Source organism: Amycolatopsis sp. lyj-90 (assembly GCF_046549035.1).
In the GTDB taxonomy this organism is placed as follows: domain Bacteria; phylum Actinomycetota; class Actinomycetes; order Mycobacteriales; family Pseudonocardiaceae; genus Amycolatopsis.
Genome location: NZ_JAJPWP010000005.1, coordinates 616869 through 672916 on the forward strand (window position 1 = coordinate 616869; position 56048 = coordinate 672916).

52 protein-coding genes, 1 tRNA gene and 1 pseudogene (2 of these 54 cut by a window edge) are annotated in these 56048 nt (G+C 68.8%); 26 read left to right on the forward strand and 28 right to left on the reverse strand.

All coding sequences use genetic code 11. The features are described 5' to 3' along the window. From ACLJPX_RS22270 to ACLJPX_RS22285, 4 genes are all read left to right on the forward strand, one after another. Window positions 1–378, forward strand: partial view of an ESX secretion-associated protein EspG gene (locus ACLJPX_RS22270; RefSeq protein ID WP_410601765.1) — the 3' end only. 387 nt of this gene lie to the left of the window's left edge; 378 of the gene's 765 nt are visible here — the last part of the coding sequence; its start codon lies beyond the left edge, outside the window; its stop codon occupies window positions 376–378. A gap of 154 nt (window positions 379–532) precedes the next feature. Beyond that, window positions 533–1009: a hypothetical protein gene (locus ACLJPX_RS22275; RefSeq protein WP_233223064.1), complete on the forward strand. Its 477-nt coding sequence runs from the start codon at window positions 533–535 to the stop codon at window positions 1007–1009. A 5-nt stretch (window positions 1010–1014) separates the two neighbouring features. Further along, a complete protein-coding gene (locus ACLJPX_RS22280) occupies window positions 1015–1563 on the forward strand; it encodes a DUF3558 family protein (protein WP_410601766.1) in 549 nt (182 codons plus the stop codon). A gap of 12 nt (window positions 1564–1575) precedes the next feature. After that, on the forward strand, window positions 1576–3054 hold the full coding sequence (locus ACLJPX_RS22285; protein WP_410601767.1) for a hypothetical protein: 1479 nt from the start codon (window positions 1576–1578) through the stop codon (window positions 3052–3054). Window positions 3055–3142: 88 nt separating this feature from the next. Here the strand turns inward: ACLJPX_RS22285 and ACLJPX_RS22290 are convergent, their stop codons facing one another. From ACLJPX_RS22290 to ACLJPX_RS22300, 3 genes are read right to left on the reverse strand one after another with little or no spacing between them, the layout of a single operon-like run. Beyond that, window positions 3143–4051 carry a glycosyltransferase gene (locus ACLJPX_RS22290; protein WP_101611807.1) on the reverse strand — a complete coding sequence of 303 codons (909 nt, stop codon included), beginning with the start codon at window positions 4049–4051 and terminating at the stop codon, window positions 3143–3145. Next, window positions 4048–4872, reverse strand: a complete 825-nt coding sequence (locus tag ACLJPX_RS22295) for an ABC transporter ATP-binding protein (protein WP_410601768.1) — start codon at window positions 4870–4872, stop codon at window positions 4048–4050. Before ACLJPX_RS22295 ends, ACLJPX_RS22290 begins: the two co-directional genes overlap by 4 nt. A 3-nt stretch (window positions 4873–4875) precedes the next feature. Further along, the gene (locus tag ACLJPX_RS22300) at window positions 4876–5829 is read right to left on the reverse strand and encodes an ABC transporter permease (RefSeq protein ID WP_410601769.1); all 954 of its coding nucleotides are present in this window, start codon (window positions 5827–5829) and stop codon (window positions 4876–4878) included. A 144-nt stretch (window positions 5830–5973) separates the two neighbouring features. Between ACLJPX_RS22300 and ACLJPX_RS22305 the strand changes: the two genes are divergently transcribed. From ACLJPX_RS22305 to pseI, 4 genes are read left to right on the forward strand one after another with little or no spacing between them, the layout of a single operon-like run. Next, on the forward strand, window positions 5974–6603 hold the full coding sequence (locus ACLJPX_RS22305) for a hypothetical protein (protein WP_410601925.1): 630 nt from the start codon (window positions 5974–5976) through the stop codon (window positions 6601–6603). 35 nt (window positions 6604–6638) lie between these two features. After that, window positions 6639–7073: a hypothetical protein gene (locus tag ACLJPX_RS22310; protein WP_410601770.1), complete on the forward strand. Its 435-nt coding sequence runs from the start codon at window positions 6639–6641 to the stop codon at window positions 7071–7073. Next, complete coding sequence (locus tag ACLJPX_RS22315; protein ID WP_410601771.1) at window positions 7070–7588, forward strand: GNAT family N-acetyltransferase; 519 nt, start codon at window positions 7070–7072, stop codon at window positions 7586–7588. Before ACLJPX_RS22310 ends, ACLJPX_RS22315 begins: the two co-directional genes overlap by 4 nt. A gap of 10 nt (window positions 7589–7598) precedes the next feature. Next, window positions 7599–8654 (forward strand): pseudaminic acid synthase, encoded by a 1056-nt coding sequence (pseI, locus tag ACLJPX_RS22320; protein ID WP_410601772.1) that lies wholly within the window; start codon window positions 7599–7601, stop codon window positions 8652–8654. Here pseI and ACLJPX_RS22325 read toward each other — a convergent pair. Both ACLJPX_RS22325 and pseB read right to left on the reverse strand, forming a co-directional pair. Next, window positions 8651–9787, reverse strand: coding sequence for a DegT/DnrJ/EryC1/StrS family aminotransferase (locus tag ACLJPX_RS22325; protein WP_410601773.1), 1137 nt, complete (start codon window positions 9785–9787; stop codon window positions 8651–8653). The genes pseI and ACLJPX_RS22325 overlap by 4 nt on opposite strands. After that, window positions 9780–10763, reverse strand: a complete 984-nt coding sequence (gene pseB / locus ACLJPX_RS22330) for a UDP-N-acetylglucosamine 4,6-dehydratase (inverting) (RefSeq protein WP_410601774.1) — start codon at window positions 10761–10763, stop codon at window positions 9780–9782. Before pseB ends, ACLJPX_RS22325 begins: the two co-directional genes overlap by 8 nt. A 49-nt stretch (window positions 10764–10812) precedes the next feature. Between pseB and ACLJPX_RS22335 the strand changes: the two genes are divergently transcribed. The 3 genes and pseudogenes from ACLJPX_RS22335 to ACLJPX_RS22345 all read left to right on the forward strand — a co-directional run bounded on the left by ACLJPX_RS22335 (window position 10813) and on the right by ACLJPX_RS22345 (window position 13995). Further along, the gene (locus ACLJPX_RS22335; RefSeq protein ID WP_410601775.1) at window positions 10813–11559 is read left to right on the forward strand and encodes a cytidylyltransferase domain-containing protein; all 747 of its coding nucleotides are present in this window, start codon (window positions 10813–10815) and stop codon (window positions 11557–11559) included. Then, window positions 11556–12515: pseudogene (locus ACLJPX_RS22340) on the forward strand (spore coat protein); the annotation flags it as partial. The gene ACLJPX_RS22335 and the pseudogene ACLJPX_RS22340, both read left to right, overlap by 4 nt. Window positions 12516–12840: 325 nt before the next feature. After that, entirely contained in the window at window positions 12841–13995 is a 1155-nt protein-coding gene (locus ACLJPX_RS22345) for an epoxide hydrolase family protein (RefSeq protein ID WP_410601777.1), read from the forward strand. Between the two features lie 76 nt (window positions 13996–14071). On the opposite strand, the gene ACLJPX_RS22350 is transcribed toward ACLJPX_RS22345, so the two are convergent. Next, window positions 14072–14659, reverse strand: a complete 588-nt coding sequence (locus ACLJPX_RS22350) for a bacterial proteasome activator family protein (RefSeq protein ID WP_101611814.1) — start codon at window positions 14657–14659, stop codon at window positions 14072–14074. A 134-nt stretch (window positions 14660–14793) separates the two neighbouring features. On the opposite strand from ACLJPX_RS22350, the gene ACLJPX_RS22355 reads away from it, so the two are divergent. Continuing rightward, a complete protein-coding gene (locus ACLJPX_RS22355; protein ID WP_101611815.1) occupies window positions 14794–15993 on the forward strand; it encodes a cysteine desulfurase-like protein in 1200 nt (399 codons plus the stop codon). Between the two features lie 51 nt (window positions 15994–16044). Here the strand turns inward: ACLJPX_RS22355 and ACLJPX_RS22360 are convergent, their stop codons facing one another. After that, window positions 16045–17022 (reverse strand): NAD(P)H-quinone oxidoreductase, encoded by a 978-nt coding sequence (locus ACLJPX_RS22360; protein ID WP_410601778.1) that lies wholly within the window; start codon window positions 17020–17022, stop codon window positions 16045–16047. Window positions 17023–17102: 80 nt separating this feature from the next. On the opposite strand from ACLJPX_RS22360, the gene ACLJPX_RS22365 reads away from it, so the two are divergent. Next, window positions 17103–18650 carry a M28 family metallopeptidase gene (locus ACLJPX_RS22365; protein WP_410601779.1) on the forward strand — a complete coding sequence of 516 codons (1548 nt, stop codon included), beginning with the start codon at window positions 17103–17105 and terminating at the stop codon, window positions 18648–18650. An 85-nt stretch (window positions 18651–18735) separates the two neighbouring features. On the opposite strand, the gene ACLJPX_RS22370 is transcribed toward ACLJPX_RS22365, so the two are convergent. Further along, on the reverse strand, window positions 18736–19662 hold the full coding sequence (locus ACLJPX_RS22370; RefSeq protein WP_410601781.1) for a neutral zinc metallopeptidase: 927 nt from the start codon (window positions 19660–19662) through the stop codon (window positions 18736–18738). Between the two features lie 537 nt (window positions 19663–20199). Here ACLJPX_RS22370 and ACLJPX_RS22375 point away from each other — a divergent pair. Next, on the forward strand, window positions 20200–20703 hold the full coding sequence (locus ACLJPX_RS22375; protein ID WP_174720492.1) for a MarR family winged helix-turn-helix transcriptional regulator: 504 nt from the start codon (window positions 20200–20202) through the stop codon (window positions 20701–20703). On the opposite strand, the gene ACLJPX_RS22380 is transcribed toward ACLJPX_RS22375, so the two are convergent. Both ACLJPX_RS22380 and ACLJPX_RS22385 read right to left on the reverse strand, forming a co-directional pair. Further along, a complete protein-coding gene (locus ACLJPX_RS22380) occupies window positions 20693–21832 on the reverse strand; it encodes an RNA polymerase sigma factor (protein ID WP_410601926.1) in 1140 nt (379 codons plus the stop codon). The genes ACLJPX_RS22375 and ACLJPX_RS22380 overlap by 11 nt on opposite strands. An 8-nt stretch (window positions 21833–21840) precedes the next feature. Continuing rightward, entirely contained in the window at window positions 21841–22248 is a 408-nt protein-coding gene (locus ACLJPX_RS22385; protein ID WP_410601782.1) for a YciI family protein, read from the reverse strand. 102 nt (window positions 22249–22350) lie between these two features. Here ACLJPX_RS22385 and ACLJPX_RS22390 point away from each other — a divergent pair, with 102 nt between their 5' ends. Further along, a complete protein-coding gene (locus ACLJPX_RS22390) occupies window positions 22351–24129 on the forward strand; it encodes an RICIN domain-containing protein (protein WP_101611820.1) in 1779 nt (592 codons plus the stop codon). A 53-nt stretch (window positions 24130–24182) separates the two neighbouring features. Here the strand turns inward: ACLJPX_RS22390 and ACLJPX_RS22395 are convergent. From ACLJPX_RS22395 to ACLJPX_RS22405, 3 genes are all read right to left on the reverse strand, one after another. Next, a tRNA-Ser gene (locus ACLJPX_RS22395) sits at window positions 24183–24271 on the reverse strand. A gap of 95 nt (window positions 24272–24366) precedes the next feature. Then, entirely contained in the window at window positions 24367–24747 is a 381-nt protein-coding gene (locus ACLJPX_RS22400; protein WP_410601783.1) for a DUF4190 domain-containing protein, read from the reverse strand. 28 nt (window positions 24748–24775) lie between these two features. Beyond that, a complete protein-coding gene (locus ACLJPX_RS22405) occupies window positions 24776–25063 on the reverse strand; it encodes a DUF2277 domain-containing protein (protein ID WP_101611822.1) in 288 nt (95 codons plus the stop codon). A 113-nt stretch (window positions 25064–25176) separates the two neighbouring features. Here ACLJPX_RS22405 and ACLJPX_RS22410 point away from each other — a divergent pair, with 113 nt between their 5' ends. Further along, complete coding sequence (locus ACLJPX_RS22410; protein WP_410601784.1) at window positions 25177–26130, forward strand: Ldh family oxidoreductase; 954 nt, start codon at window positions 25177–25179, stop codon at window positions 26128–26130. Between the two features lie 643 nt (window positions 26131–26773). Here the strand turns inward: ACLJPX_RS22410 and ACLJPX_RS22415 are convergent. Both ACLJPX_RS22415 and ACLJPX_RS22420 read right to left on the reverse strand, forming a co-directional pair. After that, the gene (locus ACLJPX_RS22415; protein WP_005149665.1) at window positions 26774–26992 is read right to left on the reverse strand and encodes an RNA-binding S4 domain-containing protein; all 219 of its coding nucleotides are present in this window, start codon (window positions 26990–26992) and stop codon (window positions 26774–26776) included. 7 nt (window positions 26993–26999) lie between these two features. Next, entirely contained in the window at window positions 27000–27761 is a 762-nt protein-coding gene (locus ACLJPX_RS22420; protein ID WP_101611824.1) for a trypsin-like serine peptidase, read from the reverse strand. A 147-nt stretch (window positions 27762–27908) separates the two neighbouring features. Between ACLJPX_RS22420 and ACLJPX_RS22425 the strand changes: the two genes are divergently transcribed. From ACLJPX_RS22425 to ACLJPX_RS22440, 4 genes are all read left to right on the forward strand, one after another. Then, window positions 27909–28733: an SDR family NAD(P)-dependent oxidoreductase gene (locus tag ACLJPX_RS22425; protein WP_410601785.1), complete on the forward strand. Its 825-nt coding sequence runs from the start codon at window positions 27909–27911 to the stop codon at window positions 28731–28733. Window positions 28734–28853: 120 nt separating this feature from the next. Next, window positions 28854–29510, forward strand: coding sequence for a hypothetical protein (locus tag ACLJPX_RS22430; RefSeq protein WP_410601787.1), 657 nt, complete (start codon window positions 28854–28856; stop codon window positions 29508–29510). A gap of 106 nt (window positions 29511–29616) precedes the next feature. Continuing rightward, a complete protein-coding gene (locus tag ACLJPX_RS22435; RefSeq protein WP_410601788.1) occupies window positions 29617–30879 on the forward strand; it encodes an MFS transporter in 1263 nt (420 codons plus the stop codon). 293 nt (window positions 30880–31172) lie between these two features. Further along, on the forward strand, window positions 31173–32309 hold the full coding sequence (locus ACLJPX_RS22440) for a sensor domain-containing diguanylate cyclase (RefSeq protein ID WP_233223066.1): 1137 nt from the start codon (window positions 31173–31175) through the stop codon (window positions 32307–32309). A gap of 89 nt (window positions 32310–32398) precedes the next feature. Here the strand turns inward: ACLJPX_RS22440 and ACLJPX_RS22445 are convergent, their stop codons facing one another. The 7 genes from ACLJPX_RS22445 to ACLJPX_RS22475 form a co-directional block, all read right to left on the reverse strand. Then, window positions 32399–37339 carry an RHS repeat-associated core domain-containing protein gene (locus tag ACLJPX_RS22445; protein WP_410601789.1) on the reverse strand — a complete coding sequence of 1647 codons (4941 nt, stop codon included), beginning with the start codon at window positions 37337–37339 and terminating at the stop codon, window positions 32399–32401. A gap of 33 nt (window positions 37340–37372) precedes the next feature. Next, on the reverse strand, window positions 37373–37885 hold the full coding sequence (locus ACLJPX_RS22450) for a YbaB/EbfC family nucleoid-associated protein (protein ID WP_410601790.1): 513 nt from the start codon (window positions 37883–37885) through the stop codon (window positions 37373–37375). Beyond that, window positions 37882–38211 (reverse strand): type VII secretion target, encoded by a 330-nt coding sequence (locus tag ACLJPX_RS22455; protein WP_101611830.1) that lies wholly within the window; start codon window positions 38209–38211, stop codon window positions 37882–37884. Before ACLJPX_RS22455 ends, ACLJPX_RS22450 begins: the two co-directional genes overlap by 4 nt. Next, entirely contained in the window at window positions 38208–40232 is a 2025-nt protein-coding gene (locus ACLJPX_RS22460) for a hypothetical protein (RefSeq protein WP_410601792.1), read from the reverse strand. The genes ACLJPX_RS22455 and ACLJPX_RS22460 overlap by 4 nt, the downstream gene beginning before the upstream one ends. An 11-nt stretch (window positions 40233–40243) precedes the next feature. After that, the gene (locus tag ACLJPX_RS22465) at window positions 40244–40657 is read right to left on the reverse strand and encodes a hypothetical protein (RefSeq protein ID WP_410601793.1); all 414 of its coding nucleotides are present in this window, start codon (window positions 40655–40657) and stop codon (window positions 40244–40246) included. Window positions 40658–40687: 30 nt separating this feature from the next. Continuing rightward, complete coding sequence (locus tag ACLJPX_RS22470; RefSeq protein WP_101611831.1) at window positions 40688–41539, reverse strand: ESX secretion-associated protein EspG; 852 nt, start codon at window positions 41537–41539, stop codon at window positions 40688–40690. 212 nt (window positions 41540–41751) lie between these two features. Continuing rightward, entirely contained in the window at window positions 41752–44724 is a 2973-nt protein-coding gene (locus tag ACLJPX_RS22475) for a helix-turn-helix transcriptional regulator (protein ID WP_410601794.1), read from the reverse strand. A gap of 472 nt (window positions 44725–45196) precedes the next feature. Here ACLJPX_RS22475 and ACLJPX_RS22480 point away from each other — a divergent pair, with 472 nt between their 5' ends. Beyond that, a complete protein-coding gene (locus tag ACLJPX_RS22480; protein WP_410601795.1) occupies window positions 45197–46291 on the forward strand; it encodes a S1 family peptidase in 1095 nt (364 codons plus the stop codon). Window positions 46292–46403: 112 nt separating this feature from the next. Here the strand turns inward: ACLJPX_RS22480 and ACLJPX_RS22485 are convergent, their stop codons facing one another. Both ACLJPX_RS22485 and ACLJPX_RS22490 read right to left on the reverse strand, forming a co-directional pair. Then, entirely contained in the window at window positions 46404–46808 is a 405-nt protein-coding gene (locus ACLJPX_RS22485) for an SsgA family sporulation/cell division regulator (RefSeq protein ID WP_101613663.1), read from the reverse strand. A 205-nt stretch (window positions 46809–47013) separates the two neighbouring features. Next, window positions 47014–47487 (reverse strand): Lrp/AsnC family transcriptional regulator, encoded by a 474-nt coding sequence (locus ACLJPX_RS22490; RefSeq protein ID WP_101613664.1) that lies wholly within the window; start codon window positions 47485–47487, stop codon window positions 47014–47016. Window positions 47488–47699: 212 nt separating this feature from the next. On the opposite strand from ACLJPX_RS22490, the gene ACLJPX_RS22495 reads away from it, so the two are divergent. Further along, window positions 47700–48737, forward strand: coding sequence for a beta-ketoacyl-ACP synthase III (locus ACLJPX_RS22495; RefSeq protein ID WP_168214466.1), 1038 nt, complete (start codon window positions 47700–47702; stop codon window positions 48735–48737). On the opposite strand, the gene ACLJPX_RS22500 is transcribed toward ACLJPX_RS22495, so the two are convergent. Next, entirely contained in the window at window positions 48724–50208 is a 1485-nt protein-coding gene (locus ACLJPX_RS22500; protein WP_101611834.1) for an adenylate/guanylate cyclase domain-containing protein, read from the reverse strand. The genes ACLJPX_RS22495 and ACLJPX_RS22500 overlap by 14 nt on opposite strands. Before the next feature lie 84 nt (window positions 50209–50292). Between ACLJPX_RS22500 and ACLJPX_RS22505 the strand changes: the two genes are divergently transcribed. Then, complete coding sequence (locus tag ACLJPX_RS22505; protein WP_101611835.1) at window positions 50293–50793, forward strand: FBP domain-containing protein; 501 nt, start codon at window positions 50293–50295, stop codon at window positions 50791–50793. Between the two features lie 333 nt (window positions 50794–51126). Here ACLJPX_RS22505 and ACLJPX_RS22510 read toward each other — a convergent pair whose 3' ends face one another. After that, window positions 51127–51942: a class I SAM-dependent methyltransferase gene (locus ACLJPX_RS22510; RefSeq protein ID WP_410601796.1), complete on the reverse strand. Its 816-nt coding sequence runs from the start codon at window positions 51940–51942 to the stop codon at window positions 51127–51129. Between the two features lie 77 nt (window positions 51943–52019). After that, on the reverse strand, window positions 52020–52712 hold the full coding sequence (locus tag ACLJPX_RS22515; protein ID WP_410601797.1) for a FadR/GntR family transcriptional regulator: 693 nt from the start codon (window positions 52710–52712) through the stop codon (window positions 52020–52022). A gap of 74 nt (window positions 52713–52786) precedes the next feature. Between ACLJPX_RS22515 and ACLJPX_RS22520 the strand changes: the two genes are divergently transcribed. Together ACLJPX_RS22520 and ACLJPX_RS22525 are read left to right on the forward strand one after the other, a co-directional pair. After that, window positions 52787–53431, forward strand: a complete 645-nt coding sequence (locus ACLJPX_RS22520) for a GNAT family N-acetyltransferase (protein WP_101611838.1) — start codon at window positions 52787–52789, stop codon at window positions 53429–53431. A gap of 69 nt (window positions 53432–53500) precedes the next feature. Then, entirely contained in the window at window positions 53501–54262 is a 762-nt protein-coding gene (locus ACLJPX_RS22525) for a sulfite exporter TauE/SafE family protein (RefSeq protein WP_101611839.1), read from the forward strand. A gap of 48 nt (window positions 54263–54310) precedes the next feature. On the opposite strand, the gene hisC is transcribed toward ACLJPX_RS22525, so the two are convergent. After that, complete coding sequence (gene hisC, locus ACLJPX_RS22530) at window positions 54311–55366, reverse strand: histidinol-phosphate transaminase (protein ID WP_410601798.1); 1056 nt, start codon at window positions 55364–55366, stop codon at window positions 54311–54313. A gap of 97 nt (window positions 55367–55463) precedes the next feature. Here hisC and ACLJPX_RS22535 point away from each other — a divergent pair, with 97 nt between their 5' ends. Next, on the forward strand, window positions 55464–56048 hold the 5' portion of the coding sequence (locus ACLJPX_RS22535) for a dienelactone hydrolase family protein (protein ID WP_410601799.1). Its footprint extends 48 nt past the window's final position; 585 of the gene's 633 nt are visible here — the first part of the coding sequence; it begins with the start codon at window positions 55464–55466; its stop codon lies beyond the right edge, outside the window.

The following is a 56048-nucleotide window of genomic DNA, read 5'->3' on the forward strand; positions in this document are numbered from 1 at the left end:
CTGCTGCCGCTCACCCCGGCGGGCCCCGGCCAGTCCGTCACCATCGCGAAGCCGGTCAGCGTGCCGAAGCGCCCCCGCAACGACGACGCTTACGACCCCTTCGCCGGTGTGAGCGGACCTCGTGCGCACGGGTCGAACCCGCAGCAGCGGCAGGTGGAGCGGATCTTCGAGAAGGCGAAGACGCGCGTCGGCCAGTTCAGCGTGTTCATCCGTGGCGGGACCGTGTTCCCGCCGCTGGCCTGGTTCGACACCGAAGCGGGCCGGTTCATGATGACCTCGCGCCAGGCGGCCGACGGGCAAAGCTGGCTGACCTACGCTCCCGCCGACAACGCGAGGATCGCGCAGCAGCTGTACGCCCAGCTCGAAGGCCAGTTCTGAACCGTCGGGAACCGGGTCGGCGCCCGTTTCGTCACAGTTCCGGCGCGGTCTTCGGTGATCGGCGAATAGGCTCGATCCTCGTTGCGCTGAGTGCTCGGCTAGTAGACTGCCGGGCGGTACGCACGGGCGAGCAGACGATGCAGTGGGGCGGACGATGGCTTTCGAAGCGGACGGCGGACAGGCGGCACCGGACTACTCGATCGGCGCCGCCATGGGAGCGGCAGCCGGTTATGTGGCCAAGGGCGGCCTGAACCAGGAGGCGATCGCCAAGGTCAGCGCCGAAACCCAGAAGCTGGTCTCGGCCGCCAAGAGCGGTGGCTTCAAGATCAGCGAAGAGGGTGTCAAGCCGCTTCGCGAGGCTCTGGCGAACATGTCGGAGGAACTCAGCGCGCTGAAGATCAAGACCATGGCGCTGAACGACGCGCCGCAGCTGGGTGGCCACCCGTACGGCAAGGCCGTCGCGGCTCACGACCACAAGGGCGCCGCCCAGTCGGCCAACTCCGCGAGCGCCGTCATCGGGCAGTTCGAGCAGGTGGTCAAGGACGCCGACGAGGCGCTGGCCAGGGCCGCCGGACTGTACAAGGGTGTCGAAGAGTCGGCGATCGACGCCACCAAGAAGGTTCAGGCCTGAGGACGATGAAGAAGCTTTGTGTGGTGCCGCTCGCCGCGGCCGCCCTGGTACTGGCCGCGTGCTCCAGCGAGAAGCCGGGGAGCGCCAGTCCCGCGCCCTCAGCCCCGCCCGCGTCGTCGAGCGCGTCCAGTTCCGCGCCCACGTCCGGCTCGGACACCGCGTCGATCGAACCGTGTTCACTCGTCGGCGCGGCGGACTTGGCGTCCTATGGGACATTCAAGCCGCCGACGAGCGAAAACGCGGGCGGAGCCCGGCTCTGCACGCTGAACAAGGAGGCGGCGACAGCCTCGGAAACCCTCTCGATCGGTATCGGCGTCCGTGACACACAGGGTCTCGACACGGTGAGCGACGCCGGCACCGGCAAGACCACCGGCAACGTCAACGGGCGCAAGGCGATTCTCGCGCCCAGGCCCCCGGCGGGGTGCTTGATGGCGCTCGAACTCGGCGCGTCGGCGCGGGTCGACGTCCTGGTCGCGGCCGACGACGCCGAGAAGGCCTGCGGGATCGCCGAGAAGGTCGCCGACATCGTCGAACCGAAGCTTCCGAAGAGCTAAGGGGGAATCAGGATGACCACGAAGACACCGAACCTGAGCGAGCAGCAGGTCTCCGACCTTTCGCCCGCGGCACGCGACGCGTACTTCCAGCAGAAGGCCCAGGAGGGCGTCGACCCCAGTGACGGCTGGCTGTTCGGCGCGGTCAAGCAGTTCATGGCCTCCGGGAAGGCGCACCAGCAGTCCCAGGAGGTCGGCGACAAGAACGTCGACCAGCTGACCAAGAACGGCGAAGTCCAGTACGTCGAGGGGCTGGAACCGTCGAACGCGGACTACCAGGGTTACGACCACGAGAAGCTCGAACAGTTCGTCAAGAGCGACTTGAACGTCGAGCAGGTCACCGAGGTCTCCACGGCGTACCACGACCTGCACAAGGCGTTCAACACCTTCTCGACGACGATGGACAAGGCCGTCACGGCGTCGCAGGGCACCTGGGAAGGCGACGCGGCGGGCAACGCGCAGGGCTACTTCAAGAGCCTCAGCAAGTGGTCCGAGACGAACTCCCAGAACGCGAAGCTCGCGTCCGAGACGATCTACGACCAGGGCACCGCTGCTTCCCACGTGAAGAACGTGATGCCCACGCCGATCCCCTTCAACTGGAAGGACGAGGTCGGCGGCTGGATGACGTCGAACCCGTTCAACCTCGGCGACAACATCGACAAGTCCATCCAGAAGCAGAAGGACAGCCAGGACGCGCACACCGAGGCGGCCTCCGCCATGCACGCCTACGACAAGTCCCTGTACGAGGCCGCGTCGAAGCAGCCGGCGTTCGCCGAGCCGCCGAAGTTCGGCGTGGGCGGCGGGGACATCGAGACCCCGGGGGACAGGCACCTGCGCTACGACGTGCCCCCGGGATCGAACCAGCCCGGCCCCGGCAATCCCGGCAACACCTACATTCCGCCCGGTAACAACGGCGGCGGTGGTGGCGGGGGCGGTGGTGGCGGCGGCTCGATCATCCCGCCGGGCTCCGGCAACCTCCCCGGCCCCGGATCGAGTACGGGGTCCGGCAGCATCCCCTCGGGCACGACGCCGTCCGGCCTGCAGGGCGGTCCGGCGCCGATCACCACGCCGGGTCCCAACTCGAACATGAACTCGATGCCGATGAGCCCCATGCCGATGGCGCCCATGATGGGCGGCGGGATGGGCGACTCCGAGTACAACGGACGGAACAGCCGCGGCGGCGGTGGCGGCAGCGGGTTCGGCCCCGGCAGCGGCGCGGGCTCCACGCCCGGTTCGGGTTCGGCGTCCGGCGCGGCGCGCCCCGGCGGTGTCGGCGCGGCCGAAGCGGCGGCGGGACGCGGTATGGGCGGTCTCGGCGGTGGCGCCGGCGGCCGCGGCGGACCGGGTATGGGCGGCGGCATGGGTGGCCGCGGTCAGCAAGCGGACGGGGACGAGGACACCGAGCACCAGCGTCCGACGTACCTCGTCGAGGGCGACCCGGACGAGGTCTTCGGGACCGACATGCGCACCGCGCCGCCGGTCATCGGCGAGTAGCGCCTGCCCCTCCCGTAAACGCTATGAAAGGCCCGTTACTTGCAAAATTTGCAAGTAACGGGCCTTTCATAGCATTGGGGGGAGCGGTTCAGAAGCGGAAGAACTTCTCCTTGCGCCCCTGCCGCACCAGCTTGAGCCACTGCAGGAAAGCCTTCGGGTCCCGCTTCACGCCGACGAAGTAAAGACCGAACCGCACCACTTCGAGCGCGCCGATCTTGCGCATGCCCGGCTGCGACAGCAGGTACCCGCGGTTGCGATAGGTGTAGTAGCGCTTGACCTCGTTCTCCGGGTCCTGCGCGTGGAACCGGCCGCCCAGCATCGGCTTGAACTCGTCCGAGCCGTCCGGGTGCAGGTACGCGGTCTTGAGCGAGGTGCCGAACGGCAGCCCCGAACGCACCAGGCGCCGGTGCAGTTCGACCTCGTCGCCGCGGAAGAACAGCCGCAGGTCCGGCACGCCGACGACGTCCAAAGTGGACGCGCGGAACAGCGCGCCGTTCATCAGCGAGGCGATGCCGGGCAGGAAGTCGACGCCCAGCTCCGACGACGAACGCTTCCAGGTCAGCCCGCGCCGCAACGGGAACGCGAGCTTGTCCGGCGCGTCGATGTTGGACACCACCGGCGAGATCTCGGCCAGATTCCGCTTTTCGGCTTCGTCCAGCAGGATCGCGAGGACGTTCTCGTCGGCGGGGCGGCCGTCGTCGTCGGCCAGCCAGATCCAGTCCGCGCCCAGCGAAAGCGCGTGCAGCATGCCGAGCGCGAACCCGCCCGCACCGCCGAGATTGCGGTGCGAAGGCAGGTACGTGAAGGGGAGCGGGTAGTCCTCGACGATGTCCCGCGCCGACTGGTCCGGCCCGTTGTCGACCACCACGAGGTGGTCGATCGGCCGGGTCTGCGCGGCGATCACCTTGAGCGAGTCCGAAAGCAGTTCCCGCCGATGGCGCGTGACGACGACGCCGACGACGGCGCCTTCGGGCAACTGCCTGGTCTCGCTGGTCATCCCTGGCCGCCGTTCGTCGTCGAGACGGGCTCGGGTGCGACGCCGAACCGCTCCAGGGTCTCCTGGCTCATGTTCTCGAACGGGTCGCGGCCCTTGTAGCCGGTGAGCACCTCGCGCAGCGAACCGCGCTGCTTGACGTGCCCCTCGTCCATCCAGATGGCGGAGTCGCAGAGCTCGAAGAGGAACTCGTCCGAGTGGCTGGCGAACACCAGGATGCCGGACCGCTTCACCAGGTCCTTCAGCCGGTCCTTGGCCTTGTTGAGGAACGCCGCGTCGACCGCGCCGATGCCCTCGTCGAGGATCAGGATCTCCGGGTCGATGGAGGTGACCACGCCCAGCGCCAGCCGCACGCGCATACCGGTCGAGTAGGTCCGCAACGGCATCTGCAGGTAGTCACCGAGTTCGGTGAAGTCCGCGATGTCGTCGACGCGCGCTTCCATCTCCTTCGCGGTCATCCCGAGGAACAGGCCGCGGACGATGATGTTCTCCAGCCCGGAGATCTCCGGGTCCATGCCGATGCCGAGGTCGAAGACCGGCGCGATCTTGCCCGAGATCCTCGCCGAGCCGCGGGTGGGCTCGTAGATCCCGGACAGCAGCCGCAGCAGCGTCGACTTCCCGGCGCCGTTGTGGCCGACCAGGCCGACGCGGTCGCCCTGTTTCAGCGAGAGCGTCACGTCGTGGAGGGCTTCGATGATCGGCACCTTGCTTTCGGTGCCGATCTTGCCGCCGACCTTGCCCAGCACCCGCTTCTTCAGCGAGCGGGTCTTCGCGTCGAAGATGGGGAAGTCGACGTAGGCGTTGTGCACATCAATGCTGACCATCTGTCACACCCAATAAGAGACGCGGGAACGGTAATTACGCATCGCGACCAGCGCGAGACCCCAGCCGATGACGGTGATGCCACCGACGATCACCCAGCTGTAGGGGCTGACGGCTTGTCCGATCATCGGTGCGCGCACGATCTGGATGAAGTGGAACAACGGGTTGCCGTAGACGAACGGCAACGCCCACGAGGTGTCGACCCGGGCGCCGCCCGCCATCAGCTGGTCGATCGGCCACACGATCGGCGTCATGTAGAAGAGCAGCTGGATGATCGAGTTGATCACCTGCGGGATGTCGCGGTAGCGGGTCGAGATGATGCCCAGCAGCAGGGTGACCCAGCCGGCGTTGAGCGCGAGCAGGAAGAAACCGGGGATCGCGGTGAGGGAGTACCAGCCGATACCCGGGTGGCAGATGCCGGAGAAGTTCCCGTCACAGTTGCCGGTGTTCAGCGAGTACTGGTGGTTCAGCGAGGTGAAGAAGACCGCGATCACGATCACGTAGACGATCAGGTTGTGCACCAGCATCAGGGTCTGGCGCCACACCGTCCGCAGTACATAGACCGACAGCGGCGCCGGGAGCTGTTTGATCAGCCCCTCGTTGGAGATGAAGGTCTCCATGCCCTCGGACAGGCAGCCGCTGATGAAGCCCCAGATGATGAACCCGGTGCTGATGTAGGGCAGGAACGTCGCCGTCGGCATGTGGAACAACTGCGAGTACAGGAGTCCGAGGCCGAGCGCGATGACGCCCTGGCTGATGGTGATCCAGAACGGACCGATCACCGAGCGGCGATAGCGCTGTTTGATGTCCTGCCAGCCGAGGTGTCCCCACAGCTCCTTGGCGGCGAACCCGGTCTTGATGTCGGCGAACGCGCGCGCGAAGGTCTTGCTGTCCGAAATCGGCGGAACCGAGGTCGGAGCAGCACTGTCGGCCGCGTGAACCGTGCTGGTGGCATGCACGGGAACGAGGGTACCGATGGGGCCGACGCTGCCGGGGCCGCCCCGTCCGACCACGGAAAGCTACCGTCGGCTTCGCACCCGAATGCGGTGCGTGTGCTGGTACTTTCTCCCCTCATGACTGCTGCACTCGGCGACGCGAGCTTGATGGTGAATCTGCTCGCCGCATACGCCGACCGGCCGGAGCCGCGTTCGGTGGCCGTGGTCGGGAACCAGCCGCTGTCGCCGGACTCCCGGCGGGCGAAGGCCATCGACGCCTGCGACCTCGTGATCCGGGTCAACGGCTTCGTCGTCGACGAGCCGGGCGGACCCGAGACGGTCGGCAGCCGGGTGCACGTCGTCGTTTTCAACCGCGCCGTCCGCGCCACCAAGCACGTCTTCCGCGACTACCGCAAGCGGCTGTACCTGCTGGTCGAGCCGGGGCGGATGCACTGGGAGCCCGAAGACATCCCGGGCTGGTGGCCCGGCGACCTCGGCTACGTGCCGGTGCCGAACCGCGAGGTGGTCCTGCCGCTTTCGGACGCGCTCGGCCTGCCCAGCCGCGAAGAGGGCCTGTGGTCGACCACCGGGACGCTGGCCGCCTGGATCGCGCGCACGTCGTTCCCGCACGCCAACCTGATCATCTCCGGTTTCTCGTTCATCGACGACCCGAACCAGACCCACTGGGAGCACGCCGCGGGCGACTCCTGCATCGTCGGACCCGAACACCGGATCGCCGCCGAGGGCAGGCTGCTGGACTCCTGGACGAAGACCGGCGAAACCGAACTCCTGCGCTGAACTCCCAACCAGCCCACCCCGAGAAGGAACCACCCATGGCAGTGCAGAAACTCCGCAGCGGCGTGATCGGCCGGATCGCCCGGCTCATCGACTTCCGGATCGACGAGCGGCTCCGCGACCTCAACGGGCGCGTCAACGAACTCGAACACGCCACCGCGGACCACCGCCGCCGCCTCGACGGCGCCGAAAGCGGCCTCGAGCACGCGCGAGGCGACCTGCGCTGGACCCGCGCCGAGCTGGACCGCCTGATCCCGAGCGTCGCGGCCCAGGAGGCCCAGCTGGAGGACCTGCGCGAGTCGATCTCGCTGCCGGCGCACGCCGACAAGCCCGAACTGGCCGAGGCGCGCAGCCTGATCCAGGAGATCCAGCGCCAGCACGCCCAGATCCGGGTCCGGCTGGCCGGGATCGCCCGCTACGAGGACCGGTTGCGCCGTATCGAGGAGACCGTCACCGTCCCGGCAGGCGAATGACCGGCTCGCTGGTCGAGGCCGGAGAAGGCGACCTGGAGCGGATCCGGCGGTGGCGTAACCACCCGTCGGTCCGGCGGGTCAGCTTCACCACACACGAGATCGGTGCCGAAGAACACCGTGGCTGGTTCGAGGCCGCTCGCGCGGACCCGAGCCGTCGCGTGCTCGTTTACCGGCATGGCGGGTTGCCCGCCGGTGTCGTGCTGTTCACCGACATCGACACCGAGGCGGGAAGCGCGGAATGGCACTTCTACCTGGACGTCGAGGGGCTCGGCAGGGAGGTCCTCCCGGCCTGGCTGAAGCTGGAGGGCGCGGCCGTCGACTACGGCTTCGACGTTCTCGGCCTGAACCTGCTGGGTGGCGCGACGCTCGCGGACAACCGGCAGGTCCTGCAGCTGCACAAGCGATTCGGCTTCACCGAAACACGCAGGTATGTTCGGGAGGTCGACGGCGAGCCGCGTGAGGTCGTCTGGACCGAACTGCGTGCCGCCGACCGCCGGACCAGGAAGAAGAGGTAGTCCCACCCCGATGACCGCCAGCGAGGTGCGCATCGGCGCACACGTCCTCTCGGCGGCGCACCCGCCGTTCGTGATCGCCGAAATGTCCGGTAACCACAACGGTGACCTCGGCCGGGCACTGGAGATCGTCGACGCGATCGCCGAAACCGGCGCGCAGGCGGTCAAGCTGCAGACCTACCGCCCGGACACGATCACCATCGACGTGGACACGCCGGACTTCCGGATCGGGGATTCGCATTCGCTGTGGGGCGGCGAGAACCTCTACAAGCTCTACGAGCGCGCCCACACGCCGTGGGAGTGGCACGAGCCGCTGTTCGAGCGCGCCCGTGCCCGCGGTCTCGAGATCTTCTCCAGCCCGTTCGACCCCACCGCGGTCGACCTGCTGGAGTCGCTGGACGCGCCCGCGTACAAGATCGCGTCGTCGGAGATCGTCGACCTGCCGCTGATCGAACTGTGCGCGAAGACCGGCAAACCGCTGATCATCTCGACCGGGATGGCCAGCGTCGCCGAGATCGACGCCGCGGTGCGGACGGCGCGCGCGGCGGGCAACGACCAGCTGATCGTGCTCGGCTGCACCGCCAGTTATCCGGCGTCGCCCGCCGAGAGCAACCTGCGCGGCCTGCCCGTCCTGGCGGGGGTGACCGGAACGCTCGTCGGCCTGTCCGACCACACGCCCGGTATCGGCGCCCCGCTGGCGGCCGTCGCCCTCGGCGCCGTCGCGATCGAGAAGCACGTGACACTGGCCAGGACCGACGGCGGCGTCGACTCGGAGTTCTCCCTGGAACCCGCCGAACTGGCCGCGCTGGTCACCGAGTCGCACCGCGCCTGGGAGGCGCTGGGCGCGGCGGTGATCGGGCCGCGCGAGAGCGAGAAGGAAGGCCTGCGGTTCCGGCGTTCCCTCTACGTCGTCGAGGACGTGCGCGCCGGGGACACGGTGACGCGCGAGAACGTCCGCTCGATCCGGCCCGCGGGTGGGCTGGCGCCGGCCGAGATCGTGAACGTGCTCGGCCGCACCTTCGCCTCCGATGTCCCGAAGGGCACCGCGCTCACCTGGGGCCTGATCTAGCGGAAGAAGGCGTGGACCTCGTCGATGACGCGGTCCACGTCGGCGTCGGTCAACGCCGGGAACAGCGGCAGCGAAAGTTCCTGGCTGTAGTACAGCTCCGCGTTCGGGCACAGGCCCCGCCGGTACCCGAGGTCCTCGAAAACCGGGTGCCAGTACACGGGGATGTAGTTGACCTGCACGCCGATTCCCTTGCCGCGCAAGTGATCGAACAGCGCACGGCGACGTCCTTCGAGGACTCGCAGCGGGTACAGGTGCCACACCGGATCCGCGCCCTCGCGGACGGCCGGCGTCAGTACGCCGTCCAAAGAGGACAGTGCGGCGGTGTAGCGCGCGTGGATCTCGGCGCGGCGCTTCTTGAACTCGGCGAGCCGCCGCAGCTGGCTGCTTCCCAAGGCGCACAACACATCCGGCAGCCGGTAGTTGAGGCCGAACTCGTGCACCTCCTGGTGCCACGCGCCCTCGTCCGGATAGCGCTGCGCCGCCTTGTCCCGCACCAGTCCGTGGTTGCGGAACCCGCGGGCGCGCGTCAGCAGCTCGTCCGAACCGGCGACCACCGCGCCGCCTTCGGCCGTGGTGAGGTTCTTGGTCGGGAAGAAGGAGAACGTCGTCAGATCGGCGAGCGAACCGACGGGCTTGCCCTGCCAGCTCCCGCCGACCGAATGCGCCGCGTCCTCCAGCAGCAGCGCGCCGTTGTCGCGGGCGATGCGGCCGAGTTCGTCCAGTTCCGCCGGGTGGCCGGCGTAGTCCACGGCCGCGACGACCTTGGTCCGCGAGGTGACGGCCGCCGAAGCCGCCGCCGGGTCGAGGTTGCCGGTGTCCGCTTCGACGTCGGCGAAGACGACCTTGCCGCCGAGCAGCGCGGCCGTCGCGGCGGTGGCGACGAACGTCATCGGCGAGGTGACGACCTCGTCACCGGGACCGATCCCGGCCGCCGCGTACGCGACGTGCAGCGCCGCCGTGCCCGAGGTGACGGCCACGGCGGGCGTGCCGCCGGTGTGCTCGGCGAGGTCTTCCTCGAAGCGCGTGACGGCGGGACCGGTGGTCAGCCAGTCGCCGCGCAGCACGTCGGTGACCGCGGCGATGTCCTCGTCCGAAATGGACTGACGGCCGTACGGGAGGAACTGCTCAGCCATACTGCTCGACCAGGTCGCGCAGCTCGTCGGCGTCGAGCCAGAGGTCGTTGGTGTCCGAGCGGTACGCGAAGTTCTCCGGCACGGCCTGGCCGTCCGACGGCGGCTCGTAGCCCCAGCCCGCGATGTGCGGCTGGACGACGTACCGGTCGGTCAGCCGCACGGTCCGGCGGGCGTCGTCGGGGGCGATCATCTCTTCGTGCAGCTTCTCGCCGGGCCGGATGCCGACATCGTGCATCGCCGCCCCGGGTGCGATGGCCTGCGCGAGCTCGACCAGCCGCATGCTCGGGATGCGCGGCACGTACAGCTCGCCGCCGTTCATCTGGTCGAAGGAATCGACCACGAACTGCACGGCCTGCGGGAGCGTGATCCAGAAGCGGGTCATCTCCTTGTGCGTGATCGGCAGCGACTCGCCCTTGGCCGCGAGCGCGCGGAAGAACGGGATCACGCTGCCGCGCGAGCCCATCACGTTGCCGTAGCGGACCACGGAGAACCTGGTCGGATGCGTCGCGGCGTAGTGGTTCGCGCTGATGAACATCCGGTCGGCGCACAGCTTGGTGGCGCCGTAGAGGTTGATCGGGCTCGACGCCTTGTCGGTCGAGAGCGCGACGACCTTCTTCACCCCGGTGTCGATCGCGGCCTCGATGACGTTCTGCGAGCCGACGACGTTGGTCTGCACGAATTCGAACGGGTTGTACTCACCCGTGTCGACCTGCTTGAGCGCGGCGGCGTGCACCACGTAGTCGACCCCGTGCATCGCGCGCTCGAGGCGGCGGCGATCGCGGATGTCGCCGATGAACCAGCGCAGCCTCGGGTCGTTGTCGAACTGCTGCCGGGCTTCGTACTGCTTGAGCTCGTCGCGAGAGAGCACGACCAGCCGTCGCGGGTTCAGTTCGGCCAGGGCGTAGGTGATGAACGCCTTGCCGAACGAACCGGTCCCGCCGGTGAGCAGGATGCTGGAGCCATCCAGCTCGGACATCGTTGACCTCCGCGTTTCGGTGCTACTGCCGCAGGCCATCATGTCACCCATGGATCCAGACCCCGGGGCCCACGTGGTCAACGCCGTCATCCAGGCACGCGCGTCGTCGACCCGGCTGCCCGGCAAGGTGCTCCGGCCGTTGGCGGGCCGGAGCGTGCTGGGCTGGGTCGTCCGGGCCGCCGCGAGTTCGCCGGGAATCGACGACGTCGTGGTCGCGACCTCCACGGAAGCCGAGGACGACGCGGTGGCCGAGGAAGCCGCCCGGCACGGCGCCCTGGTCGCCCGAGGGCCGCTTGACGACGTCCTCGCGCGCTTCGCGGTGGCCATCGAGTCGTACCCGGCCGACGCCGTCGTGCGGCTCACCGCCGACTGCCCGCTGCTGGACCCGGCGCTGATCGGGCAGCTCGTCACGCTGTGGCGCACCCAGCCCTCGCTGGACTACTTGAGTACGACCCTGGTGCGCACCTTGCCCCGGGGCTTCGACGCCGAACTCGTACGCGCGGGAGTGCTGGCCGAGCAGGTCGAGACCGCTCGCGGCGCGGATCGGGAACACGTGACTTCGGGCATCTACTCGCGACCGGAGATCTACTCGTGCTCCGGCGTCGTGGTCAGCCCGCCCGCCGACGACCTGCGCGTGACCTTGGACACCGCCGAGGACTGGGCTGTCATCGAAGGCGTCGTGGCCGAACTGGGCGACCGCGTCGGCGACTGGCGCGAAGTGGTCGCGGTGCTGCGCTCCCGGCCCGACCTCGCGAAGCTCAACGAGCACGTCGAGCAGAAGAAGGTGGCCAGGTGACGAAGCTGGTGCTGCGGGCCGACGCCTCCGGGACGATCGGGGCGGGCCATGTTTCGCGCATGGTCGCCTATGCCGAACGCGCGGTCGCGCGGGGCTGGGAAGTCGCGTTCTCGGGTTTCGTGGACAACGCCGAATGGCTGGCGGCCCGGTTCGGCGAGCTGTCCGTTCCCGTGCTCAACTCCGCCGTTACCGCCGCGCTGGCCGAAGACTTCGACGTAGTGCTCATCGACCATTACGGCATCGGCGAGGAGCGTCGGGAAGTCAACGCCGCGGGCGCGCTGCTGGTGTCCATCGAGGACGACGTGTTCGGCAGGCGCGCGGCGGACCTCGTCGTCGACTGTGGTTTCGCTCCCGCGCCGCGGCCCGACGACGGCTCCGGCGAGCTGCTCCGTGGCGTGGCCTACGCGCCGATGCGAGAGGTCGTCCGGGCCGCGCGAGAGAAGCGCCGCGGTCGTGAAGGGGCCGAGCGGCCGCACGTGACCGTGGTGCTCGGCGGCGGGACCGAATGGGCGGGCACGGTCAGTGCGCTGTTGCACGCCTTGCGCGACACGGGACTGCCGTTCGTCGCCGATGTCCTCGTGCGCGGTGAACCCGTCGTGCCGGAGGCCCTGCCCGGCCAGGAATTCCGCATCGCGCCGCCGGGACCGGGACTGCTCGACCTGTTGGTGGAGACGGACGTCGCGGTGAGCGCGGCCGGTGTCACGCTGCTGGAGCTGTGCTGTCTCGGGGTGCCGACCGGTGTCGTGCAGCTGGTCGACAACCAGGAGACGGGCTACCGGGGAGCTTTGGACCTCGGGCTCGCGGCCGGGCTGGGGAGCGCGGCGGCACTGGCCGACGACGCCGTCGAGACGCTGCGGACGCTGTTGAGCGACGAAGAGGTGCGCCGACGGTTCTCGGAGACGGCGTCGTCCGTAGTGGACGGCAAGGGTGTGGACCGCGTGCTGGACCGGTTGGAGCGTTCCCTGCCCTCGGTGGAGAAGACACCGACCATGGGGGTCAGCGAGGACTTTCGCGCCAGGCTCCTCGCGTTGTACGCAGGAGAGAACGATTCGGCTCCTCGAGCCTTGCTCGTCGCGGAGCTCGATCGGGGCGTCTCGCGAGCGAAGCTGTATCAGGCGCTGATCGACACGATCTTGTTCCTCCGTGCGGAGAGCCGGGAAGCGGAAGAGGAATGGGTCGAGGACGTCGCCGACCTGATGACGGATTGGGCTCCGACAGAACTCCGGGTCTGATCTGATTCGAGGACCGTTCCTGTCCTCGATCCTCCCTACCGTTCTCCGTATGACCATCTCGCCGTTCAAGATCGCCGTCCCCCAGCGTGACCTCGACGACCTAGCCGCCCGCCTCGCGAACACCCGCTGGCCGGACGAGATCGACGGCGTCGGCTGGGGCCTCGGGACGCCGCTCGGGTACCTCCAGGAGCTCGCCGAGTACTGGCGCCTCCGCTACGACTGGCGCGCACACGAGGAGCGCCTCAACGGCTTCCCCGGCTTCCTGACGAGCATCGACGGCGCGGACATCCACTTCCTGCACGCGCGGTCACCGGAGCCGGACGCGAAGCCGCTGATGCTCACGCACGGTTGGCCCGGATCCATCGTGGAGTTCCTCGACGTCATCGGGCCCCTGTCCGATCCGCGCGCGTACGGCGGCGACCCGGCGGACGCGTTCCACGTCGTCGTACCGTCGCTGCCCGGCTTCGGGTTCTCCGGGCCGACGACCGAGGCGAACTGGGGATCCGACCGGATCGCCGACGCCTGGCCGGTGCTGATGTCGCGGCTCGGGTACGAGCGGTTCGGGCTGCACGGCGGCGACTGGGGCGCGATCGTGTCGCGGCAGGTGGGCGTCCGGTGCCCGGAGCGGGTGATCGGCGCGCATCTGACGATGCTGCCGAGCGCGGTGCCCGAGTCGGAGGCCGATCTCGAAGGGCTCACCGGCGACGAACTCGCGCGCGGTGAGGCGGCGCTGGCGCGCGGGCGGGACTTCCAGTACGGCGAGCTGGGCTACGCGATGATCCAGGCGACCAAGCTGCAAACGCTTGCCTACGGGCTCACCGACTCACCGGCCGGGCAGCTCGGGTGGCTCGTGGAGAAGTTCAAGTCCTATTCGGACTCGCGTGACGTTCCCGAGGACGCCATCGATCGCGACGATCTGCTCACCAACGTGATGCTCTACTGGCTCACCGGCACGGCGAACTCGTCTTCGCGGATCTATTCCTCGCTGGGCGGGGCTTGGGGCGAGGAGCCGCCGAAGTCCACTGTGCCCACCGGGGTGGCCGTGTTCCCGAAGGACACCGGCCTCCCGATCCGGCATCTCGCCGAGCGCACCGACAACATCGTGCACTGGTCCACTCCGGACCGCGGCGGTCACTTCCCGGGACTGGAGGTGCCGGACCTGCTCATCGGGGACCTGCGGGCGTTCTTCCGCCCGTTGCGCTGACCCAGGGATGTAATGAACGGGACTTTCCTTGCAAAATTTGCAAGGAAAGTCCCGTTCATTACACGCGCGACAGGTGTCAGAGGTACTGGCCAGGCCCGTGAGCCTCGCCGGGGCCGCCGAGGGCGCCACCCGCGGAAGGACCGGCCGGGAGCCCGCGCCGCATCTGTTCCAGCTGCACCCGCGCGGCCATCTGCTGCGCGAACAGCGCGGTCTGGATGCCGCTGAACAACCCCTCCAGCCAGCCGACCAGCTGAGCCTGGGCGATCCGCAGTTCGGCGTCCGAGGGCGTCGAGTTCTCGGTGAACGGCCGCACCAGCCGCTCGAGTTCGTCCTGCAGTTCCGGCGCCAGCGCCTGCTCCAGCTCGCGGATCGAGGTCTGGTGGATCTCGCGCACGCGCGTGCGGCTGGCGTCGTCCAGCGGTGCGGCGCGGACCTCCTCCAGCAGCTGCTTGATCATCGTGCCGATCCGCATCACCTTGGCGGGCTCTTCGACGAGGTCGCCGAGCGACTCCTCGCCTTCGGCCTGCTCGGAGCCGCCGGCGAGGCGCGCGGTGCCGACCGGGACGCCGTCGGGACCGACGACCACCACGTGCGGTGAGGAGTCTCCGCCGCCGTCACCGGGGGTGGTCGATTCGCGGGAAACTGGGTCGGTCATGTGCTCCATCCTGGCCTACGTCGGGCACAAAGCGCAGCGCGGTTTTCGATGCCGTCTCCGAGCGTAGCGGGAATCGTCGCGCCCCGTGGTCGGGCACCCAACCCCGGGTAAAGCGCCAAACCGCACGTCCGTACGGTGTCCCCATGGCGTTCGACGTCGCTCGTATCCGTGGGTTGTTTCCCGCGCTGGGTGACGGCTGGATTCACTTCGACGGCGCCGCCGGAATGCTCGTACCTGAACAGGTCGCTTCGGCCGTATCCACGGCCATGCGCGCTCCGGTGTCCGGGCCGGGTGGAGCGTTTCCGGCCTCCCAGCGTGCGGAAAGCATTGTCACGGCCGCTCGCCGGGCGGTCGCCGACCTGGTCGGCGCCGACCCGGCCGGAGTCGTGCTTGGACCCAACGCGCCCGACCTCATCCGCCGTCTCGTCGACGCGATGGCCGACCGCTGGACGATCGGCGACGAGGTCGTCGTGTCCCGGCTCGACGAAGAGGCCAACCTCGCGCCGTGGCGCCGCGCCGCGAAACGGGTCGGCGCGGTCGTGCGCTGGGGCGAGATCGACATCGAGACCTGCGAGCTGCCCGCTTGGCAGTACGAGAACCTCGTCTCCGCGCGCACCAAGGCCGTCGCGGTCACGCTGGCGTCCGGTTCGGTCGGCACCCGGCCCGACGTCCCGACGGTGATCGAGTTCGCCAAACGGGTCGGCGCGCTGGTCGTCGTCGACGCGACGTACGCGGCGCCGTTCGTGCCGCTGGACCTCAACGCGCTCGGCGCCGACGTGATGGTGGTTTCGGCGCAGGCCTGGGGCGGGCCGTCGGTGGGGGCGCTGGTCTTCCGCGATCCCGAACTGCTCGAACGCCTGCCGTCGGTCTCGCTCGACCCGGCCGCGCGCGGACCGGCCCGGATGGAACTGGGGCCGCACGCGTATCCGTTGCTGGCCGGCCTGATCGCGTCGATCGACTACCTGGCCGGGTTGGACGACGCGGCGATGGGCTCGCGGCGCGAGAAGCTGGTGACGTCGCTGGGGTCGGCGAAGTCGTACCACGCGGGACTTCTGGCGCAACTGTCCACGGAGCTGCGTTCGCTGAGGCACGTCATGGTGATCGGCGACGCCATGCGCCGGATCCCCGCGCTGGCCTTCGCCGTCGCGGGCAAGAAGTCGCCCGAGGTCGCGGAGTACCTCGCGTCCCAAGGGCTCTGTGCCTTCGCCGACGACGGCACGAGCGGGGTCTTCGGATCACTGGGCGCCGCCGAAGTCGGCGGCGCCGTCCGGATCGGCCTCGCGCACTACTCGAACGTCTTCGAGGTCAATCAGCTCGTCCGGGTCCTCGAAGAGATCCGCTAACCCGGACCCCGCCCCGCCGCCACCCTCAACGGACAGGCTGCGCCTGACTCGTCAGGATTTTGCGGCCAATAAGACCTTGCCGAAAACCGTGCCTTCTTCGAGCGCGCGGTGCGCCGAGGCCGCCTCGGCCATCGGGACGACCTGTCCGACGATCGGCTTCACCGAGCCCTGCCCCACCAACGGCCACAGCCGCTCGCGGACGTCGGCGACGATCGCGGCCTTCTGGTCCAGCGGCCGCGACCGCAGGCCGGCGCCGAACACGCTGGCGCGTTTGCCCATCAGCTTGCCGATGTTGAGCTCGCCTTTGACCCCGCCCATCATGCCGATGACCACGAGCCTGCCGTCCATGGCCAGCGCGTCGAGGTTGCGGTCGAGGTACTTGGCGCCCATGTTGTCGAGGATGACGTTCGCGCCGCCGGTCTCGGCGCGCAGGACCTCGACGAAGTCCTGCTCCTTGTAGTTGATCGTGATGTCGGCGCCGAGCTGGCGGCAGCTCTCCAGCCGTGCGGGCGAACCCGCGGTCACCGCGACCGTCGCGCCGAGCGCCTTGGCGACCTGGATCGCGTGTGTGCCGATCCCGCCGGCCCCGCCGTGGACGAGCAGGACCTCGCCCTCGGACAATCCGGCGTGCATCACCACGTTCGCCCAGACCGTGCACGCGACTTCGGGCAATCCGGCGGCCGCGAGCAATTCGACTTCGGCGGGAAGCGGAAGCAGTTGTCCCGCCGGGACGGCGACCTTTTCCCCATAGCCACCACCGGCGAGCAAAGCACAAACCTCGTCGCCGATTTGCCATCCTTCGACGCCTTCGCCGATTTCGGCGATCGTGCCCGAACATTCGAGCCCGAGGATTTCGCTCGCACCCGGCGGAGGAGGGTAATGACCCTGGCGTTGCAGCAGGTCAGCGCGGTTGACGGCGCTCGCAGCGACGTCGAGAACCACTTCGCCTTCGCCCGCCACCGGATCGGGGACCTCGGTCCATTCGAGAACGTCGGGATCGCCGGGCTCACGGATGGTGATCGCGTACATACAACCGACCCTATAACGGTGATGGGAAGTCCGCCGAACGTCGGTTGACCTATGACGCAAACCACACAAAGGTGACGCTCATGTCATATTCGCGAAGAAGCATTGTTCCCTCGATCGTGGTGATGGCGACCGCCGCGCTCACGGTCGGAATGGCTCCCGCTGCGACGGCCGCGCCGAAACTCGACGGTCCCGCACTGGCCAAGCAGCTCGTCAACAAGGTCGACGTGGGCAACGTCAACCGGCATCTGATCGCGCTTCAGCGGATCTCGGATTCGACCGGCGGCCGTCGCGCGGCCAGCACCGAGGGCCACAAGAAGTCCGCGGAGTACGTCGCCACGAAGCTGGAGCAGGCGGGCTTCACGGTCACGCGCCAGGAGTTCCCGTTCACCTACGCGGAGACCCTCGCGGAGAAGCTGACGGTCGCGGGTGCCGACGTCCCGATCATCATCATGTCCTACAGCCCGTCGACGCCCGCCGGTGGAATCACCGCGCCGCTCGCGGTGGTCCCGGTCGACGACACCAGTGGTTGTGAAGCGGCCGACTACGCCGGTGGGGTCACCGGCAAGATCGCGCTGATCCAGCGCGGTGGCTGCTCCTTCGCACAGAAGCAGGCGACCGCCGCCGCGGCCGGTGCCGTCGGCGCGATCGTCTACAACAACGTCCCGGGCCCGGTCAACGGCACCCTGGGCGACCCGGCCGCGGGCAAGATCCCGACCGGCGGCATCACCCAGGCCGACGGCCAGGTGCTCGCGGGCAAGGCCGGTGCCTCGGTCACCCTCGACCTGCGTGCCCTCCAGGAGGCGCGGACCAGCTACAACGTCCTCGCCGAGACCAAGACCGGTCGCAAGGACAACGTCGTGATGCTCGGCGCCCACCTCGACAGCGTCACCGAGGGCCCCGGCATCAACGACAACGGCACCGGTTCCGCCGCGCTGCTGGAGACCGCGCTGCAGCTGGGCAGCAAGCCCAAGGCCAACAACGCCGTCCGCTTCGGCTGGTGGAGCGCGGAGGAGTTCGGGCTCGTCGGCTCGACCCACTACGTCAACTCGCTGAGCTTCGAGCAGCAGCTCGACGTCGCGCTGTACCTGAACTACGACATGATCGGCTCGCCGAACGCGGCGTACTTCGCCTACGACGGTGACGACTCCGACGCCACCGGCGCGGGCCCCGGCCCGTACGGTTCCGCGCAGCTCGAGAAGACCCTCGTGGACTACCTCGAGAAGGGCAAGGGCGTCCCGGTCGAGGGCACCGACTTCACCGGTCGTTCGGACTACGGCCAGTTCATCGCGGTCGGCATCCCGGCCGGTGGCCTGTTCACCGGTGCCGAAGGCGTGAAGACCGCGGCGCAGGCCGCCAAGTGGGGCGGTAGCGCCAACGTTCCTTACGACAAGTGCTACCACCAGAAGTGCGACAACCTCGGCAACGTCGACCGCGTCGCGCTCGACCGCAACTCCGACGCCGTCGCCTGGGCGCTGGGCGTGTACGCGACCAGCACCGAGAACATCAACGGTGTCCCGGGTGGCAAGGCCGCGAAGGCCAAGGCCGTCCGCGCGGCCGAGCGGTCCAAGCAGCGGAGCCTGACGGCTTCCGTCCACGCTGACGACCACCACGGCCACGTCGCCGCGTAGTAGCTCCCTCAAGTGACATGAAAGGCCCGTTACTTGCAAATTTTGCAAGTAACGGGCCTTTCATTGCGTCTCTGGAGAGGGAGACTCAGCCCAGGCTGTTGGTCGCGAAGGTGTCGCACCGCGCCGGCTGGCCGGTCTGGAAGCCGGTGGTGAACCACTTCTTCCGCTGCGCCGAGGTGCCGTGGCTGAACTTCGACTCGTCGACCCGGCCGCCGCCCAGCTTGGTCTGGATGTAGTCGTCACCGATGCGCGAAGCGGTGTCCAGCGCGGAGTTGATGTCTTCCTGGCTGATCTCGGTGATCAGCGGACGCCCGGTCTCGGTCGGTGCGGTCGTGGCGTGGTTCGCCCAGACCCCGGCGTAGCAGTCGGCCTGCAGTTCGAGCCGCACCGAACCCGACGTCGGCCCGCTCCCGGTGCCCTTTTTGGACACTCCGGTGAGGTTCTGCACGTGGTGACCGTATTCGTGGGCCAGCACGTACGCCTCCGCGAACGGCCCGCCCTGCGCGCCGAACCTGGTGCGGAGTTCGTTGAAGAACCCGAGGTCGATGTAGACCTGGGAGTCGCCGGGGCAGTAGAACGGCCCGACGTCGGAAGTCGCGTTGCCGCAGGCCGTGTTCACGCCGCCGTTGAAGAAGTTGGTGACGGCCTTGCGGTAGGTCGACCCGGACCGCTGGAACTCCTGCCCCCAGTAGTCCTGGATCGAGTTGATGATGGCGACGATCGCGCAGTCGTGCTTCCGGTTCGCGTCCGCGCCGGTCTTGCATTCCTGCGACAGCGACGTGTTGTCCGTCTGCTGCCCGGAACCCACGGCGCCGAGGCCGCCGAGCCCGCCCGAGGACGGGTTCAGATCCACGCCGCCGAACTGGGAGAGGAGGAAGTAGATGACGAGGCCCACCACGCCGAGCCCGCCGCCGCCGAGTGCCACCCGGCCGCCGATACCGCCACCACCGCCACCGCCGCGCAGGTCCTGGACTTCGGAGGTGTCCAGGCCCGCGCCTTCGTCGAATCGCACGGGGGAAGCGTAGCCGGAGAGGGCCGGATATGCCTGGGTGCGGCCACGCGAAGTGGCCGCACCCAGAACTACCGAGGTTGTCTTGTTCCGATCGCCGGTTGGCCGCGATCACCGGGCCGGCGCCTGGCGCTGCCGAGGCGGTCGAAGAGGCCGCTAACCCGAAACAGGCCGGAGTGACGCCGAATGCGCGAGAATTGTCGAGCGCATCCGAGATGCCCGCGCTCGTCGCTGTTCACAGTCGCGACCGACCCGGTCCTTTCCGTTCCGGTCGCGGGGACACAGCAGGCGGTCAACCGCGAGAATCACCCGCCATACCACCACCTGACCCTTCCCGGCTGGGAGGCAGGTCCGACGGCCATCCGATGGCTCGCCCGATACTTGCCCGACCATCCGCTGACAAGCAGAATGCGCCTTTTCTCGCCGAGTCTCAACCTTTTCGTAACCCTCCTTCGGGCGAATGTTCCGCCGGATTTTTCAGGGGCCGAAAAGTGACCGGTGGGTATGCGCCTCGTGCGATCAACGATCTACCCTGCGTGGATGGCGGTGGAGCAAAAAGAAGTGCGCTGGCTGTCCGAGTCGGAGATGGTCGCGTGGCGCTCGTACATCGTCGCCACCATGCGCCTGCGGCAGCGGCTGCACCGGGAACTTTCCGAGCGTCACGAAGTCACCCTCGCCGACTACGAGGTCCTGGTCTGCCTTTCGCTCCAGCCCGACAGCCGGATGCGGATGACGGAGCTGGCGAGCATGCTCGGCTCGACCAAGAGCAGGCTTTCGCACCAGATGGTCCGGCTGGAAGCCGAAGGCATCATCCGCCGCACTCGTGACCCGGCGGACAAACGCGGCGTCGTCGCGGAGCTGACGGAACGCGGCTCGGAACTGCTGGAGGGCGCGGCGCCGACGCATGTCGAAGGCGTCCGGGAGCACCTGATCGACCTCCTGAGCCCGGAAGAGCAGCAGGTATTGGGACAGGCATTCGGACGGGTGCTGGAGCACCTGTCGGAGATCGACGGCCTGCCGCGGCTGCCGCCGGTCACTTCTTGAGGGCGTTGATCCTCGCGGCCTGACGGGTCAGATGGGCGCTCTCGGCCAGGTTCGACGCCTTCTCGGCTGCTTCGCTGTACAGCCGCGCCGCTTTCGCCAGGTCGCCGTCGCGCTCGTGGAGGTACGCGGCCACCGCGGTGTACCGGGGGAGCGAGTCGTCCAGTTCGGCGAGCGCCGCCAGGCCCGCGCGCGGCCCGTCCGCCTCGCCGACGGCCACCGCGCGGTTGAGCCGCACGACCGGGCTGCCGGTCAGGTGCGTGAGTTCGTCGTACCACTCGACGATCTGCACCCAGTCGGTCTCCTCGGCGGCGGGCGCGTCGGCGTGGAGCGCCGCGATGGCGGCCTGCGCCTGGAACTCGCCCAGCTTGTCGCGGGCCAACGCCGCTTGCAGGATCTCGACCCCCTCGGCGATCAGGCGCGTGTCCCAGAGGCCGCGGTCCTGTTCGGCGAGCGGCACGAGGTCACCGCCGGACGTCCTGGCGGCGCGCCGGGCGTGGTGCAGCAGCATGAGCGCGAGCAGCCCCGCGACCTCGGGATGGTCGATCGAGGCCGCCAGCCGCCGGGTGAGCCGGATGGCTTCGGCGGCGAGGTCGACGTCGCCGGAGTAGCCCTCGTTGAAGACCAGGTAGAGCACGCGGAGCACGGTGGCGACGTCGCCCGCCTGGTCGAACCGCACCCCGGACACGGTGCGCTTGGCCCGGCTGATGCGCTGCGCCATGGTCGCTTCGGGCACCAGGTACGCCTGCGCGATCTGGCGGGTGGTCAGCCCTCCCACGGCGCGCAGGGTGAGCGCGACCGCGGACGACGGCGTCAGCGACGGGTGGGCGCACAGGAAGTAGAGCTGCAGCGTGTCGTCCGAATCGGAGGCGGGCCCGGGCTCCGGCTCCTCGTCGACGAGCTCCTCGCGACGGCGCCGGGCGGCGTCCGACCGGGCCGCGTCGAGGAACTTGCGCCAGGCGACGGTGACGAGCCAGCCCTTCGGGTCCTTCGGCCGGCCTCCCGGCCAGACGCGGACGGCCTCGATCAGCGCCTCCTGCACGGCGTCCTCGGCCGCGGCGAAGTCGGCCCCGCGGCGGACGAGGATCCCGAGGACGTTCGGCGTGAGGCTCCGGAGCAGGGCCTCGTCCACTGCGGCGGTCACTCCGTGATGACCAGCGGCTCGCCCCACAACGGACGCAGTTCGAGCCACTCGTGGATCGGTTTCCCGCCCGCACCCGGAGCGGCCGACAGCTCGCCCGCGAGTTCGAGCGCGCGCTCGTAGCTGTCGACGTCGATCAGCATGAAACCGGCGATGAGGTCCTTGGTCTCGGCGAAGGGGCCATCGGTGACCGGCGGCTTGCCCTCGCCGTCGTAGCGGACGAAGGTGCCTTCGGGGGCGAGAGCCCGTTCCTCGACGAACTCGCCGGTCTCCACGAGCCGGTTCGCGAAGTCCCGCATGTACTGCACGTGCGCCGTGATCTCTTCCGGGGCCCACTGGTCCATCGGGATGTCGTTGACCGACGCCGGCGCGCCCCGGTAGTGCTTGAGCAGCAAGTACTTGGCCATGGCGGAAGGGTAATGGCAGTCTGCCGGTGCTTCTGCCTGGTGGTCTATACATCCGATCTCTAGCCTTCTTATCGCGTTCCTCCATCGCGAAAGGAAGAGCACTTGTCCAAAGCAAGAAGGCGCTCCGCCGGCCTGCTGGTGACCATCGGCCTCATCTGCGGCTTGCTCGTGGGTGAAACAGCCGGAGCCTCCGCCTCCGATGATTTCGCCGCCACGGATCACAGCCGGCCGTTGCCGCCCGGCGCGACCCCGGTGGCCCCACTCGCTCTCTCCGTCGCTCAAGCGCAGATCGCCGCCAACCCGGTGGTCTGCGAGGGCGACGGTGTCTCCGGCAAACGCATCGAGCTGGTCTACGTCCGTGAAGCCGGCCAGCCCGACCGGTACTCCACCGTCGTGCCGTCCCTGCGCGCCTACGCGTCCGGGATGGACGACTCGTTCAACGACAGCGCCGCGCTGACGGGCGCCAGCAGGCACGTCCGGTACGTGACGACCGCGGGCGCCGGTTGCCAGGTCGCCGTCGCCAACCTGGTGGTGCCCGACGGCACGTACCTGTCCGGCGCGATCCGCGACCGGGCCATCCAGGCGGGCCACTACAACGCCGACCGCGACTACATCCTGTTCTCCGACAACCCCCACACCTGCGCGGGTACCTGGGGCGACAGCGACGACCAGCCCGGTCCCGCCAACGCCTTCAACAACGGCAGGCACTACACCGAGATCGCCGTGCCCTGCTGGGGGGTCAACGCCGTCGCCCACGAGGTGGGCCACATGCTCGGCGCGGTCCTGCCGGGCGCCCCGCACTACCAGGGCGGCGGGCACTGCTCCCAGGAATGGGACCTGATGTGTTACGGCGACACCCAGTCCTTCGATTGCACGCAGCGTGATTTCGACCGGCTGCTGGACTGCGGCAACGACGACTACTTCAGCACGAATCCCGTCCCCGGAAGCTGGCTCGCCACGCACTGGAACGTCGCCAACAGCGCCTTCCTGATCAAAAAGGACACTCCGGACAACGACGACGGTCATGCCCAAGGCGGGAAGACCTACGTCATCACCGGCGCGAGCGGCAACGCCATCGACGTCGTGGGTTCCTCGACCGGCGGTCTCGCCAACCTCAGCCACCGCGCCCGGACCGACTCCCAGAGCCAGAAATGGATCCTGGGCTACAACACCGGTCTGCAACTCGTCAACGCCAACAGCCAGCTGTGCGCCGACAGCGCCCAGAGCGGGACGGCGCCCGGCACGCAGATCCTGCAGTACAACTGCAACGGCCAGAACGGCATGCGGTGGGCGTTCCAGCCGCTCGGCAACGGCAAGGTGGCGATCTTCAACTACCTGACGGGCTACGCGATCACCGACGGCGGCGCGTACCCGGCCCCGCTCGTCCAGCAGCCCTACACCGGGGCGGCCAACCAGCAGTGGACCCTGAACCCCATCGCCGACCCCGGTCCGCAGGCGGGCAAGAAGTACTACCTTTCCGTCGCCACCAACGGCAACAGCGCGGCCGTGGTCGACGGTTCGACGTCCGCCGGCGCGAAGATCACCAACGTGGCCAGGCAGAACGACAACGGCCAGAAGTGGAAGCTCACCGACGCGGGCGGCGGGTACTGGAAGATCGTCAACGAGCGGAGTGGCCAGTGCGTGCGGCCGGTTTCCGGCAGCACGGCGGACGGCGCGCTCCTCGAACAGACGCACTGCGGCTCGTCCACGAATCAGCAGTGGAAGCTGCTCCGGAGCGCCGACTCGCGCTACGGGCTGGTGAACCGGGCCAGCAACTTCGCGGTGCGGCAGGTCAACAACGGCACGGCTTCGATCCTGGAGCAACGGCCGTTCGTGGGCGGTCGTAGCGACGAGACCGTCTGGGCCCTCGTGCCCGCATGACCCCGCGAAGCTCCCCAGGTCAGCCGATCTGGGGGGCTTCGCTTTCTCAAGACTGGCGGTAGCGGTGGGATTCGAACCCACGGAGGACAGAGCCCTCGCATGTTTTCAAGACATGTTCCTTCGGCCGCTCGGACACGCTACCGCCACCGAGGATATCCGACGGTCTGTTAACCGAACGCTTCGGATGTATTCGAAGCGAAGCTTTCCGTTGAGGGTGGTGGCGGGGGCATGGATGGACTAGTCGAAGTCCCAGTCGGTCGCGACACCGATGATGACGAACAACAGCACGAGACCGACGATGATCGCGACGCCGATGTAGCCGATGATGATCGCCGCGAGCGCCATCCCCTGGCCGCCGGCTTCGCCGCGTTTGGCCTTCGAGTGCGCGATATGCCCCATGATCACACCGATGACCGACAGCAGCCCGGTGCAGACGACCAGACTGGCGATCGACACGACCAGTGCCGCGATCGCCAGGCCCTGGTCCTGCGGCGGCATGGCGGGGCCGTAGCCATAGCCCGGCTGCTGGTACGGCTGCCCGTACGGAGGTTGCTGCCCGTAAGTGGGCTGCTGTCCGTAGGGCTGCTGCTGACCGTAGGGGTCCTGCGGATATGTCACCGGCTCACCGTAACCGCCGATGCTTGGTTCAGGACGCCTGAGTCTTGGCTGCCTTCGCGGCGATGCGCGCCTGGACCTCGGGACGGCGCAACGGCGGCACCGTCGTCGGCGGCTGACGGCGGGCTGGCAGTTCGGTGAGCAACCGCCTGGTGATCGCCGTGATCTCGGCGACGGCGGCCTCGAAGGGCTCGCGCGTGGCGTCGGAGAGGCTCTGCACCCCGGACACCTTGCGGACGTATTGACGGGCGGCGGCCTCGATCTCGTCCGGCGTCGCCGCCGGCTCCAGGCCTCGAAGCGTGGTGATGTTCCGGCACATGCCCCGATCGTACGTCCGCCCACCGACGCTTCCGGGCGCTTCGATCACACAGTCGGTTAGAAGGTGGTCAGGTTCGTTGACGCCGAAAAACGCACTTAGGCACCCTCGGCGGAGTGCCCCTCAGACCTCGCTCCCTCCGCCGTGCGCCCGTCGAGCCGATCCCCGAACCGGCCGAACCCTCCCCGATCCCGGAACAGGTCTGGCAGCGCGTCCCGATCGACGCCCTGATCGACCTCGTCACCGAGGTCTTCACCTCGCACGATCTGCCGTGGTCGCGCGCCCGCATGGCCGCCGAGGCGTTGTGCCACGGCGACCTCACCGGAACCCCCGAATCGGGGGTCGCCGAACTGACGCGGCTGCATCTGCCGATGCTGGTCAACGGCATGGTGCGGCCGCGCGCCGAACCGCTGATGATCGCCGACCGCGGCGCCGCCGCCCTGATCGACTACCGCCGCGCGCCGGGGCTCTGGGCCGTCGGTGACGCGATGGACCGGGCGGTGTCCCGCGCGGGCCGGTACGGCGTCGGGCTCATGTCGGTGCGCGGCGTCGGGCCGTTCGGCCGCGCCGGGCACCACGCCGCGAGGGCGTTGCCGCACACCATGATCGGGCTCGTCATGGCGGCGGGCGGGGAGCGCGGGACGGCCGCGAACCCGCTCGGCATGGCCGCCCCCGCCGGCGCGTACCCCGAATTCGTCCTCGACCTGGACACCCTCGCGGACACTGCCGGTGCGGCCAGCGCCTCGATTGCCGGCTTTTCCCTGCTGGTCGAGATCTTCGCCGGGGTCCTGTCGGGCGTGGGCGACCACGATCACGACACCGGTCTCATGGTGATGGCGATCGCGCCGACGACGCTGCGCAGCGCGGACGGTTTCTACAAGGCCGCGAGCGCGTTGTTCGGCAGCCTGCTCGGCTGGGAAGGCGGGACCCCGGTCCGCTACCCCGGCTGGCGTGAGGCGCAGTACCTCGAACAGTGCCAGGCGCTGGGTGTCCCGCTGAACGAGCCGGTGCACCGGGAGCTCGAAGAACTCGCCAAGGCGTTGCGCCTGGCGCCACTGCAGGGCCGCTAGGCCAGGACGAGCTGAAGGGGACTTTCCCCGCATGAGACGCGGTTAAGGGAGCTTTCGCCGCATGTGATGCGGGGAAAGGCCCCTTCAGCTCCTGCTAGGCCAAGACGTCGTGAGTGGCGCGCTCGTGCCCGTCCTTCGGTGCCGGACGCAGGGCGGGTGTTGCGGAAGCCACGTTCCCGCTCCAGCACCCTGGTCACCCGGAAGTACGTGAAGGACCCCTTCATTGCGCTAGGCGCCAGGGCTCCGGCAAAGTCGGCTATCCGCTGGTCACAGGGGCGACGGAGTGGGCTCGTCATCCGTGGCCTGACACGCTCCCCAAATGTCCACAAAGGACATTTCCGGCGCATCTTTGCCCGATTTGAGTGGTTCGCGGGGAGGTCGTGAGCGGTAAGTGTCGTTCTAACGCTTCTTATCACTCACGACCCCCGCGCGAAACCGTGCAAAGCGCTCGAATCGGGCATGAATGGGGCGACCGTGGCGATCACGAGAGTAGTGAAGGCCTCCATCACTACTCTCAAGGTAGGCAAGGGGTCCTTCACGGCCCGACCCCGTGAACGACCGCAGCCAGAATCCAGTAGGTACCTAAGCCACCTTTTGCCCAATCCCGAATCGCCACTCACGACGCCGCGCCTGACCAGGGCCGCTAGGCCAGGACGACGCGGCCGCCTTCGCCGCCGACCTCCACGACGTCGCCGTTCGTCAGCTGACGTCCGCGCCGGACCTCCACCTCGCCGTTGACCGTGACCTCTTCGGCGTCGAGGAGGTCTTTGGCGTGCGAGCCGTCTTCGGCGAGGTTGGCCAACTTGAGGAACTGGCCGAGGCGGATCGGCTCGCCGGTGATCGGGACGTCGTGGATGCTCATGGGGAGATCATCCCCGCGTGTCCATCTTCCGGTACAAGGTGGCGACGTCGGTGTCGAAATAGCTGCTGTAGGACGTGTCCGGATCGTCCCCGCCGTACAGATAGCCGCCGATCACGCCGACGACGGTGCCGAGTTCGGTCTTCGGATCGGGGTCGACCACCCACGGGCCGCCGCTGGTGCCGGTCGTGAAGCCGGGGCAGGAGACGCGCATCTGGTAGGTGTCGGCCTGCTCGCTGGCGCCGTGGCAGACGACCGGCGCCTCTCGTTCGTCCGGATAACCCGTCAGGGTGATCGTGTGGGCGAACCCGCCGCCGGCCACCAGGTTGTTGGCACCGGTGACGCTTTCGAGAGTCTTCGGGTTACCTGCCTGACGCGCGGTCGCGAATCCGACATCCAAGTCCGGATCGGACGAATCGGCCCAGCCTTCGGGAACCTGCGGATCCGAGACGTCCCAATAGCCGTAGGGCGCGACGCCGTCGTGATAGCCGGGCGCGAACGAGATCCCGGTCGCGTACTCGCCGCCTTCGCCGTCGTGGAGGCAATGTGCCGCGGTGAGCAGGAGATCTCCCGGGCCACTGTGGACGACGCTGGCCGTGCAGAAATGCGATCCTTCGATGAAGAGCGCGCCGATCGCCGGGTTGAGCGGCGAAGCAGGAGTGGCCGCCACGGTCGCCGCGGCGGCGGTGTCGGCGTCGGTCCCGTCGGGATCCGACGCGGCGGAGCAACCGGTCAGAACGACGCAAAGAGCGAGTAACAGGGCGCGGCGCATCGCCTTCCTTTCGCTCGTCCACGGCTGTCCTGGCTACAGATCACCATAAGCGGTCCACGAACACAGCCCGAATCGATCAACGCACAGCAAGCTCACAGCCGTAGTATGTGTTACCTCCGGTAACAGTCGAGCTGGATGGGAGCGGGTATGAAGTCGTTCACGGACAAGGTCGTGGTGATCACGGGCGCGGGGTCGGGAATCGGTCAGGCGCTCGCGGTCGACCTGGCGGGGCGCGGGGCCAGGCTGGCGCTGTCCGACGTCGACGTCGTCCGCGCGGCCGGCACCGTCGCGCTGTGTGAAAAAGCGGGCGCGACCGCGAAGGCGTACGAGCTGGACGTCGCGGACCGTGACGCCGTTCTCGCGCACGCCGAGGAGGTCGCCGTCGATTTCGGGGGCGCCAACGTCGTGGTGAACAACGCCGGGGTCGCGCTCGGCGCGACGGTCGAAGAAATGACCTGGGACGACTACGACTGGCTGATGGGGATCAATCTCGGCGGAGTGGTCAACGGGACGAAAGCCTTTCTGCCGCAGGTGATCGCTTCGGGTGACGGGCACATCGTCAACCTTTCGAGCGTGTTCGGCTTCATCGGAGTGCCCACGCAGAGTGCCTACAACGCGGCGAAATTCGCGGTGCGGGGGTTCACCGAGGCACTGCGACAGGAAATGTTGATCGCCCGGCATCCGGTCAAGGTCAGCTGCGTGCATCCCGGTGGCATCAAGACGAATATCGCCCGCGACGCGCGGGGCGGCGTCGAGCGGGACATCGACAAAGCCGCGGAGGGCTTCGAAAAGATCGCGAGGACGACACCCGCGAAGGCCGCGCAGACCATCGTGCGCGGTATCGAACGGGGGACGCCGCGCATCCTGATCGGCCCCGACGCCTATGTCATCGACGCGATTCCCCGGGTTCTCGGCTCCTTTTACCAGCGGCCGTTGGCACTGCTGGGGCGCTTGGGGATGAGGAACCTCTGAATGGAGTAACCCTCCGTGGTCCGGACGGCTCGGGATAACTCGATCGGGGTGCGTTACTTACGGCGGCGTCGGAAATGCACCACAATGCTCAAGTTCGTGATTCCCCTTCCGGAGGTCCCCATGCCGCGCGCCGCCCAGCGCCGTACGCCGACCGACGCCGCGCTCTGTGCGAGCGTGCCCGTCGAGACCGCCGAATTGCTGGACCGGACGGGGATCATTGCGGCGAGTCTGCCGAAACGGCGGCGCAGCCCGGAGAACGAGCCCGTTCCCGAGCCGATGCCGGTCCGGACCCCGGTCTGCGATCCGGTCGTCGACAAGGATCTGCGGCCCAAGGCCGTCGTCATCCACCGCCGCGCCCGGTCCTGGCTGGTCGGCGGAGCGGGCGTGGCCCTGCTCGCGATCGGCTGGTTCGCCGGTACGTTCACCCTCGAACCGGTCGATGACACCGCCTTGCCCGAGCAGCCGTTGCCCGCCGTGGTGACCCAGCAGGCCACCCCGCCGCCCGCACCGCCCGCGCCGCAGGCCGCCCCGGTGACCGTCTATGTCCCGGTCACCGTGAAGCAGCAGGCGCCCGCGACGACGAAGAGGAAGCCCGCCAGGGAACAGGTCGTCGCCCTGCCGCCCGCCGAGACCCGGCCGACGGAGCAACCACGCTCCGACACCGGATCGCGCGACAAGACCACGGAGGGCTTCCGGAACATGATGGATCCCGCCGTGGCGAGCTCGCTGGCGATGGAAATGGCACAGGGGATGATGGGCTACGGCGCAGGCCGCTGACCACGCGGAATCGTCTCTCCACAGTGGACACTCACCGTCGTCGTGGGCCGGATGGTCGCTGACACAACGGAAGTGATCGACTACCGTGAGCCAAGGGGAGGGGCTCATGGAAAAGGGGGATTCCGCTCGGAGCACCGCGTTCATGGCGGCTTTCGCCGTCGGCGAGTTCCGGGCGTTGTGGGCGGCCGAGGCGCTTTCGCAGGCCGGTGACCAGCTGGCCAGGGTCGCTTTGTCGGTGCTGGTCTGGGAAAGAACGGCGTCGGCCGGGTTGACCGGGCTCGCCTACGGGCTGACGTATCTGCCGACGCTGATCGGCGGCACCCTGTTCGCCGGGCTGGCCGACCGGTATTCGCGGCGGACGGTGATGATCGTCTGCGATCTGCTGCGCGCGGGGATCGCGGCGCTGATGGCAATTCCGGGGACACCGCTGCCGGTGCTGGCCGGGCTGCTGGTGATCCTGACGATGGCGGGCGGTCCGTTCCGGGCGGCGCAACTCGCGCTGCTCCCGGACGTCCTCGAGGGCGAACGGTACGTCGCGGGGCTCGCGGTCCGGACGATCACCATCCAAACGGCACAGCTGGCGGGCTTCGGCGGCGGCGGGCTGGTGATCGGGCTCGTGACGCCCTACTGGGGACTGGTGATCGACGCGGTGACCTTTGTGGTCTCGGCGCTCCTCGTGTCCACAGGGGTTCGTCGCCGGACACCCGCCGCCACGGAATCATCGGTGAAAAGCCGGGTGGCACGGGCTTTCAGTGGTGAAGGCGCCCGGGAACTGTGGCGTGGCAAGGGAATCCGGGTACTGTTCGGACTGAAGATGCTCGCCGGGTTCGCCATCGCGCCGGAAGGGCTCGCGGCACCGCTCGCCGTCGGACTCGGGGCGGGGACTTTCGCGGTCGGACTTATTCTCGCGGCGGATCCGGTCGGTTCGGTAATCGGATCGTGGATCTTCACGAAATGGGTTCCCGCTCGGCGGAAAACGCGAATGGTCGGCATTCTCGCCATTGCATCCGTTGTTCCTCTGCTTTTTGTCTTCTTCCGTCCGTCGCTGCCGGTCTGCCTCGCGCTGATCGTGCTCAGCGGGGCCTGCGCGGCGCCGTACCACCTGCAGGCGGTCGCGTTGATGGCCCGCGCGGTGCCGGACGGCGTCCGGGCACAGGTGATGGGCCTGACCTCGACGAGTTTGGTGACGGTGCAAGGAATCGGGATCATGCTCGCGGGCGGTCTCGCCCAGTTGACCGGTCCGTTCGTGGCCGTCGGGGTGGCCGCGGCGGTCGCCGTCGCCACGGCGGGCCCGATGGCGATGGCGTGGAAACGCACCATCGCCACCGGGCCCGATGTATGGCTCCCGGCCGGGAGCCGGACCGGCTGAATTGGTGGGATCAGTCCTCGCGACCGTTCATGATGGTCCTCCCTCCCACTGCTCCATCTGTGTGTTCCGAAAATAACGCGAGCCACCCTCAGTACTACCTCGGATACATTGAAATGTGTACGGAAGGGGGACCGGTGACGATGATTATGGGGGATGCGGAACTCGCCGGAGAAGGGGCCGGCACACGTCTGAGAGCCTGGGTGGGACGCTGGGAGTTATGGTCCGGACCACGTGGCGTACCTGCGGTTTTTCTTATTGTGGAAGGACTTGCGGCGGCACTCGCCGTAATCGCCTTGCTCCGATCGAACTACGAGACTACGGAATTCGTCCGATTTGGATCACTGCTCGGCCTCGCCTTCCTGCAGGCCGAGCTTTCGCGTTCGGTGGAACGGCTGCGGCGCACGCTTTGTGACCGGCCGCACATCAACATGACTTCGGTGTGGACCTTCGCGGGGGTGCTCGTCCTGCCGCCGGGGCTCGCGCTCGCCCTCGGACTGCTCATCTACCTGCACCTTTGGCTCCGGGTATGGCGGGGGATGAGCCACCGCCCGGCCTACCGCGTCGTGTACTGCGCGGCGGCGATAGTGCTGTCCTGCCTGGCTTCGGGGGCCATCGTCGCGGGCTGGAACGGCCTGCCCGTCGGGTTCACCGGGTCACTGCGGATCGTCGAGGCGGCGGCCGTGTTCACCGTGGCCAACGCGGTCATCGTGGCGCTCTCGGTCTACCTGCACACCGGGGGCCGGTCGCTGCGTTCGCTGTTCGGCACCGGTGACGACAACCTGCTGGAAGTCACCACGCTGGTGCTCGGGACGTCGACCGCGCTGGGCATCGTGCACGCGCCCGCGCTCGTCCCGTTCGTCCTGCTGCCCGTCCTGGTGCTGCACCGCAGTGTGCTGGTGCGGCAGCTGGAGATCGCGGCGAACATCGACGGCAAGACCGGGGTGCTCAACGCGCACGCGTGGCATCTGCTGAGCGAGCGGGAGCTTTCGTCGGCGGCCAGGGCGAAGAGCAAGCTCGGCGTGCTGATGCTCGATCTCGACCACTTCAAGCAGGTCAACGACGTCTACGGCCATCTCGCGGGCGATGTCGTGCTCAAGGTCGTCGCGACGACGATCTCCGAGCACGTACGCGACTACGACTCTGTCGGGCGCTTCGGCGGCGAAGAGTTCGTCGTACTCCTGCCCGGCGCGACGGAGACCGAAGTGATCCCCGTGGCCGAGCGGGTCCGGCAGGCGGTGATGGACATCGAGGTCGAAGTCGGGACGGTTTCGGGGCCGCGGACCGTACGAGGCCTTTCGGTCTCGATCGGCGCCGCGGTCTATCCGGCCGGTGGGACCGTTCTGGAACGTCTGCTGCATGTCGCCGATTCCGCGCTCTACCAGGCGAAGCGGAACGGCCGGAACCGCGTCGTCTCGCTCGCCGCCGCCTGACTCGCCCTGACCCGCCCGCGTTTCGTCCTCTGGTTGCGGTACATGCACACGCAAGTACAGCAACCAGAGGACGAAACGCGGGAGGGAGGTCAGTCGGTGTCCATCGCGTTGGGGTCCTTCTTCTTGCCGGTGTCGAGCGGACCGAAGCCGCCGGCCTCCAGCTTGTCCCAGTCGGCCTTGGTCGGCGTCTTGTAGGCCGCGTCGTGGATGTCCTTGAGGTCGTCGTCGTAGGTCCGCTTCACCTGGTCCGGCCACTCGCCGTCCCGGACCGTGTCCCGGGTCAGGTGCAGTTCCCTGCGGTCGAGATCGGACAGCGGCGGGGTGGTCGCGGTCGTCCCGGGGCCGGTCGAATAGGTGAGGCCCTTACCGCTGGCGTGCGCGTCGTCGATCATCTTGTGGTACGAGTCGTCCGCGATCTTGCCGTCGAGGGTGTTGTTGGTGTCCTTGAACGGCTTTTGGAAGGCGTAGTCGAGCTGGTTGAGCTGGATCGCGGTGTTCGGGTCGCCCGCCTCGATCGCGTTGCGCTCGGCGTCGCGGTAGGACTTGCCACTGAAGCCGGAATCGCCCTCGTAGCCCTTGTTGCCGGTGCCCTGGTGCGAGGCGTGCGCGGGTTTGGCCTCCTGGTAGGCCCAGGCGTGGTTCTCGATGTCCTTCTGGGCGTGGCCCGAACCCCGTGCGCCGCCACTGCCGCGGCCGATCGCCTCGTAGGGGATCGGGTGCTCTGACTCGTGGGACTGCCCGGAGACCTTGTCCCGGCCGTCGGCCTTGAGGTCGTTGTCGTACTTCCCCGTGAGCCGGTTCTGCTCGCGCTTCTTCGCGCCGTGCGTGCCGTCGGCGTAGCTCTGCGGCGGACGCCGCGGCTTCTTCGGTCCCGGCGTCGGCTTCGGCTTGGTGACCCGGTTGCCCGGCGACTTCTTCTTGCCGAGGGCGGCCTTGGCCTGCGCCTTGGGGCACGGGCTTTTCGTCGGCTTCGTCGCGACGAGACCGAGCGGGTCGATCATGTCCGTCGGGTTGCCGACGTAGGCCAGCGAATCCGACGCCGGTTCGAGGCCGAGCGGGTCGTGCGAGAGGTACCGCCCGGTGTCCGGGTCGTAGTAGCGCTTGAAGTTGTAGTGCAGCCCGGTTTCCGGGTCGTGGTACTGGCCGGGGAAGCGCAACGGCGTGTACGCCTGCCCCGGCGGCGAAAGCACCTTGCCCCACAACGAGGTGTGCACGTGCCAGGCGACGTTGCCCGCTTCGTCGACCAGTTCGCTCGGTGAGCCGACGAGGTCGGTGACGATGGCGTGGAAGCGGGCGTCCTGTCCCGGGATCCGTTCGATCTGGGTGATCGGCCGTTCCGTGCCCGGTTCCCAGTCCCAGACGACGGCGACGCCGCCTCGGATCTCCTCGGCGAGGTTCGAGCCGTCCCAGACGAAGTCGATCTGTTCGAGGATCCGGCCATGGAGGTCGAGGTGCTGTTTCGCGATCCGCCGCCCGAGCGCGTCGTAGTGGTAGAGCCACCGCTCGCCCTCGGGCGTGACGACGCCGGTCAGCCGGTCGTCGGAGTTCCACTGGTAGGTCCAGTCGCGGCCGAGTTTGCGGCGGGCGATCGTGCGGCCTTCGGTGTCGTGCAGGTACGACGTCGAACCGGCACCGGTCACCAGGGTGCCCTGGTAGTGCCGCGGTCCGACGGCGGGATCCGCGCCGGGCCAGCCCGCCTGCGTGATCGCGCCGGCGAGGTTGTAGCCGTAGCTTTCCCGCCAGCCCTGCCCCTGGACGTCGACGACCCGGCCCGCGCGGTCCACCCGCAGCGAACGCGGCCCCGAAATCAGGTCCGAGATCGACGAGACGAGCCCGTCCCGCAGGTAGCCGTACTCGCGGTGCTGAACGACACCCCGGCCATTGGAAACGGTCTGGGAGGTCAGCCTGTCGGCGGCGTCCCAGCCCTGGCGCAGCTCGACCGGCGTGCCGTCGAGGCGCCGCAGCACTTCACGACCGGAGGGGTCGTACTCGAAACGCATGGTGCGCCCGGCGGTCCGCAGCGCGACGGGGCGGCTCGCGGCGTCGTAGGCGAAGAACGACTCGGCGCCCGACGGGGTGCGGCGGCCGACACGGCGGCCGGCGGCGTCGTACTCCGAGAGGACGGCCTTGCCGTTGAGGGCTTCCGCGACGATCCGGCCCAGCGCGTCGTAGGCGATGGTGACCTCGGAATGCGCGTTGCGCGCCGAGGTCATCCGGTCGGCCGCGTCGTAGGTGAACGTGGCGACGTCGTCGCCCGCCCGGCGGCTGACGACCCGGCCGAGCGCGTCGCGTTCGATGGCGACGGTCTGGCCGAGACTGTTGGCGCGCAACACCAGTTGCCCCGCCGCGTCGTAGCCGTAGTGGGTGGTGCGGCCGTTGAAGTCGGTCTCGCTGATCAGGTTGCCGGCGGGATCGTAGTCGTAGCGCCAGACAAGGCCGTGTTCGTTGGTGACCGAAACCAGCCGCAGCTCGGTGTCGTACGCGTAGGACAGCCGATCGCCGTCCGGGCCGATTTCGGCGGTGGGCAGGTCGAACTGCGAGTACTCGGTGCGCACCGAAAGCCCGCGGGGGTCCACCGCTTCGTCGGTATAGCCCTCGGTGGTGCGGTTCCAGTGCCACACGGAGCCGTCGGGGTCTATCTGTTCGGCGATTTCGCCGAAGCCGTCCCACTTCGTCCTGGTGACCTCGCCGAGCGGGTCGGTGACCGAGGTGGTCTGCCCGAACTCGTCGTAGGTGTACCGCGTGATCCCGCCGAGCGGATCGGTGATGGAGACCGGCAGGCCCGCCGCGTCGGACTCGATCAGCGTGACCCCGCCGAGCGAGTCGGTCACGACCGCGACGTTGCCCGCGTCGTCGTACCCGTAGGTGGTGGCGGCGCCGGTCGGATCCGTGGCACGGACGACCTTCCCTCGCGCGTCGTACTCGCGGCGCCAGACCGCGCCGTCCGGTCCGGTCATGCTGGTCCACCGGTTCAGCGCGCTGTACTCCGCGAGCGCGCGGCCGCCGTCCGGCTGGATCACGGTGACGACGTTGCCCTCGTCGTCCATTTCCCACCGCGTCGTGCGGCCGAGGGCGTCGGTGCGGCTGAGCAGTTTGCCGAAGCTGTCGAGCTCGTACCTCGTGGTGTTGCCCAGCGGATCGGTCTCCGCGACGACCCGGTGCAGTTCGTCCAGCTGATAGCGGGTGACGTGGCCGAGTGAGTTCGTGACCGACGTGACCCGGTTTTCCCGGTCGTAGGCGATGTCGACGTCGAGGAAGCCACCGGTGCCCTGCGCGCGGACGACGCGGCCTTCGGCGTCGAACCCGTACCCGTACGAGCGCCCGTTGACGTCCTCCCAGCGCACGATGCGGCCCGCGGCGTCATAGGTGAACCGCAGGGGCGAACCGGCACCGTCGACGATCTCGACCAGACGGCGCCGCTCGTCGTACCGGTAGCTCTGGACCGCGGTTTCCGCGCCGGGCAGGCGAAGTGCGGTGACGAGACCGTCCTTCGACTCGACGAGCAGGCGGTATCCGGCGGTGTGCTCCAGTTCGCGCGGAACGCCGTTTTCGTCGTAGCGCAGGAAGATCCGGTGCCCGTCGCCGCCCCCGATCCCGCGCAGCGGGAGCGTGTCCCCGGCGCCGGAGAAGAGCAGCATTCCGTCCGGAGTGGACACCGCGTAGCCGTCGTCCACTTTGGACAGCGGAAGGCGCTGTCCGAAAGCCGGGTAGACGGGGGCGTCCGACAGGGGGACCGGATAGGTCAGCAGCGACCCGTCGGCGAGCGCGAGATGCAGGCCGTCGTCTTCGACCTCGATCCGCTGGTCCAAAGTGGACGCCCACGACGAGCCGAAGAACCGGCCGAGCGAGTACGACGAAAGATGCGTTCGCGACACGGTCAGCGGCAGGACACCGGCGAACACGACGTCGTCCTGCGTCAGCATCATCGAGCCGGTCGCGACGTCGACAGGGTCGCCACAGTCGTCGCGCTTCTTGGGCGGGACCCCGTTGCCCGGATCGTTGTTGTTGTTCTTGATCCGGTTGTCCGGCTCCGGCTTGGGGGCGCCGCGCTCCTTGGGCGGAGGCGGGCTGCCGGACGGCGTGGTCGGCCCGTCCGGGGTCTCGTTCTTCGGCGGAGGCGGCGGGTCGTTCTTCGGTGGCGGCGGCGGTGGTGGCGGGTCGTTCTTGGGCGGCGCGCCGGACGGCGACGTGTCGCCGCCCTTGTCGCCGTTGGGGCTGCTCTTGGGCGTCGTGCCTTCGTCCAGCTTGTTCGGCTTGGGCCCAGGCGCGCCCTTGCCGGGCTGCAGCTTCTTCAGCGCCTTGGCCGCGTCGGCGAACAGGTCGTCCGCCCGCTTCAGCAGCGGCATCAGCGCTTTGAGCGCCTTGACGGTCTTCTTCGTCAGGTTCGCGATCTTGCTCGCCGTCTTCGCCACGGCGTTGACCACCTGCGGGACCACCCAGGTCAGCCCGATGCCCAGGGTGAACAGCACCTGCAGCGCCCAGCTGATCATGTGCCCGATCAGCTCGGCGATGATGTCGCGCACCAGCGCGCGCACGGCGGCGACCACCTCGCCCGCCGTCTTCACCCCGCTGGAGGCGCCTTCGCAGCCCGCCTTCGCCGCGTCCAGCAGGGTGACCGTGTCCTTGGCCCGGTCGCGGTAGGTGTCGGCCGCGATCCCGGTCCAGCTCTGCAGATCGGCGGACACCATCCCGGCCAGATCCGCGCCGACCGCGCCGAGTTCGGTCGCGATGTTCTTCCACGTCTCGGAGTTGGCGTTGATCTCGTCGGCGTTGCCGGTCAGCGCGTCGAGCGCTTCCTTGAGCGGGCCGACGTGCTCCATCAGCCAGCCGACGCCGTTCGCGAGGATCGCGCCGAAGGGGTCCATCGCCATCGACAGCGCGTCGAGCGCGGTTCCGACCGCGCCCAGCGCCACCGAAGCCCAGTCGCCGCTTTCGATGGCCGATTTCAGATCGAACGCCGACTCCAGCAGAGAGGAGCCGGTGTACGCCTTCGTCGAGTCCTTTACGTCCGCGACCAGTGGGTTACCCAAAACGACCTTCTTCGATGTTCAGGAACGACGTGCTCACCAGGGTGAGTTGCCCTCGTCGTCCGGTGCTTCATGGCGCTTGTCACGAGGCGCCTGCGGGGTGTCGGAGGACGGCGCGGGGGGAGCGTCGTCCGGAGCAGGCTCTTCCTCTTCGATTTCGGGGAAGCGGCTGCGCAGGGTGCCGATCATCAGCGACCGGGTCTCCTGGTCTTCGTCGCCGAGCGTCTCCTGCATGACCTCGGCGACCTGACCCGAGATCCCGGCCTGCGCCCGGTGCATGGTCGTGAGGATCTGCCGCGACAGCTCCTCCAGCGGGTACGTCCTCGCCTTGGTCCCGAATTCGAGGCCCGTCACGCCGCCGTCCGCCCCGACGGTCACCTTGACGGCACCGTCGGAGCTGGACGCGGTCAGCCGCAACTGCTCGGTCCGCTCCTGGGCGGCCGCGTAGCGCTGTGCCTTGTCTTCGAGCCCTTGGGCCCACTGGTCCATCTTGCGTTGTGCCTCGTCGGGATCCCGGATGAGATCCCCGAGTTCGTTCGGGCGGGTCACTTCTTTCCTCCGATGTCCAAGGCCTTGAAGTCGGCGTTGAACGGTTCCGCGTTGTTCTTGTCGCCTTCCACATAGGACTTCGCGGCGGTGCGGACGTTGTCCGCCGTCGTCCGGATCCCTTCCGCGGCGGACTTGATCGCCTCCGCCGCGCGTTCGCCGGTCGGGTTGACGATCGGCGGCAGGAACGCGCACAGCAGGCCGTACGCGTCCGCCGACATCGCCGATCCGGTCGCGCCGTGCGCGGTGTCCAACCGGTCCACGAGCCCTTCGAGATGGCTCGCGTGCGCGGTCAGGTCGTCCGGATCGACTTCGAACGAAGCCGTCACTTCCAGTCCTTGTTCTTCCAGTCACCGATCACCGGCGGCGCGACGATCTCGTCGGCGGCGAAGAAGGACGGGTCGTCGGATTCGAGGTAGTCGGCGGCCTTGTGCTCCTTGTCGTCCTCGCCCTTCCCCTTGCCACCGGGCGCCATGCCGCCACCCATCGGGCCCATGCCGCCGGGGGTGCCCGGCTTGCCGGAACCGGAACCGGAACCGGCCGCACGGGCCGCGGCCGCCTCGGCGTCCATCGCGCCCGCGGCGCCGCCCATACCGAGCGCGCCCGTCGACCTTCCGGCGCCACCGAGACCGCCTGCGCCCGAGCCGCCCGCACCGGAGCCGCCCGCACCGGTACCGCCGCCGAAGCCGCCGGTACCACCGATTCCGCTACCGCCGGTGCCTCCACCCGGGATGTTCGGCATGCCGAACTTGGGCGAGGTGTACGGCGTGGGCTTGACCGACGAGGGGTCCGGGAACGTCGGCCCGCCGAGCCGCTCGCCGATGCCACCCGGTCGCGGCATGGGCGGGATCTTCGGCATGACCGGTCCCGGTCCGCCGCCGGGGATGTTCGGCATGCCGATGTTCGGCGGGTTGTACGGGAGACCGCCGCCGGGGCGCGGGCCACCGGACTCGGGGATGGGGATGTTCGGCGGGTTGAACGACGGGGGCGTCACCGACGGCGGCGTGTAGCCCGTGGTGTGCGTGCCCTCGTCGATCTTCGGCATGTTCGGCGGCTGATAAGTCGCCGCCGGGGCACGGTAGCTCTCGCCACCGCCCGGCCCGTTCGGGATGTTGATGTTGGGCATGGCCGGGTTCGAGCCGGGGCCGCCACCGGGACCGCCACCAGGGCCGCCGCCACCGGGGAAACCGCCGCCGCTGAAGCCGCCGCCACCGGGACCACCGCCGGGACCGCCACCGCCCGGGCCGCCGTTCGGCGAGCTGAAGGGCGACACGGTGCCGGGCCCGCCACCGGGACCGCCCTGCGGCGACCCGTCGATCGAAGCGGCGATGCCGTCCGGGCGCGTGCGGTCCGAGCCCGCGTTGAAGGGGCTGGGGCTCTGCGTGCCGTCCGCGCCTTCGGGCGACATGCGGTCGCGAAGGGAGGCCGGCGAAGCGCCACCGCCGCCGGACATCGGAGTGCCCCGCAGCTGCCTGGTCGCCTGCGCCGTCGGCAGCTTCGGCGGGGGCGGGAACGCCGGGGTGGCGATCGCCGAACCGACCGTGCTGTCGAACTCGGTCATCACCTTCGCGGCCTGGTCGCGCGCGTCCTGCTGCTTCTTGAAGGTCTCGAGATCCTTGCCGAGCTGCGACATGTACTGCTGCGGGTCTTTGATCGTCTGCAGGTTGGCGTTGGCCTCCTGCACGCTGAACGCCACCGGCGGATTCGCCTTCATCAGCTTCTGCGTCTCGTTCAGCGTCTGCGAGTGGATCTGCTGCTGACGACCGGTCAGCGTCGCGCCGTTCGCGGTCGAGCCGAGCCACTTGCCGACCCCGGCGAGGTGCTCGCGGGCCGCGTCGCCGCCTTCGCCCTGCCAGTTGCCCGTGCTCGCGTTGATCGCCTTCGCCAGGTTGCGCTGGTGCGAGGCCAGGTCGTTGCCCGCCCGCACCCACTCCTCGGAGGTCTCGCCCACCGCGGCCGGATCCGCGTTGCCCGAGATCACGGTCTGCATCTGCTCGTGGGTGGCGTTGCTCCAGACCGTGGACGGCGGCTCGCCGGGCTTGCGGATCTCCAGATCCTTGTCGAGACCGTCGCGCGCCTTCTCCAGCTGCCCCTCGTACATCTTCTGGGTGAACTGGTCCTTGAAGCCGTTGAGCGCCGTGTCACCCCAGCCGAGGAGATTGAAGATGACGTTGGTCCCCGCCGCCGCCCCGGCCCGGATCTCGTCACCGGAGGCGGCCTCGTCCGCCAGCGGCCCGACGTAATAAGCGGACGACGAATCGGCCGTGACGTCGTAGTGCGGGTCGAGCTTGTTGTAGTCGGGCGAGGCGGGGTCGGAGACCTTCGCGGTCTTCTCCGCGGCTTCGGTCACGGGTCTCTCCTCTAGATCTCGGTGTCGATCCGCGTCAGGTTGCGCTGGTTCTCGTCATCGCGTTCGCGGTAGTTCTTCTTGGCGAGTTCGATCGCCTCGACATAGGTCGGGAACTCGGCGCGAGCGGCTTGGAGCTGCGTGAGCAGGCCTTGCGCGTCGTTCGCGGTGCCTTGCATGTGCTGGGAGACCCAGCGCGCGGTCGCGGTGTCGCTCATCGGCGGCGACTTCTGCAGCTTGGTCAGCGCGCTCCAGCGCTCTTCGAGGCTGTCGATCACACCTTGGAGTGACCGGATCATCTCCTGGCCGGTGGTCTCGTCGACGGCGAACCCGCCCTGCACCGCCATGCGCTTCAGCTGCGCGCCCGCGAGCATCTTCATCGGCTGCCACGCGGCCGTCGGCTGCAGTTCTTGTGCTTCCTCAGTCAACGGAGGATCCTCTCGCCGGGTTCAGGAGGGTCAGTAGATGTCAGCGATGGCTTCCCGGATCGAGTTCGCCACGCCCGCCTGACTGGCCGGGTCGTAGTGACCGATCACGGCGCCCGAGGCTTCGTCGGTCTCGGTCCAGACTAAGTACCGGCCGTCTTCGGTGTCGAGCCAGCTCAACGGCGTCGACCGGAGCCGCTCGCCGCGGCGGCCGATCCCGCTCACGATGATGTGCCCGCCGCCGAGACGGGTTCCGGACAGCACCTTCTCCAGGACCTCGAGGTCGCTCTCGTCGTTGCGCGGGGCCGGAGCCTCGGTCCTGGCGCGGACGACGCCGGTGAACTGGAGGTTGCCGAACGCGTCGGTCTCCTCCTCGTCGAACTCGGCTTCGGCCTGGCGTCGCGCGGTCATCGCCGAGACGGCGCGCTCCTCCTTCTGCACGATCGTGCGGCGGCCGGTCGACGCGGGCCGCATCCGGGGCAGGACCCCGGAGAGGACCTCGACCAGCTCTTCGTCCGAGAAGAGCGCGAACTGCAGGAGGTCGTCGCCGTGGGCCTGTGTGATGCCGAGCGCCTGCCTGCCGTCGGTGAGGGTGAGGACGGCGATGTCCTGGCCGATGCCGTCGATGCCGTTGATCGAAACGGTGATCCGGTGGTTCGAGAGCAGCTCGAACGCGGTGCGGATGGCCGGGCTCAGCTCGCCGTTGATCGACAGGCGGCGCTGCTCGAGATCGGTGTAGACCCGCCGGATGACCGCGGCGTACCGCTCCGGGTCGATCGAAGTGTTCTGGACGCGCAAGGGAAACAACCGGACATCGACGCCCAGCGCCTGCCCGACCACAGTCGCCTCTACCGTCCCCAGCGCGAAATCGGCTCGTTCAGCCATGCTTCTGCGCTACTCCCTCACGGGGGTCGGACCCCGTCCCGATCGGCTGACCTGCATAGAGGGGGCCGACTTTGTTAATGGCCAAAACAAACTAGCACAGCGCATGACTGTACGGAACCATACGAACACCGCTGAACCCGATGGAATGGATCACCATGCCCGATCGGGCACTTTTCTTGCCCCTAAAGGAATAACGGCCGCTCAGCGGGCCGCTACCGGTCGACCGTCGCCGGTGCGTAAGTCGTCATCCGGCGGGCCACATCGGTCCGCGAACGGGCGCCGAGTTTCCGTAGGACTTTCGCCACATGCTGTTCCACCGTACGCGGGGAAAGGAACAGTCCGTCCGCTATCTCCCGATTCGTGCGCCCGTCGGAAAGCATCTTCGCGACCTCGAGTTCACGGGGCGAGAGCTCCTGGCCGTAGCCGCGCCGCCCGCGCTGCGAGGGCGCCCACGCGCCGTGCTCCCGCAGCAGATGGCGGCACCGGCCTGCGTCCCTGGTCGCGCCGAGCCGCTCGTAGGCCTCCGCGGCCGCCGCGAGCTCCTCGATCGCGGGGCGGCCGCCCGCGCCGAGCCGGTCCGCGCCGAGCCGGTCCGTAGTGAGCCGGTCCGCGGTGAGACGGCCCGCGTTGAGACGGCACAGTGCCGCCCGCTCCCGGGCGCCGATGGCCTGGTACGGCATCGGCAGCGCCTCGTAGCCCGCCGCCGCCTCGTCGAAAACCGTTGCCGCGGCGGGGTGTTTGCCGCGCGCGTCGAGCAGGATCGCCCGGCCGGCGAGCAGCGCGGCCCGGGAGACCGGCGAGTCCTTGCCCTCGACGCCGCGGGCGAACTCCTCGACCACGGCGTCCGCCTCCGACCAGCGCCCGGCCCGTGTGTAGGCCTCTGCCGCGGCGGGGACCAGCCCCGCCGCCCACACCCAGACACCCTTGCGCCGGGCCGCCGCGACGGCGTTGTCGGCCGCCGCGCACGCTCCGTCGACGTCTTCCGTCGCGAGGAGCACCCGGATGAGGACTCCCGCCGCCGAAAGGACGACGGGGATGGGGCCGTGCTCCGGGGCGTGCACGCTCGCCGCGGTCAGATGGCGTTGCGCGGCGGCGAATTCCCCGCGCACGGCGGCCAGCCCGCCGAGGACGAGCGAGGACTCCATGACGATCGGGCCGAGGTCGGGATAGCCGTCGCGGAGCTGTTCGGTGGTCTCCGCGAGCCCGGACCAGTTGCCGCGAACCCAGTCCAGCCGGACCCGGGTGCCCTGGGCGAGCCCGGCGGCGTAGAGCGCGCCGGCGTCGGTCGCGCGGCGGATCCCTTCGGTGACCAGCTTTTCGGCCCTGGTCAGATGGCCGGCCCAGGATTGCGCGTCGGCGAGGTTGCACCACAGCCGCGCGAGCTGGACGCGTTCGGCGACGCCGCTGCCCTGGTCCGGCAGCCGGGTGAACTCGGCCCAGGCCGCCCCGTCGCCGATGTGCGCCTGGGTGGAGATCCGGTCGCCGAGGAGCGCGAGCCGCAGTTCCGGGTCTTCGATCCGGTCGAAGACCTCGCGGGCGCGCTCCATCCAGACCTCGTGCCAGGACAACGGGGTCAGCCCGTCGATCGGCTGCGCGAGCAGGTTGATTCCGCGGGCGGCCAGTTCCGGCTCGTCGACCAGTTCGGTGATCGCCTTCTCCACCTCGACCCGGCCGCGGCCGAGCCGCCCGATCGTGCGGACCAGCAGCATCCCGAGGCTGAGCCGGATCGTCCCGCGCACGCTCGGGCGCAGTTCGGTGAGGTCTTCGAGGATCCGCTCCAGCGTCTCGATGACGTCGGGGCGGAATCCGCGCAGCGCGACCTGGCTGAGTTTCGTGGCCAGCCGGGCGATGTCGTCCTCGCCGAGGCCGGCCTCGGCGAGGACCGACTGGAGCAGATCGATCGCGCGTGAGGTGTCGCCGTGGGCGATGGCCTCGTCGGCGGCGGCTTCGGCGTAGTGGCGCCACTGTTCCGTCCGCCCCGCCGCGCGCGAGTGGTTCGCCAGCTGGGTCAGCGGGGGGACCGGCTGGGTGGCGAGCACCTGGATGGCGCGTGAATGCAGCAGGGTCCGCTCCGGACCGCTGACGGTGTCGTAGACGGCCTTGCGGGCCAAGGGATGCCGGAAGCCGTAGCGGTCGCCGCCGAGTTCGCCGAGGACCCCGCCATCCAAAGTGGACAGAAGGGCCGAGCGGAGCGCGTCACCGGAGAGGCAGGCGAGTTCGCCGATCACCGAGGGTTCGGACGGGACGGCGAGCACCGCCGCCGCGCAGGCCAGCCGGACCGCGGGTTCGGGCAGCCCTTCGAGCCGTTCGGTGATGGCTTCGCGCAGGGAGATCGGGACTTCGAGGCTTTCCAGCAGCCGGTCGGAAAGCACTTCGCCGATCGGCAGCCGTCCGGCGGCGTCCCGCAGCGCCCGCAGGGTCTCCTCGACCACGAACGGGATCCCGGCGGTGCTCTCGTGGAGTTTCGCGGTGAACGGCGCGGACACCCGCGGCAGGTCCAGCAGCTCTTCGGCCAGCTTCCCGACGGCCTCGACGTCGAGCGGACCCAGCGTCACGCGGGCGGTCTGGACGTTCGGCGGGGTGCGGAACGGGATGCCCGCGCTTCCGTGCCTCGACGGCGAGCCGGTCCGGTACGCGGCGACGACGGCCAGTTCGGCGGGCATGGCGGCGGCGAGGAACCGCATCAGGTCACGAGTGCCCTCGTCGGCCCACTGAAGGTCGTCGATCAGGACGAGCGCGGGCCCGCAGGCGATCAGGAGTTCCCGGACGGCGCGGAACTGGCGGTGCCGTTCGGCGCACGGGTCGGTGAGTGGTTCCGGTTGGGGTGGAAGGCTTTCCGCGAGTTCGGGCAGCAAGGGTCTCAGTACCCCGGCGACCGGGCTGAGCGGGCCGAGCGGCCGGTCGCCCGCCGACCGCAGCGCCTCGAGCACCGGCCCGAACGGGAACGGCTCGCGCATCGGCTGACAGGCACCCGAGAGCACCCGGCCCGCCGCGAACTCACGGCGTCCGGCCAGCTCTTCGAGCAACCTGCTGCGGCCCATCCCCGGTTCGCCTTCGATCAGCACGGCGGCGGGACGGCGCAGCAGGATCTTCACGATCGCCGAGACCTCGACGTCGCGGCCCACGAGTGCCGTCGATCCGGCGCGGACCGAAACCGAGGTCGGGCGAGGGGTGGCAAGCCACATCATGCGCTCCTCGGTTGGGAGTTCCCGCTGAGCCCGACACGATCTTGTGCGTTGTCCTGCGGAGCCTAAGCACTGCCTACCTGGTCGTAAACCACCCAACACGGACAGCACGGGCACCTCGTTAGGCCGTCCGCGAACGCACCGTCACCGGTTGGCTGACGGATCGTCGGTTGGAAAATCACCAGACCCTCGAAACATCGGCGAAAAACCCGATCCGGCGATTCATCCCACGTTCAGGGGGTGGCCATGACTACGCAAGGTATTCACAGGAATCCCTACTTACGGACGTGTCCGTACGGGTGCCAGCTCTAGGTGACCACCCCTGGAGCTGGGGATTCGGTTCCCGAAGAATGGGTATACCTATCCCGCGCCGACCCGGATTGCGGACCTCGTCCCGTTCCAGAACTCTCACCCGTCGGGGGAGGGCTATCGCATGGCGAACCGGAGCCGTGCGTGATGACGAGGGAGAAGCATGAAGATCACGAAGCTCCTCGGTGTGGCCGCCGCGGCAGCACTGGCCACCGGTGCGCTCGTCACGGGTACCCCCGCGGCAGCGTCCTCGGACACCCTGCTCAACACCGAGATGGTTCCCGCCCTGCAACGGGACCTCGGCCTGACCGCCGGCCAGGCACTCGCCAGGATCCAGAGCGAGACCGCCGCCGGCGTTCTCGAACAGTCACTCGCCTCGGCGCTCGCCGGCAGCTTCGGCGGCGCGAGCTACAACGAGGCCACCGGCAAGCTCCGCGTCGGTGTCACGGACGCGGCGAAGCTGGGCCAGGTCGCCGCCAGCGGCGCGGAAGCGGAACTGGTGCGCTTCTCGGCCGCCCAGCTCGATTCCACTGTGGACAAACTGAACGCGGGTGAGCGCGCTGCGGACGGCGCGATCACCGGCTGGGGCGTCGACACCAAGACCAACCGCGTGACCCTGAACGTACTGCCGGGCAAGAGCGGCGTCGTCGACTCGTACCTGGAGAAGACGGGCGTCGACAAGACCGCCGTCGCGGTGGTCGAGACCACTTCGGCGCCGACCCTGAAGTACGACGTCCGCGGTGGCGACGCCTACTACATCAACAACTCTTCGCGGTGCTCGATCGGGTTCTCGGTCAGCGGCGGCTTCCTCACCGCCGGGCACTGCGGCCCGGGCACCGTCACCGGCTCCAACCGGGTCGCGATGGGCTCGTTCTCCCGCGTCAGCTTCCCGAGCAACGACTACGCCAGCGTCCGGGTCAACAGCAACTGGACGCCGCGCGGCGTCATCAACAACGGCACCCGCGTGAGCGGCTCGAACGTGGCGGCCACCGGCGCCTCGGTCTGCAAGTCGGGCTCTACCACCGGCTGGACCTGCGGCACCGTCGGCGCCAAGAACCAGACCGTCCGCTACGCCGAAGGCACGGTCTACGGCATGACCGCCACCAACGTGCGCTCCCAGGCGGGCGACTCGGGCGGCTCGTTCATCGCGGGCAACCAGGCCCAGGGCATGCTGTCCGGCGGTAACAGCTCGGTGACGTACTTCTTCCCGGTCCGGCCGGCGTTGTCCGCGACCGGGACCTCCCTGGTCCTCGGCTGACTCCACCCCCGGTCGCCGAGAACCACCGAATAGGACGAAGGGCGGTCCGAGTGCCTCCAGCGCACTCGGGCCGCCCTTCGTCTTCGTACCGCGGGAGCGGTGGTTCGGGTGGTTAAACGTTGCTGATCTCTTCGATCAGGGCCTCGACGTCGAAGTACTCGCTCTCGGAGCCCAGCTGAACCAGCTCGAAGGTCGAGCCGAGGAAGGACTCGACGTCCTCACGCTCGAGCTCGAACGACGCATAACCGTCGGGTGACTCGATTTCCAGCGTCAACATGGCCTCGTCCTCGGACAGGTCGGGGCGGACACGGACGTCGCCGAGCCCGGCGGGGTCGGTGAGACCGGCGGCGAGCAGCTCACGCGCGAAGGTCCACTCGACCCACCGGCCGCGCTCGGTCCGGAACGCCACGGTGACCGCGTACGGCTCCGCCACGTGGAAGGACAGGCGGGAGAGAACGGGCGTGCTGCTGTTGTTCAGCAGAACGAACTGGCTCTGGTGAATTGCGTCGGTGTGCACGGCCACTCCTCGGTGCTCGTGGTTCGCGCGGCGCGAACTTTTCGTCTCGGGGAGGAGATGGCCGGGCACGGGGCGAATGACGCGACTCCGGCCACGTTCACGCTATCGGCTGCACCTGTCCATAGTGGTGTAACGCCGGGCACAGACCCCTTGCGTTCGGGCCGATACCCGTGGTGACGAGGTCGAGGTGTCCTTTTTGGACTGCTCAGGGCTCCAGCGGCAGGGTCAGTCCGGTCTTGACCCGGTCCATCGTCACCGACGTCGTGAAGTGCCGCACGTTCGGGTTGTCGAAGAACATCCGCCGCGTGAACGCCTCGAAGTCCGCCATGTCCCGGCAGGTCACCACGAGCACGAAGTCCGCGTTGCCGGTGACGTAATAACACTGCTGGACGCTGTCGTCCGCGAGCACCTGCCGCCGGAACCCGTCGAGCACCGCGAGGCTCTCCCGCTCCATCTCGACCATCACCACGAACGTCATCGACAGCCCGAGCGCCTGCGGCGACAGCACCGCCACCTCGCGTTCGATCACCCCGGCCTCGCGCAGCCGCTTGATCCGCCGCTGCACGGCGGCGGCGGAGAGGCCCACCTTCGCGCCGATGCTCTCGGCGATCGTGCGGGCGTCGGACTGCAGGCAGGCCAGGATGGCGACGTCCAGGCGGTCGAGGTCGGGTGTGTGCACCAGGTCAGGCTAACCGGACGACTCGTCCGGGCGCCTGATCTTTGATCGTGCTCACGAGCGGTGTGGATCACGCCACCCTCGGACCCCGTTCCGCCTGCTCGGCCGCAGGTGGCGCCGGTCGAGCACAGTGCGCCGGGGAAAGGTGAGGATTCTTTGAAATGTGACCCGGAACACAACTGACGGGTCTACTGAATGGTAGCGCTTACAAGTGAATGGCAGACCTCTCTTTTTCCCCGCGAAAGGATTTCTTGGTGCCCTCATCTCAGGCGGCCGTTCTCGCCGGTCTCGGCTCTTGGCTGCCTCCGCGCGTGGTGGGCAACGAGGAGATCGCCCAGCGGCTGGACACCTCCGATGAGTGGATCCGCTCGCGGACCGGCATCGCCGAACGCCGCGTCGTCGACCCTGGGACGTCCACTGTGGACCTCGCCGCCGAGGCGGGACGCCGGGCGCTGGCCTCCGCGGGGGAGGACGGCGCGGACGCCGTCGTGCTCGCGACGTCGACGGCCGACCAGCTGTGCCCGGCCAGCGCGCCGCAGGTCGCGACCAAGATCGGGCTGAACGGTGTCGCCGCTTTCGACGTCAACGCCGTGTGCAGCGGGTTCATCTACGGGCTGGCCACCGGCGCCGGGCTGATCGCCGCCGGGATCGCGCGGCGCGTGCTGGTGATCGGGGCGGACGTCTTCACCTCGCTCGTCGACCCGGACGACCGCGGCACGGTGCCGATCTTCGGCGACGGCGCGGGCGCGGTCCTGCTGCGGGCGGGTGAGCCCGGCGAACTCGGCGCGCTCGGCGCCTTCGACCTGCACAGCGAAGGCGAGCTCGCGGAGCTGCTGTGGGTCGAGGCGGGCGGCGCGAAGAACCGCCGCTCGGAAGACCCGCGTGACCACTATCTGGTGATGCAGGGGCAGACCGTCTTCCGCCACGCCTGCGCGCGGATGGCCGAGTCGGCGCGCGCGGTCCTGGATTCCGCCGGGTGGATGGTCGGCGACATCGACCGGTTCATCGGGCATCAGGCGAACATCCGCATCCTGCAGACCTGCGCGAAGCAGCTCGGGCTCGCGGAGGACGTGATGTATTCGAACATCGAGAAGGTGGGCAACACGAGCGCCGCGTCGATCCCGATCGCGCTGGCCGACGCCGTCAAGGACGGGACGCTCCAGCCGGGGAACCGTGTCGTGATGGGCGCCTTCGGGGCCGGTCTGACCTGGGGCTCGACGCTGCTGAGCTGGCCGGACGTCATTCCGGGCTGAGCGGGCTCGCCTCCCAGGCGTGCGTCGGTTCCTGGCGCCCGCGCAGCTCCAGTTCCGCGTACGGCTCCCAGTGCGAGCGCTCGCTCTCCAGCGCGGCCTTGAGCACCGCCTCGCTGGCCAGGATGCGACCGCCCGCGGACTTCGCGTGCTCGGTCAGTCGTGCGGCCTCGTTCACCGCGTCGCCGATGACGGTGTACTCGAACCGGCTGCTCGTCCCGAGCTGACCGGCGAAGACCCGCCCGCTCGCGACCCCGATGCCGAGGTCCAGCTCGCCGGTCTTCTGGACGGCGTCCCGGATCGCCCGCGCGGCCGAAAGGGCCGACGTCGGCGCGTCCGCGAGCCGGGTCGGCGCGCCGAAGACGCAGAGCGCGGCGTCACCCTGGAACTTGTTGAGCAGCCCGCCCCGGGCGCCGACCGCGTTGACCACGCTGGTGAAGAAGCGGTTGAGCATCTTCACCAGCTCCTCGGGCGGCGTGCGGCCGGCCAAGGCCGTCGAATCGACGACGTCGACGAACAGGGCTGTCACCTCGCGCACGTCACCCGAAAGGGAGGCGCCGTACTCGAGCGCGTGCCGGGCGACCTCGTCCCCGACGTGCCTGCCGAACAGGTCCCGCATCCGCTCCTGTTCGCGGAGCCCGGCGGCGAGGTCGTTGACCGAGGTCTGCAGCAGGCCGATCTCGCTGGAGTCGTCGACGTCGACCACGATGTCCTTGTTGCCGCGCGCGATCTCGTCGAGCGCGACCCGGAGCCGGTGCAACGGGGTCGCGACGGCCTTCGCGAGCAGGCCCGTCCCGATCGCGCCGACGCCCAGCCCGATCACCGAAAGCATGATCAGGCTCGCGACGTGGTCGCCCTGGCCGAGGTCCGGCGGCGTGGCCACCAGAAGCACGCCGAGGAACGGGACGCCGCTCGCCAGCGACCAGGTGACGATCACCCTGGTCCGCACGGTGACCTTGAGCGTCCCCTTCGGCGGGGTGACCTTGAGCGCGATCGTCATCACCGGCCGCGCGACCCATTCCGCGGCGAGATAGGTCAGGCCGACCGTGGTCAGCCCGCCGAGCCCGATGACCAGCGCCATCCCGAGCGCGTCCATCCAGGACCCGAGCACCCTGGCGAGCGCCCCGAGGACGATCGTGCCGATCAGCCAGAGCGTCCCGCTCACGATCCCCATGTCGACCGGGAGCCGGAGTGCCCGCGCGGCTTCGGCCTTCGTCGGCGGGCGGCCGAAGACGAACCAGACCGCCGTGCGCCGCTGCAGCCACGCCGTCCACAGGGTGCCGACCACCAGCGACAGCGCCACGATCCCGGCCGCGGTGACCCCGAGGATCCAGCCGCGGTCGCCGACCTCGCTCGGCAGGCCCTGCAGGAGCAGCAGCAACGCCACCACGCCGGCACCGCACACACTGGACCCGATGCCGAGCGTGGCGAAACCGAGACTGGTCCTGAGCACCAGCCGGAACCGGCTCGACATCGTCTTCCCGCGCACCCGGTGATCGTATGACCTCCGGCGGAAAACGGTTGGCAGGTTCCCGGGTGCGGTGGCTACCTTGCCGGTATGGAACCGCTGGGACAGGACGAGATCAGGGCGTCCTTCGTGAACTGCACGCGCGGCGAGGCGAAGGGGGTCACCCTGCCTGCCCGCCCGGACGAGATCCCTTGGGAGAAAAGGGAATTCCTCGGCTGGCGTGATCCGAAGGCCACCGCCAGGGCGTATCTCGTGCTGCCCTATCACGGGGAAACCGTCGGACTGTCCCTTCGCGCCGCGTCCCGGCCGAAGGGCCGTGTCCTGCTGAGCAACATGTGCGGCCTGTGCACGACGACACATCCGCTGTCCGACATCGCGCTGTTCTCCGGGCGCCGCGCGGGGAAGCCCGGGCGGGAGGGGAACACGCTCGGCATCTACGCGTGCGCGAACCTCGCGTGCAGCCAGTACATCCGCGGCGAGCTCAAGCCGGACGTGCCGCAGCCGTCGGAAACGCTGACGCTCGAGGAACGCGTCCTCCGGCTGGAGGACAAGCTGCACCGGTTCGTGGAGCGGGTGCTGGAGTCACGCTGACACCCTCGTGTTTGTGGCTGGAGTTGGTCGCAGGTCCGCCTTCCCCGAGTACATGAAGGCCCCCTTCCTGTACCTAGGCGCAAGGAAGGGGGCCTTCATGTACCGCAGAGGAGAGCCTGGGCGACAGTGGCGTGATGGGTCGAGTCTCGTGAGGGACGCGCCAGCCAGCCCGGGTGTCGCGAAAGCCACTTTCGCGACGTCTGATGTCCCGAAAGTGGCTTTCGCGACACAGTTGCCGGGCATTACGGACCGAACCTGTGGTAACTCGCACCCAGACTCCAGTAGGTACCTAAGGCAGCATCGGCCTAGAACCGTCCTTACCACTCACGAGGCTCAGAATCGGAACCGCAGGATCCGCCCCATCTTCTTGAACGCCGGGAAAAGCCCCGCGAACCACAGCTGCGCCCGCATCGATCCCGAAAGCCGGTCCTTCACTTCAGGCGTCGCGTAATCCGTCGAGTCGAGCTTCGCGACCAGCGTCAGCCCGAGCCGCTCCAACTCCGAGATCTCGTCGATGCCCCAGTACAACGTCGCCCCGGCCTTGCGCACCACGGGATTCAGCTTCTGCAGCTTGATCCCCAGCCTGCTGAACGTGTCGAAGACCATTTCGCCGCCCTGCGGGAAATGCGCGATCAAACGCCGCAGCAATTCTTCGCCCTCGGACGGCTGCAGATACATCGTCAGGCCCTCCGCGATCACCAGACCCGGTTTGTCCGACGGGATCTCGTCGATCCAGCCGAAGTCCGTCACGGACGAGCCGATGGTCCGGTACCCCTCCCGGGCGGGGTAGATCCGGCCGCGCAGCGCGACGACATCGGGATAGTCGACGTCGAACCAGCGCACCGAGGGCGGCGGGTCGAGGCGGTACACGCGACTGTCCATTCCGCAGCCGAGTTGCACGACGGTCGCGTCCGGATGATCCCGGAGGAAGGCCGCGGCCCAGTCGTCCATCGGCTTCGCCCGCAGCGCGACGGTCAGGCCGAGCTGGCCGTCGACGCCGAGCGAAGCGAAGTCGTAGTCGATCTGCTTGACGGCCTCGTCGGCCGCCGTGTCACCGAGGACCGGCCGCTCACTGCGGGCGTCGAGCGCCCGGCCGTACAGCGTGGCCAGCATCGTCGCCTTCTCTTCGGTGAACCGGACCTTCTCCACCGCACACCCCCATCAGAAGTTTCACAAACTTCTGAAAACGATACTCGCGCAGTGGCGGTGCCACCGTCAAGAAAGCGTCAATCCCTGGTCGTGTAGTCGTGGACGTAGGTCTTGGCGTCGAGCAGATGCCGCCGGGTGATCTCCCGCGCGGCCTCCGCGTCCGAACGGCGGATCGCTTCGAGGATCGCGCGATGCTCGTCGACGGCCTTGCGGATCTGCCCCGGAAGCCGGAGCGCGGCCCGTCGTTCCTCGCCGACCAGCGAGAGCACCGACCGCAGCAGATCGGTGACGTCGTCGTTGCCCGCGTTGCCCGCGATCACCCGGTGGAATTCCGCGTCGGCCGCGATCACGCGCAGCATGTCGCCGTCGGCCGCGGCCCGGTCCATCTCGTCGACGGTGCTTTCCAGCCGCTCCAGCACCCGCGGCGTGTGGTCGAGCGCGAGCCGCTCGGCCAGGGTGGGTTCGACGGTGGTCCGCAGGTCGAACAGCTTCTCGACCAGTTGCTCGTGCTCGGAGAACCAGGTGTGGAGCGGCTGTTCGCCGAGGTTCTCGCGGACATAGGTGCCCGAACCCGGGCGCACCTGCACGTAGCCGATGGAATCCAGCACCCGCAACGCCTGCCGCAGCGAACCGCGGCTGATTCCGAGCTGTTCGCACAGCGCGCGTTCGGCCGGCAGCCTCGATCCGGCGGGGAGTCTGCCCGAATCGATCATCGTGCGCAGATGATCGACCGTCGTGCTCCACACCTGTTCACGCTCGTCGTCGGCCACGGCCTCATCCTGACAGGTTCGGCGAACCGCCCGGAAATGTCGGTGACCGGTGTCATCATCGAATGATGACTGGGGTGGCAGGGCTGATCAAAGCATGGGTGCACGGATGGGCGCTTTCCCGCGGTGTCGGGGTCCCGGTGGCCGAATCGGACGGCTACCGGCTCGATGTCGGGCGTCCGGGGCATCGCGTGAGATATGTGCTGGCGGACGCCGGATCGGTCGCGCGCCGGGCTCGCGCGCTGACCGAGCCCGGCACCTGGCTGAAGGTGAGCGGCTCGCGTGAAGAGGTGGTGGAGACGGTGCCGCCGAACTGGGAGGTCGGCCCACCGGAGTACCTGATGAGCACGCCGCTCGCGATGCGGCCCGTGATGCCCGCGCCCGAGCCGTACCGGGCGGAACTGGTCGGCGACGGCGTGGTCACCGACGTCGTGGTGCGAGCGCCCGACGGCTCGCGCGCGGCCACCGGCCGGGTCGCGATCGCCGGCGGGACGGCGGTGGTCGATCAGGTCGTGACGGAGCCCGAGCACCAGCGGCGAGGGCTGGGCCGGTTCGTCATGCGCAGGCTCGACGAGGTCGCGGTCGCCGCCGGGGCGGAGAGGGCGGTGCTGGTCGCGACGGAAGAAGGAAGGGCGCTGTACCTGACGCTCGGCTGGACAGTCGCCGCGGAGATCACTCCGGCGCATTTGCCGGAGTCCGAAAACGGCATAACGGGCACTTGAATGTTCGACGAGACACATCCAGAGCGCGAAAGGAGGTAACCGTGCTTATGGTGCGCGAGTGAGTGCTTTATGACTTGGTGGCACGCGGTCCTGATCTTCGTCGCGGGACTCTGGGCGGGCACGATCAACACGGTCGTCGGCTCGGGCACGCTCGTGACCTTCCCGGTCCTGGTCGCGCTCGGCTATTCGCCGCTGACGGCGACGACGTCCAACGCGATCGGCCTCGCTCCCGGCACGGTCAGCGGGGCGATCGGGTATCGCCATGAGCTCAAGGGCTATTGGCCCGAGGTCGTGAAACTCGCCGTCGCGTCGTTCCTCGGCGCGATCTGCGGGACGATCCTGCTGCTCTCACTGCCGAAGGACGCCTTCGAGACCGTCGTGCCCGCGCTGGTCGGGCTCGCCGTAGTGCTGGTGATCGTCCAGCCGCGAGTGGCCGCCTGGGTCGCGAAGCGCCGCGAGGAGAACGGGAAGGTCCACAAGATCGGGCCGCTCCTGCTGTTCCTGATCTTCCTGATCGGCATCTACGGCGGATACTTCACGGCCGCGCAGGGCGTGATGATGGTCGCCGTGATGGGCATGCTGATGTCCGAATCGCTGCAGCGGCTCAACGGCGTCAAGAACGCGCTCTCCGCCGTCGTGAACATCGTCGCCGGTGCGATCTACGCCTTCACCGCGCCGATCAGCTGGCCCGTGGTCGCGCTGCTCGCGGTCGGGTCGACGATCGGCGGCCAGCTCGGCGCGAAGATCGGCCGCAAGCTCTCGCCGACCGTGCTGCGCGCGGTGATCGTCGTGGTCGGTCTCGCCGCGATGGTGCAGTTGCTCCTCAAATAGAACAGCCCGCACCCCGCGAACGGAGTACGGGCTGTCCCGAAGTGTGCGTCAGCGCGGGAAAGCCGCGGCCGCTTCGAGGAAGGTGTCGTTCTCCTCGGGCGTCCCGATGGTCACTCGCGCGCCTTCGCCCGCGAACGGGCGCACGATCAGCTTCCGCTCCAGCGCGTGTTCCGCGAAGGCCGTCGTCCGCTCGCCCAGCGGCAGCCAGACGAAGTTCGCCTGCGTCTCCGGAACCTCGTAACCCTGGGCCACCAGCGCATCCCGCACGCGGGTCCGCTCCGAGATGATCTCCTTGCAGCGCTCCAGCAGTTCATCGGCCGCGTCGAGCGAAGCGATGGCCGCCGCCTGGGCGATCAGGTTCACCGAGAACGCGACGTACACCTGCTTCAGCGCGACGGTGATCGCTTCCGGCGCCACCGCGTAACCCACGCGGAGACCGGCGAGGCCGTACGCCTTCGAGAAAGTCCGAAGCACCGCGACGTTGTCCCTGCCGCGCGCCAGTTCGACGCCGTCCGGCACCTCGACGTCGGTCACGAACTCCTTGTACGCCTCGTCGAGCACGACGAGCACGCCCGGCGGCACGGCGTCGAGGAAGCGCTCAAGCTCCGCGCGCCGCAAGACGGTCCCGGTCGGGTTGTTGGGGTTGCACACGAAGACCAGCCGCGTCTTCGGCGTGATGGCGGCGAGCATCGCGTCGAGATCCAACCCGTGCCCGGTCGTCAGCGGCACCTTCACGCTGACGGCGTTCGCGACCTGCGTGACGATCGGGTACGCCTCGAACGAACGCCACGGGAAGACGACCTCGTCACCCGGTTCGCACAGGGCCTGGATCATTTGCTGGCAAAGGGAAACCGAGCCGCAGCCGATGGCGATCCGCTCGACCGGCTCGTTCAGTTCGCGGGCCAGCCGCTCGACGAGCGCGGACGCCGTGATGTCCGGGTACCGGTTGATGCCCTGTGCCGTTTCGGCTATGGCCTGCGCCACACTCGGCAACGGCCCGCCGGGAACCTCGTTGCTCGCAAGCTTGATCGCGCCCTGGATTGTCCGGCCAGGGACGTACTTCGGCAACGATTCGAGATCCGCACGCGGCGAAACAGGGGACATCTTCGGCGCTCCTACGTCTGGGGGACGGCACCGACACCGTATCCTCCCGCGCAACGGCAAGCCCCGAATATTTACCTAAGAGTGGTCTGATGGAGGAATGACCCTGACGACCACCGTGGAACACCAGCACGCCGACGGCCACACGCTGCGCCTGACCTTCGCCGAACCGGAAGGCGTCGTCCGCGGCGGACTCGTGGTGTTGCATGAAGAAGCCGAAGAGGTCGAAGAGGGTTTGAGCCTGCTCCTGGCAGGTCTCGCGGGCGAAGGCTGGCTCACCGTCACCCCGCATCTCGATCGCGACAACCTCACGCAGCAGGACCTGCTCGAAGCCACCGACGCGACGCTCGCCTGGCTCGGCGAGCGCGGTGTCCAGGCGGATCTCGTCGGCGTCGTCGGTTTCGACCTCGGCGGGACGGCGGCTCTGGTCGTGGCGTCGAACCGCAGGCTGGGCGCGGCGGTCAGCGTCGGCGGGCAGGGGGTCACCGGGTTGCCGGTCCTCGTCGAGATCGCGGGACGGCTCACCAGCCCGTGGCTCGGCATGTACGGCGACTCGGGCGACGAGGCAGGCGGCGCCGAGGTCGAACAGCTGCGTGACGCGGCGGCGACGGCGAGCGTCGCGACGAACGTCGTCCACTACCCGGGCGCCAATCACCGCTTCGACGCCGACCCGGATGCGGCCGCT

Coding starts and splice junctions, on each gene's coding strand:
- ACLJPX_RS22325 (WP_410601773.1), bottom strand. CDS start 9,787: ATGGCTGAGCAGTTCCTCCCGTACGGCCGTCAGTCCATTTCGGACGAG.
- ACLJPX_RS22345 (WP_410601777.1), top strand. CDS start 12,841: ATGACCATCTCGCCGTTCAAGATCGCCGTCCCCCAGCGTGACCTCGAC.
- ACLJPX_RS22385 (WP_410601782.1), bottom strand. CDS start 22,248: ATGGCCAAGTACTTGCTGCTCAAGCACTACCGGGGCGCGCCGGCGTCG.
- ACLJPX_RS22475 (WP_410601794.1), bottom strand. CDS start 44,724: ATGTGGCTTGCCACCCCTCGCCCGACCTCGGTTTCGGTCCGCGCCGGA.
- pseB (WP_410601774.1), bottom strand. CDS start 10,763: ATGTCCGAGCTGGATGGCTCCAGCATCCTGCTCACCGGCGGGACCGGT.
- ACLJPX_RS22425 (WP_410601785.1), top strand. CDS start 27,909: ATGAAGTCGTTCACGGACAAGGTCGTGGTGATCACGGGCGCGGGGTCG.
- ACLJPX_RS22435 (WP_410601788.1), top strand. CDS start 29,617: ATGGAAAAGGGGGATTCCGCTCGGAGCACCGCGTTCATGGCGGCTTTC.
- ACLJPX_RS22470 (WP_101611831.1), bottom strand. CDS start 41,539: ATGGCTGAACGAGCCGATTTCGCGCTGGGGACGGTAGAGGCGACTGTG.
- ACLJPX_RS22275 (WP_233223064.1), top strand. CDS start 533: ATGGCTTTCGAAGCGGACGGCGGACAGGCGGCACCGGACTACTCGATC.
- pseI (WP_410601772.1), top strand. CDS start 7,599: ATGACCGCCAGCGAGGTGCGCATCGGCGCACACGTCCTCTCGGCGGCG.
- ACLJPX_RS22310 (WP_410601770.1), top strand. CDS start 6,639: ATGGCAGTGCAGAAACTCCGCAGCGGCGTGATCGGCCGGATCGCCCGG.
- ACLJPX_RS22285 (WP_410601767.1), top strand. CDS start 1,576: ATGACCACGAAGACACCGAACCTGAGCGAGCAGCAGGTCTCCGACCTT.
- ACLJPX_RS22295 (WP_410601768.1), bottom strand. CDS start 4,872: ATGGTCAGCATTGATGTGCACAACGCCTACGTCGACTTCCCCATCTTC.
- ACLJPX_RS22280 (WP_410601766.1), top strand. CDS start 1,015: ATGAAGAAGCTTTGTGTGGTGCCGCTCGCCGCGGCCGCCCTGGTACTG.
- ACLJPX_RS22500 (WP_101611834.1), bottom strand. CDS start 50,208: ATGTCGAGCCGGTTCCGGCTGGTGCTCAGGACCAGTCTCGGTTTCGCC.
- ACLJPX_RS22430 (WP_410601787.1), top strand. CDS start 28,854: ATGCCGCGCGCCGCCCAGCGCCGTACGCCGACCGACGCCGCGCTCTGT.
- ACLJPX_RS22375 (WP_174720492.1), top strand. CDS start 20,200: ATGGCGGTGGAGCAAAAAGAAGTGCGCTGGCTGTCCGAGTCGGAGATG.
- ACLJPX_RS22355 (WP_101611815.1), top strand. CDS start 14,794: ATGGCGTTCGACGTCGCTCGTATCCGTGGGTTGTTTCCCGCGCTGGGT.
- ACLJPX_RS22290 (WP_101611807.1), bottom strand. CDS start 4,051: ATGACCAGCGAGACCAGGCAGTTGCCCGAAGGCGCCGTCGTCGGCGTC.
- ACLJPX_RS22525 (WP_101611839.1), top strand. CDS start 53,501: ATGACTTGGTGGCACGCGGTCCTGATCTTCGTCGCGGGACTCTGGGCG.
- ACLJPX_RS22405 (WP_101611822.1), bottom strand. CDS start 25,063: ATGTGCCGGAACATCACCACGCTTCGAGGCCTGGAGCCGGCGGCGACG.
- ACLJPX_RS22305 (WP_410601925.1), top strand. CDS start 5,974: ATGGTGAATCTGCTCGCCGCATACGCCGACCGGCCGGAGCCGCGTTCG.
- ACLJPX_RS22415 (WP_005149665.1), bottom strand. CDS start 26,992: ATGAGCATCCACGACGTCCCGATCACCGGCGAGCCGATCCGCCTCGGC.
- ACLJPX_RS22315 (WP_410601771.1), top strand. CDS start 7,070: ATGACCGGCTCGCTGGTCGAGGCCGGAGAAGGCGACCTGGAGCGGATC.
- ACLJPX_RS22505 (WP_101611835.1), top strand. CDS start 50,293: ATGGAACCGCTGGGACAGGACGAGATCAGGGCGTCCTTCGTGAACTGC.
- ACLJPX_RS22420 (WP_101611824.1), bottom strand. CDS start 27,761: ATGCGCCGCGCCCTGTTACTCGCTCTTTGCGTCGTTCTGACCGGTTGC.
- ACLJPX_RS22365 (WP_410601779.1), top strand. CDS start 17,103: ATGTCATATTCGCGAAGAAGCATTGTTCCCTCGATCGTGGTGATGGCG.
- ACLJPX_RS22335 (WP_410601775.1), top strand. CDS start 10,813: ATGGATCCAGACCCCGGGGCCCACGTGGTCAACGCCGTCATCCAGGCA.
- ACLJPX_RS22360 (WP_410601778.1), bottom strand. CDS start 17,022: ATGTACGCGATCACCATCCGTGAGCCCGGCGATCCCGACGTTCTCGAA.
- ACLJPX_RS22495 (WP_168214466.1), top strand. CDS start 47,700: ATGGCAGACCTCTCTTTTTCCCCGCGAAAGGATTTCTTGGTGCCCTCA.
- hisC (WP_410601798.1), bottom strand. CDS start 55,366: ATGTCCCCTGTTTCGCCGCGTGCGGATCTCGAATCGTTGCCGAAGTAC.
- ACLJPX_RS22480 (WP_410601795.1), top strand. CDS start 45,197: ATGAAGATCACGAAGCTCCTCGGTGTGGCCGCCGCGGCAGCACTGGCC.
- ACLJPX_RS22350 (WP_101611814.1), bottom strand. CDS start 14,659: ATGGAGCACATGACCGACCCAGTTTCCCGCGAATCGACCACCCCCGGT.